We start from the raw sequence: 55884 nt of genomic DNA on the forward strand, positions 1-55884 counted from the left end.
CATCGTCGTCCGGTCAATTGGTCTTTTGTCATTACGTGTAGGGATCGGGAATGGCAAGCCTTGCCAGCGCCGCGCGCTCGATGGCTTCCATCTCCTCGGCCTCTTCGTCGGTCTCGTGATCGTAGCCCAGCAAATGCAGCAGGCCGTGGATGACGAGATGGGTGATATGGTTCTCGAATGGCTTCTCTTCCAGGGCCGCTTCACGCGTCACCGTCTCGGACGCGAGCACGATATCGCCAAGCATTGGCGGCAATTTGCCGCCCTTGGGGAAGGGAAAAGCCGGGAAAGACAAGACGTTGGTCGCCTTGTCCTTGCCGCGCCAGCCGGCGTTGAGGGTGCGGATATGGGCATCGTCGGAAAAGACGATGCTTAGCTCGGAATGGCCGGCAGCAGCGGTTTCGGCAAAGGCGGCCGATACGGCGCGGTCGACCAGAAGGGTCAGCGCCACCTCGTCGGGCCAATCGCCAGCATCGACCGACAGGTCGATTTCGACGGGGATCGAACTATCCCCGCCGCCAGGTTTCATGTCTTCAGGCATGAGCCCGCATCGTCATGATCAATTCTCGGCACCAAGGCCGCGCGCCAGCTTGGCGTCGCGGTCATAGGCCCTGACGATTTCCGCCACGAGCGGATGGCGCACGACGTCGACATCGTTGAAGCGCACGGTTACCGCGCCGGCCACGCCGTCAAGGACACGCAAGGCTTCGACCAGGCCGGATTTGGTGCTTGGAGGCAGATCGATCTGCGTCGGATCGCCGGTGACGATCATGCGCGAATTCTCGCCGAGGCGGGTCAGAAACATCTTCATCTGCATCGGCGTGGTGTTCTGCGCCTCGTCGAGGATGACCGCGGCGTGTGCCAGTGTTCGTCCACGCATGAAGGCCAGCGGCGCGATTTCGATGACTTCGGCAGCGATAGCGCGCTCGACCTTGTCGGCCGGCATCATGTCGTAGAGCGCATCGTAAAGCGGCCGCAGATACGGATCGACCTTTTCCTTCATGTCGCCGGGCAGGAAGCCCAGCCGCTCGCCGGCCTCGACCGCCGGTCGCGACAGGATGATGCGCTCGACCATGCCGCGTTCAAGCAGCATCGCCGCATGCGCCACAGCCAGATAAGTCTTGCCGGTGCCGGCCGGGCCGATGCCGAACACCAGTTCCGAGCGCTCCAGCGCCCGCATATAGGCGTCCTGGTTGAGCGAGCGGGCATAGATCGTCTTCTTGCGGGTGGATATCTGGGCGGCCGAGACCTTGCCCTTGCGCTCCAGCGTCGGCAGCGTCAGCTGGTCGTCGGCTGCAATCGCCATGCGCACCGCGCCGTCGACGTCGGACTGGCCGATGTCGGTGCCCTTCTGGAGAATGCCATAGAGATTGTCGAGCGCTCGGCGCGCCTGCTCGGCCGCTGAGGCCGAGCCCTTGATGGTCAGCTGGTTGCCGCGCGAGCGGATGTCGACGCCGAGCTTCTGCTCGAGCCGGGCCAGGTTCTCGTCGAACTGGCCGTACAGGGCGCTGGCAAGCTTGTTGTTGTCGAAAGTCAGAACGATGTGCGCCATGTCAGAGGCCCCGGATGCTTGATTCTGGGGCAGAGTCTTCACTTCAGCAGCGCTCAACCGTCTCTCCTCATCTGCCGAGGTCATCAGACCCGTTCGGCGAACAAGCTATTGTAGCCTGTCCTTGTGATTCGCACTTGAATAATGTCACCGATTTCGCCGGCCTTTTCATCAACAATAACCGGCTGCAGCCATGGCGACCTGCCGACCTTCTGGCCGGGCTGACGACCGGGCTTCTCGATCAGCGTATCGATGGTGCTGCCAACCAGGCTCGAGCCGAAATCCTGCTGCTGTTTGAGCAGCAGGGCCTGCAGGCGCTGCAGACGCTCGTCCTTGACCGCCTCCGGCACGTGATCGGGCATATCGGCGCCCGGCGTGCCGGGACGCGGCGAATATTTGAACGAGAAGGCCGAGGCGTAGTTGACCTGACGCACCAGTTCCATCGTCGCCTCGAAATCCTCTTCGGTTTCGCCGGGAAAGCCGACGATGAAGTCGCCGGACAGCGCAATGTCGCCGCGGGCGGCGCGGATGCGCTCGAGCAGCGCCAGATAGTCCCTGGCTGTATGCCTGCGGTTCATCGCCTTGAGGATGCGGTCGGACCCCGACTGCACCGGCAGATGCAGATAAGGCATCAAGGCTGGCAGGTCGCGGTGGGCAGCGATCAGTTCGTCGTCCATGTCGCGCGGATGGCTGGTGGTGTAGCGCAGCCGCGCCAGGCCGGGGATCTCCGCCAGCCGGAACAGCAGGCGGCCAAGCCCCCATTCCGTGCCGTCTTCGCCCTTGCCATGCCAGGCATTGACGTTCTGGCCAAGCAGCGTCACCTCGCGCACGCCGGCATCGGCCAGCCGCTCGGCTTCAGCGACGATCTGCGCCACCGGCCGCGACACTTCGGAGCCCCTGGTATAGGGCACGACGCAGAAGGTGCAGAATTTGTCGCAGCCTTCCTGAACGGTGAGGAAGGCGGTGACGCCGCGCTTGATCACCTCGGCGCGCTTCGGCTGCGGCAGATGCTCGAACTTGTCCTCGATGGCGTATTCGGTCTCGACGATCTTCTCGCCGCCGCGAGCCCGCGCCAGGACGTCTGGAAGACGGTGATAGGTCTGCGGGCCAATGACAAGATCGACGGCCGGCGAACGGCGGATGATTTCCGCACCTTCGGCCTGGGCGACGCAGCCGGCGACGCCGATCAGCATTTCGCGCCCGGCTGCCGCGCGTTCGGCCTTCATATCGCGGATGCGGCCAAGCTCGGAATAGACCTTTTCCGCCGCTTTCTCCCTGATGTGGCAAGTGTTTAGCAACACCAGGTCGGCCTCGGCGATGACGTCCGTCGCCGTGTAGCCGTCGGCGGCCAGCGCATCGGTCATGCGCTGTGAATCATAGACATTCATCTGGCAGCCATAGGTCTTGACGAAGACCTTCTTGGCCGGGGCGGACGCCACGCCAGCGCTTTGCGCGGCTCTATCGGCGTCGTTCCGCTCTATCGTGTTCAAATCCATCCGGCGGCTTCTAACGCCTTTCCGTGACAAAAAACAGACGATTCTGGGCATGGGCCTGAGGGCGCAGCCCGGGACTATCGGCTCGGGATCGGGTCCGCGAGTGCGGCTTGCATCATGGCGCGCACCTGGCTTTCCATCAGCCTCGACGTTTCCTTTCGGTTCGAGCCCTTGGAGAAGGCAATGGGCTCGCCGAAATGCACCTCGACGTCGAGCGCCCCTTCGGCCATCAGCACCTTGAGATGCGGCATCAGGTCCTGGTCGCCGATCCAGGCGGCGATTGACCGGTGCCGGCGGCCGAGCGGCACCCCGTGCACCCGTGTGTACGCAATCGCTACCGGCTGGATGAAGACCTGTTCGGCGGCGCCTTCCGAAATCGCCATCGAGGCGGCGCCGAACAAGGTGCTCTTGAACGGCAGGATGGTATTGCCGTCGCCGGTCGAGCCTTCAGCAAACAGCACCATGGCGTCGCCCTTGGCCATGCGGCTGGCGATTTCGGAAGCCTGGTCGCCGGCTGTGCGCTTGCGCTCGCGTTCGATAAAGACGGTGCGCTGCAGCTTCGACAGCCAGCCGATCAGCGGCCAACCTTCCATATCCGCCCTGGCGATGAACGTGACATCGGCAAAGGAGCCGAGCACCATGATGTCGGTCCAGGAGATATGGTTCGAGGCGACCAGCAGCGGGCGCTTTATGGACAACGCGCCTTTGACATGGATGCGCAGGCCGAGCGTCCGCACGATAAGCCGGTGCCAGACCTTCAAGATGACTGTCTCGCGCCAGATGCCGGTCTTCATCGACAGAAGCTGCAGCGGCACAAGCGCAAGCGAGCCGATGACAACGAGGCTCAGCGCCAGGAAAATCCTGATTTTTCCGATCATGCGCCTAGCAGCCCTATTCCGCTCTCGCTAACGAAGATCGCGGCGCATGACAAGCGCGCCGGTCGGGCCATGTTCGGTCGAGCGGTAATAATTGGCGCGGTGGCCGACCTGGCGGAAGCCGAGCCTGCGGTAGAGTGCGATCGCCGCGACATTGGTTTCGTCGACCTCGAGGAACAGCGCCTCGGCGCGCTGCGCATGCAATTCGCGCAGCACCGCGTCCATCAACTGCCAGCCGAGCCCCTGGCGGCGGTGCGAGCGCGCCACCGCCACGGTCAGGATCTCGCCTTCGCCGGCAGCGAGCCTGGCCAGCACGAAGCCGACCGGCGGCTTGGCGCCCTGGCCGATCTCACGCGCGGCATAGCCGAACACGGTATCTTGCTCGAGCAGCGCGGCGAACTCGCCATCGGTCCACGGCCGGACGAAATCCTCGCGATGCAGCACCGACACCGCCGGACTATCGGCGATGGTCAGCGGTTCGAGCGCATAGTCCCTGCGGCGCGGCTGGAGGAAAGGAATGCGCATTACGACTTTCCCTTTGGACCATGATCTTTCCCAAAAACCGGGTCCCACTTTTTGGGATCATGGTCCTGCCGTGAGAGAATGAAACCCGCCTGCGGTTTCGCGTCAGCGCCGCGCAGATAAAGCGGTTTCGGCTTGTCGCCCTCGCCTTTTGCCGCAGCCAGTCGAGCGTAGACGGCAATGTCGGCAGTGGCCGATGTCGGACCGATATCGAAATCGCGCCCGACCGTGGCCGCGATCTGCACGGCCGCTGTGCCGGCCAGGACCGGAAGATTGTCAGCCGCCATTCCCGCGGCTTGCGCAAGTGTGGTCACCGCCGGACCATAGCGCAAAATCGCTTCCCCATCGTAAAGCGCGGCATGGATCTCCTCGCGGCCGGCGTCGAGCACGGAAAGGACAGGGCGGCCAGGAAATGCCGACCTCGTCTCAGCGGCCAGCGCCTCCAGCGTGGTTACGCCGATCGCCGGGATCTTCAACGCCAGCGCCAGGCCACGCGCCGCCGACACGCCAACGCGCAAGCCGGTGAAGGAGCCGGGGCCAACGGAGACCGCGACGGCGCCAAGACCGGTATAGGAAGTCCCGGCCGCCTTCAGTGCCTGATCGATGACGGCCATCAGATGCTCGGCATGGCCTTTGCCGAGATCGAGCACGGAGCGGCCGAGCTCTTTGCCGGCCACTGCGTCAAAGACGCAAGCGGCGCAGAGATTGGCGGCACAGTCGATGGCGAGCAGTTTCATGGGCGACCGGTTCGAAGAACAGTCTCCCTCTGCCCGCCATGGCGCGCCGCCGCAAGGGGAAAGTTAAGCGGCTTGGTTTCGCGCGCTCTTCCTTCTCCCCTGTGGGAGAAGGTGGATCGGCGCGCAGCGCCGAGACGGATCAGGGGTGTTCCAGCGGAGTGAGAGGTCGGCGTTCCCTGGAACACCCCTCATCCGTCGCCTTCGGCGACACCTTCTCCCACAAGAAGGGGAGAAGGGGAAGCTCTACACCGCTTCGATACGCAGCATGTGGTTGTCCCAGACATAGTCGGGCTCGGAGCGCGTCGTGCCGCTGCCTTTTACGATTTCGCCAGCACCCGTGGTTGCCATGAAGTCCGATCCGTCCGGCGCGAGGCCGCAGACCTCGACCCGCGCCTTGGTGGCAACGATCTTGCCGCTGGCGGCGTCGATCACGGCCAGCGAATTGCCTTCCGGCGAAGACACGGCGATGATTCCGGCGGCCGGATTTGCAGCGACCGAGCCGATGTAGTTTCTGAAGCCGGACAGCACATCCTGCGGCATGTCGAGCAGCTTCAATTCCTTGCCGCGGGCGGCGCGGCCGACCAGCAGCGGACGGTCGGTGCCCGGTCCGCGATACTGGCAGCCAAACCAGATGGCACCTGTGGGGTCAGCGTCCATGTGGCGGATCGACAGCTGGTGGAGGGCCGCCGGCAGTTCGTGCTTTTCGATGAGATCACCGGTGATGCGATCGACCAGCACATAAGACGGCTTCATCGTCGCGATGTTGAGCTCGGCGCGGCCATAATCGGGATGGGTCTCGATGCCGCCATTGGCGATTGCGATCGTCCTGTCGTCGCCGAGCAGGAGAAGCTCGTGCGGCCCCATGCCATAGGTCGGGAACTCGCCGATACGGCTGAATTTGGCGCGTGCGTCATAGACACCGACTACGCCGGCGGCGTTGTCGAAATCATTCTCGGTGGCGTAGAGCAACGCGCCGTCGGCCGAAAACACGCCGTGGCCGAAGAAGTGGCGGCCGGTGACGCTGGCGATGGTCTGCGAAGCATCGCGGCCGGTGTGGTCGAAGACCACCGCGAAGGTCCCGGGCTGCCGGGCGAAGACCACCGAGCGCTTCGATACCGGATCGAAGGTGACATCGTGGCCACGGTCGGGCAGGTCGATTGCATGCAATACTTTGCCGGCTTCCGACAGCACAGCCGCGCCAAAACTGCCGTCACGCTTGAGGAAGGCGGTGGCAAAGACAGCGTCCGCGGCCAGCGTATCCGCCAAGGCTCGCGGCGCCATTGCGGCGACGAAGCCGGCGCCGGCAGTCCTCAGAAAGTCGCGGCGGTCGATCAGCGGTGTGCGTATCGCAACCAATGCTCAGTCCCCATCCAGCGACGAAAAGCCGGCGGTCAGGCCGAATTCGGCGGTCAGCCTAGTGCCGATCAGGCCGGACAGGCTGGAGGTGATCAGCGCGAAATGCTCGAATTTTTCGCGCTGCGCCGGATCGGCGAGCGCCTTGTTGATCGGACCCTGGATGGATTTGGCGGTGGCGACGCCGTTGGTGAGCTGGATATGGATCGATTCCGCCATCCAGCGCGCATCCTCGGGCAGCGCGTCGCCGAGCCTTGACGCCTCAAAAAGCGTATCGATGCCGGAGAGGTTTCCAGCCAGCGAGAGGCCCGTGTTTTGGGACCGCCAGTAGATCGCCTGCCTTGGCTTGTCGCCCTCCGGCTTGACGCCGAGGAAGCCTTTGAGGCGCACGTCGCGGACCATTTCGAGTTCATTGATGAACACGCCGACCAGTTCGGTGACCGCTTCGGTGCCGTCGCGATAGAGCGCGTTGTCGGGTCCCGGATTGGCCCACAGGGCCGCAAAGCCGTCCGGCTTTTTCCAGGCCGCATCGACCTCGGCCGCCATCGTCTCGATGTTCTTGGCGACCGCCGCGCCATAGGCGCAGCGGTAAGGATCGTCCTTGCCGGCCAGCGCCTCGGCACCGTCGCCGTAAAGCACGAACTCCAGCGCCCCGAACCCCTGCATGGCGACACTCTTGCCCGCCAGCAGCGCCGGATCGGTGGCGGTCGGGTCCTTGCCGGCGAGAGCCGCCTGCACCTGCTTCAGACCGATGCTCTTGCGGTCCGGCCAGTAGAGCATGCGCTCCAGCCGGTTGTTCTCCTTGATCGGCCCGAAGCCGATGACTTCGGCCGATGACCAGGCTGCGACCGTGGCCGAGAATTCGGCGCGCGCGGCATCGAGATTGCCCTGTGATGGCGACTGGCAGAGCGTGTCCATAGCCTTGGCAAGGCTACCGGTGTGGTCATGCAGGCTGGCATAGGCGGGGCGGACAAAGCCGTCGATCGCTCTTTGGATCACGTCGGACGCTTTCACCGAGGCCGATGCCGGGGAGGACATGGTCAGCGCAAGAGCGAGGGCAGGCAGAAAACACTTGAGCATCAAAGTGACTCCAGGAATTTGATGAGGGCATCGCGGTCGGCCGCATCGGCGGCGGCAAACCGGTCACGCGCCTTCTGCCCCTCGCCGCCATGCCACAGGATCGCTTCGGTAAGCGTGCGCGCACGCCCGTCATGCAGGAAGAACGTGTTGCCGTTGACCGTCCTGGTCAAGCCGATGCCCCATAGCGGCGGGGTGCGCCATTCGCTGCCCGTGGCATCGCCTACCGCCTGGCCGTCGGCGAGGCCGGCCCCCATGTCGTGCAGCAGAAAGTCGGAATAGGGCCAGAACAGTTGGAAGGCCTGCGCCTTGTTGGGGGTACCGCGCATGGTGACGAATTTTGGCGTATGGCAGGCAATGCAGCCCATCTCGTAGAATAGCTTCTTGCCGGCGAGCACGCCGGCAGCGCCAACATCGCGCCGCGCCGGCACGGCAAGGTTCTGGGAATAGAAGGTGACGAGGTCCATCACGGGTGACGGCGCCTCGACCGGGCCAAGCCGCTTCTGCACGCCGTTCCGCATGGCAAGGCAGGCCTTTTCGGCTGCGGTGCAATCGCCCCAATGGTTGGGTTCTTCCGGCGTCGAAATGCCGATATCGCCGGCAAAGGCATCCGCCGCTTGCTGGCGGATCGAGGCGGTCTGTGCCTTCCAGCCGAAACGGCCGAACGTCAGTTCGCCGCTCGTGCGCACGATGTTGGGTTTGCCGGAAATGCCGTCGCCGTCACGATCGTCCGGATCGGCATGGGCAAGGATATCGGCCGGCGCGATCTGTTCGATCAGGCCAAGCCCGATCATCGGCGGGGTGAGGCGCGGCGACAGCGTGGTGCGCGGGTCGAGCGGCCCGTAGCCAAGGCCGTCGGCCGAATAGCTTGGCCTGCGCAGCGAAACAGCACTGCCGTCGCCAAGCGTGACCATCTCTTCACCATAGTCGACATGCATGCGGCCTTCGCCTTTGAGGCCGGACACCGCTAGTTCCTGCAATTGCGTGCCATAGACCGGGTCGGGGAAGTTCAGCACCTTGTGCGAGGCAATCTTGGCCTTTTCCTCCGCCGTGCTCGCATCGCGCGCCAGCCGCAGGAACATCGAGGTGGTGCGGCTGTCGGCTGACGGCGGACGGCCGCGACCATCCTTCAAATGGCAGTTCTGGCAGGCGCGCTCGTTGAACAGCGGTCCGAGACCATCCGAAGCCTGGGTCGAGGACGGCGACGACACCCAGTTCTTGCGAAACAGCGCATTGCCAAGCTTGAAATTGCCCTCTTCCTCGAAGGTGATGTTTTCAGCGGGCTGCGAGAAGGCGTCGCGGTCGACCTGCTTGCGCGAGGTGCCGGCGCCGCCTTGCATCGTTTCGAAGGCTTCGGGTTTGGAGAAATCCGTGGTCGGCCTGGTAACGGCAATGACGCGGGCGTGATCCTTCGGCGTCAGGTCGGTGCGGCCGGCGGCGATTCCGACCGGTTCCGACGATCCGGCCAGGGCCGGAGCCGAAATTGCCGCCAGGATTACAACCGAAAGCCCGCGAAACGCCTGGTATCGCGGGTTTTTGAGGGGCAGCGGGCCGGCGGCCCGGCGCAAGCGGCGCAGAAAATCTAGGGGGCGCCGCATTCCTGCATGGTCCTATTCCGCCTCGTCGGCCGATGCGGCGTTGAGCTGGCCGTACTTTTCCTCGCCGATCGAGGCCAGCAGGTCGAGCTGCGTCTCGAGGAAGTCGATATGACCTTCCTCGTCGGCGAGCAATTCCTCGAACAGCTTCATCGTCACGTAGTCGCCTGCTTCTTCACAGATCTCGCGCGAACGCTTGTAGGCGGTGCGCGCATCATATTCGCCGGCAAGATCGGATTCGAGCACTTCCTTGACATTCTGGCCAATGCGCAACGGCGCCACGGACTGCAGGTTGGGGTGCCCTTCGAGGAAGATGATACGGGCCACCAGCCGGTCAGCATGGTGCATCTCCTCGATCGATTCGGCGCGTTCCTTCTTGGCCAGCTTGGCGTATCCCCAGTCCTCGAGCAGGCGGAAATGCACCCAGTATTGATTGACCGCTCCGAGCTCCAGGAACAGAGCCTCGTTAAGCCGCTCGATGATCTGTGGTTCGCCTTTCATGGGTTCTGCTCCCGTATTGGACGCGCAGGCCTCTGACGCGATCCAGATGTGAAACGATGTCCACGCCGCTCGCCTCCGAGCGGGCGTGGTAATTCTCGGTGACCCGAATGATCGTTTCGACCACATTTGGGAAGCAGCCGCAACAGCGGCCGCGCTTGTGCATGGCGTGGTAGACCTTCGCCGGTACGATGAGCTGCCAGGGATCCTGATCCAGCAGCTCGACGATCGTCTGCTCGATCTCCTTTTCGGCGATGATGTTGCAATGGCAGATCAGCATGGATTGGCCCTGGCTGACGGCGCCTCCTCCGCGCCGTTTGGCTGGTGGTTGGTTGGGGTGCTACTTGAACACCTTGTCCGGTGCGTCGAGGCTGTCGGAACCCTCGAAGGCGATGTTGTTCAGCTTCAGGGCGCCGACGGCGCGTTCGATCGACTTGGTCTGGTCGACAAGCGCGTCGATTGCCGCCTGCACGGTGGCGTTGCCTTCGGTATTGCCCTCGGCGATCTGCTGGTCGTAGGCCTCACCGGCCACGGCCCGCGCCTTGATCGCCTCCATCTTGGCGACCGAGACATCGAGCTTGTCGGACAGTTCCTTGTCGATCGCCGGATCGGCGGCCTTGACCATATCGTGTGCCGACGGGCCCGAAACGACGGTGCCGTCGAGGCGCGTGTAGCTGGCGAGATAGGCGGTGCGGATGCCGATGGCGTCATTGAGATGGGAGTTGTAGGTGTTGTCGGAGAAGCAGTCGTGCTCCTCTTCCGGATCGTGCAGCAGCAGGCCGAGCTTCATGCGCTCGCCGGCCAGTTCGCCGTAGGACAGCGAGCCCATGCCGGCGAAGATCACCGAGATGGCGGTGTTCGGCTGGACGTCTACGAGGTCCTTGCGGGCGGCGCCATCTTCCTTCCAGTTGCCGACCATCTCCTGCAGGTCGGAGACGAGCAGGTCGCTGGCGGACTTCAGATATTGCGCGCGGCGGTCGCAATTGCCGCCCGTGCAGTTCTTGAGGTCATAGTCGGTGTAGGGCCGCTCGCCGGCGCCCGGGCCGGTGCCGTGCAGGTCCTGGCCCCAGAGCAGGAATTCGATGGCATGATAGCCGGTCGCGACATTGGCTTCGATGCCGCCGGCTTCCTGCAGCGTGCCGGAGAGGAACTCCGGCGACAGGTTCGAGGCGTCCACCTTCTTGCCGTTGATCTCGATTTCCTTGTTGGCGATGACATTGGCGGTGTAGAGCGCGTTGGCATCGGACTCGGTGCCATAGCTCTTGGCGACGTAGTCGATCAGGCCTTCGTCCAGCGGCCAGGAGTTCACCTTGCCTTCCCAGTCGTCGACAATCTTGTTGCCGAAGCGATAGACCTCTGTCTGCTGGTAAGGCACGCGCGACGCTTTCCAGGCATCGCGGGCGGCGTTCAGCGTGTCTGCCGAGGGATCGGCGAGCAGCGCGTCGACAGCCTTGTCGAGCGCCTGCGCCGTGGTCAGCGAATCCTCATATTTGGCCAGCGCGATGTCGGAATAGGTCTTGATGACCGCCTTGGCATCGGTCTCCGCCGCCTTGGCCGGCAGTATGAAAACCGCAGCCGTCAGCATAGCCGTGGCACCGATCGCAGCCAGCCTTCCGCCATATCGTGCTGTCATCATCATTCTCCAGTTCAAAGGAAATTCGGTAAAAGGCGCGCGTGCCAAACTGTGCCTGGACATAGGCATGCCGAGGGACACAACGGATGCCGCGCCGCTGCGCGGTTCACGGAAGAAAGACACCAAATGCCTCCAATCGAACGGGTTCAAGGCCCAAACATCAAAGGGATGCGCTGACGCGCGAGGCTCCATAAAGCGACGACGGCGCCGGAAGTCAACTGGCGGACTCCAAAAAATTCAATTGAAACAACAGTTTAGAATTATTCTAAACTGCAACTATCAACTTTAAATCCGCACTGCGGCGTGGTGTGCCCCGTGACAGACGGATTGACAGGCGACCATTCCGGGTGCGACCCGGAACGGGCTTGTTGCGGCGGCGGCAGACAATTGCCATGTACCGAGACAGCTTAGATTCAAAAGCGGAATTCGGGTTTGCGATGAAGAACGGTGTCATCATTGTCGGCGCGGGTCATGCGGGCGTGCAGGCGGCTGCGAGCCTGCGCGAAGAGGGTTATGATGGCCCGGTCGTGCTGATCGGTGACGAGAACGAACTGCCCTACCACAAGCCTCCGCTGTCGAAGACCTTTATCAAGGATGCCGAGGCCAAACCGCAGCCATTGCGCGGCGAGGCCTTTTATATAGGCAGCACCATCGACTTCAGGCCAGGCATCCGAATCGACAGCATCGACACGGCAGGCCACAGGCTGGAAATAGCAGGCGGCGGCGCGCTTGCCTTCGACCGCCTTATCCTCGCCACCGGTTCGCGGCCGCGGCTTCTGCCACTGCCGGGCGCCGACCTTTCCGGTGTGCTGTCGCTGCGCTCGATCGCCGATGCGCGACTGATCCGCGAACTCAGCGTAGAGAGCGAAGACGTCGTCATCCTCGGCGGTGGCTTCATCGGGCTGGAGATCGCCGCGACGCTCAGAGCCGCCGGCCGCAACGTCACCGTGGTGGAAGCGGTCGACCGGCTGCTCGGCCGGGCGGTGGCGCCGGTGGTGGCGAGCCATGTCCGCCAGCGGCTCGAAGCAATCGGCGTGCGCATCCTCACCGGCACCACCATTGCCAGGCTCGACGGCGAAAACGGCCATGTCGCGGCTGCCTTCACCTCATCAGGCGAAAGGCTGCCGGCGCGCATGGTCATCGTCGGCATCGGCGCCGTGCCGAATGTCGAACTGGCGCAAGCCGCCGGCCTTGCTGTCGCCAACGGCATCCGCGTCGATCAGCAGATGCGCAGCTCGGCACCGGACATCCTCGCTATCGGCGATGCCGCATCCTACCGTCACTGGCTGACCGGCGGCGACGTGCGGCTGGAATCGGTGCAGAACGCCACCGATCAGGCACGGCTTGCCGCGCGCACCATCGTTGGTCACACGGACAGCTATTCGGCGGTGCCGTGGTTCTGGTCTGACATTGGCGACATGAAACTGCAGATGGTCGGGCTGACCTCGGGCGGCGACAGCCACGTCGTGCTGGGCGATCTGCCCGACAACAAATTCTCGATCTACCATTATGCCGGAAGCCGCCTGCTCGGCATCGAATCCGTCAACCGGCCCGGCGACCACATGCTGGGCCGCAAGATGCTCGGCGCCGGCTTCTCGCCGACGCCGCAGACGGTGGCGCAAGGTCCTGAGGGGCTGAAGGCTGCGCTGGCGGCGTTTCAGCAGGATGAGCCAGCTAGGGCTGCGGGCTGACGCCTCCTTACCTCCCCTTGTGGGGAGGTCGGACGCAGGTCTGGGTGGGGGCTTGGCGCCGCCCCCGCCCCGCTGCGTCGCAGCTATCCTCCCCACGAGGGGGAGGGTAGGCACTCAGGCCGCGCAGACTTCGCGGATCGAGCTTTCCAGGATGTCGAGCGCCTCGTTCATGACGTTGTCCTGGATGGTGATCGGGGCGAGGAAGCGGATGACGTTGCCGTAGACGCCGCAGGTCAGCAGGATCAGGCCCTTGTCGAGCGCCTTCAGCCGGATGGCGTTGGCGATCTCGGCCGACGGCAGGCCTTTCTTGACGTCGTTGAACTCGACCGCGTTCATGAAGCCGAGGCCACGGATGTCGACAATCTCAGGCACGTCGTCGCGGATCGCCGACAGGCGCTGCTTCAGCCGGGCGCCGAGCGCGTTGGCGCGGTCGCAGAGCTTTTCGTCCTCGATCACATCAAGCACGGCGTGTGCTGCAGCGACACCGATCGGGCTGCCGCCATAGGTGCCGCCGAGGCCGCCGGGACCGGGTGCATCCATGATTTCGGCGCGGCCGGTGACCGCCGACAGCGGGAAGCCGCCGGCCAGGCTTTTCGCCATGGTGGTGATATCCGCCGCGACTTCGTGATGATCCATGGCGAACATCTTGCCGGTGCGGGCAAAGCCGGTCTGCACCTCGTCGGCGATCAGAAGCATGCCGTGCTGGTCACAGAGCTTGCGCAGCGCGGTCAGGAATTCGCGTGGCGCATCGTAGAAGCCGCCCTCGCCCTGGACCGGCTCGATGATGATGGCAGCTACACGGGCCGGATCGACATCGGCCTTGAACAGTCTGTCGAGCGCCGCCAGCGAATCCGCAACCGAGATGCCATGCAGCGGCACCGGGAACGGCGCATGGTAGACGTCGGCCGGCATGGCGCCGAAGCCGACCTTGTAGGGCACGACCTTGCCGGTCAGCGCCATGCCCATGAAGGTGCGGCCGTGGAAGCCGCCTGCGAAGGCGATGACGGCCTGGCGGCCGGTGGCGTTGCGGGCGATCTTGATGGCGTTCTCCACCGCCTCGGCGCCGGTGGTGACGAAGATCGTCTTTTTCTCGAACTTGCCGGGCAACATGGCGTTCAGCCGTTCGGCGAGCCGGACATAGCTCTCATAGGGCACCACCTGATGGCAGGTGTGGGTGAAGCGATCGAGTTGCGCCTTGACCGCTTCGATCACCTTGGGATGGCGATGGCCGGTGTTGACGACGGCGATGCCCGAGGAGAAGTCGATATAGCGGCGGCCCTCGACGTCCCAGATCTCCGAATTCTCGGCGCGGTCCGCGTAGATCTGCGTCGTCATGCCGACGCCGCGCGAAATCGACTGGTTCTTCCGTTCGGAAATGGCTGCGTTCTTCATTTCATCCCTCATCGGGCCGGCGCCCGTTCTCGTTTGATGATTGCCAAGGCCCTTCTGACCTTATTTCACGTTTTGCTCAAGTTGGCACGGTCGCCCGGCGATTGGGCCTGTCACCTGTGCGGGGTGCTTCGACAGCCGGATACACGTACGAGACAGGTTTCCTTTTCCTTGGGATCGATTATCCTCCTGACGTCTGTGACAGCTCACCCGTCATGAGCGGTTCGGATCGGTGAGGGACCCATGAGCAGGAACGTGACTTCGTCCGCCCCGCAGCCCCCGGCCTCCGGTTTTTTTTCGTTTTCCCCAATCCTTCTCATCTGTGCGATCGCGCCGCTCATTCTGGCCGGCTGCCAGAAGCAGGAGGCGGCCGCCAAGAAACTGCCGATCATGGTGCGCACCGAGACGGTGGCGGTGGCCGACTATGCGCCGAGGACCTCGCTGACCGGCGTGATCGCGGCGCGCACGCTGAACAATCTGTCGTTCCGTGTCGGCGGCCGCGTCGCCGAACGTCTCGTCGATGTTGGTCAGCATGTCGACAAGGATGCTGTGCTTGCCCGTATCGATCCGCAGGAGCAGGAATCCGATTTGCGCTCGGCGCAGGCCGACCTCGATGCCGCGCAGGCGCAGCTGACCCAGGCCGCCGCCGCCTTCGAACGGCAAAAGACGCTGCTTGCTCAGGGCTTTACCACAAGGCGCGACTATGATTCGGCCGACCAGGCGCAGAAAGTGGCGCAAGGCAGTGTCGAGCAGGCGCAAAGCGCGCTTTCCAATGCCAGGGAAAACCTCTCCTTCACCGAGCTGAAGGCAGGTGCGGCCGGCGTGATCACCGCCCGCCAGGTCGAGGCCGGGCAGGTGGTGCAGGCGGCGCAGACCGTCTTCACCATCGCCGAGGACGGCGACCGCGACGCGGTGTTCAACGTCCAGGAGACGCTGGTCGCCAAGACAGCGCCATCGCCTTCGGTGACGATTACACTGCTGGCCGACCCGCAGGTAAAGGCGACAGGCAAGGTTCGCGAAGTCTCGCCGGCGGTCGATCCGGCTTCGGGTTCGGTCCGGGTCAAGGTCGGCATTGCCGACACGCCGGCCGGCATGCCCCTCGGAGCCACCGTCATCGGCTCGGTCAACGCCATACCGGCGAAAGCGGTCATCCTGCCCTGGCAGGCGCTGACCTCGATCGAGGGCAAGCCGGCCGTCTGGGTGGTCGATCCCTCGACCAAGGCGGTGGCAACAGCCCTGGTCAATGTGCTGGCCTTCGATTCCGGCGTGGTCGTCGTCGACAAGGGACTGGAGGCCGGGCAGAGCGTCGTCACCGCCGGCGGCCAGCTGCTCAGCCCCGGACAGACGGTCGAGATCTCGGGAGCAGCACAATGAGGCGGTGTATCCTGTCTTTTGCACCTGCCCTGGTTGCACTGGCGACACTCACTGCCTGTTCGAAGTCGGAGGAAAAGCCGCCCGAGATCATTCGGCCGGTGCTGTCGATGGTGATCGAGCTGCAGACGACGCAGACCTTCGGCTTTGCCGGCTCCATCGAGCCGCAGGTCAGCGCCGACCTCGCCTTCCGGCTGCTCGGGCGGGTCGTCTCGCGCGACGTCAAGGTCGGCGATATCGTCAGCAAGGGCACGACGATCGCCACGCTCGATCCGACGGCGCTCGAACTTGCGGTACAGGCGGCCAAGGCCGAACTCTCCAATGCAGAGGCGCAATTCGCCAACGCCGCCGCCAGCGAGGACCGCCAGCGCCAATTGCTTGCCGCGGCCAACACCTCGCAGGCCGTGTTCGATGCCGCGCAGCAGGCGAGGCAAGCGGCTGAAGCCGGCGTCGAGCGGGCCAAGGCGGCCCTTGCCAAATCGCAGGAGCAGTTGGGCTATGCCCGGCTGTTCTCGGACTTCGACGGCGTCGTCACCGCGACCGGTGCCGAGGTCGGCCAGACGGTTTCGGCCGGCCAGACGATCGTCACCGTGGCGCGTTCCGACCTGCGCGAAGCGGTGGTCGACATTCCCGACCAGCTGACCGGCGATCTCGCCGTCGGCACGCCGTTCGAGGTCATCCTGCAATCGCTGCCGTCCATCCAGACAAAGGCGACATTGCGCGAGATCGCGCCGCAGGCCGATGCTTCGACCCGCAGCCGTCGCGTCCGGCTGACGCTCACCGATCCGCCGCAGGCCTTCCGGCTCGGCTCGACGGTGACGGCGACACGCGTGGCAAAAGTGGCGGCAACGATTGAGCTGCCGCTGTCGGCGCTGCTGCAGAAGAATGGCGGCGACAAGGTCTGGATCGTCGATGAGAAGACATCGAGCGTCTCGACGCGCGACATCAAGATCGCGTCGAAGAACGGCGCCAGCTTCATCGTCGCCGAAGGGCTCGAAGCGGGGATGCGCGTCGTCACCGCCGGTGTCCACAGCCTGGTGGAGGGCCAGAAGGTCAAAATCCCGCAAGGAGGAGCGTCATGAAGGGGTTCAACCTCTCCGACTGGGCGCTCAACCACCGCTCGCTGGTGTGGTACTTCATGCTGGTCTTCGTCGTCGCCGGCATCTTCGCCTACCTCAATCTCGGCCGCGAGGAAGATCCGAACTTCACCATCAAGACCATGGTCATCCAGGCCAACTGGCCGGGCGCCTCTGTCAATGAGACGGTGCGGCAAGTCACCGACCGCATCGAAAAGAAGCTCGAGGAACTCGACAGCCTCGACTTCACCCGCTCAGTCACCACGGCGGGCAAGACCGTCATCTTCGTCAACCTGAAGGACACCACCAAGGCGCGCGATGTCGCTGCGAACTGGACCCAGGTTCGCAACATGGTCGACGACATCTGGGCGCAGTTTCCGCAAGGCGTGCAGGGGCCGTTCTTCAACGACCGCTTCGGCGACGTCTTCGGCAACATCTACGCCTTCACTTCGGACGGGCTGAGCCCGCGCCAGTTGCGCGACTATGTCGAGGATGTCAGGACCCAGATCCTGACCGTACCCAATGCCGGCAAGGTCGATCTGGTCGGCGCGCAGGACGAAGCCATCTATCTCGAATTCTCGACCCGCCAGATCGCAGCCCTCGGCCTCAACCAGCAGGCGATCGTGAAGAGCCTGCAAGACCAGAACGCCATCACGCCGTCGGGCGTCATCGAATCCGGACCTGAGCGCGTCTCCGTGCGCGTCGGCGGCCAGTTCACTTCAGAAGAGAGCCTGCGCGGCATCAATCTGCGCGTGAACGACCGCTTCTTCCGGCTGAGCGACGTGGCGACGATCGGGCGCGGCTATGCCGACCCGCCAACGGCGCTGTTCCGCTTCAACGGCCAGGACGCCATCGGACTCGCCATCGGCATGAAGCCGAATGCTAATCTGCTCGAATTCGGCGCGGCGCTCGAGAAGAAAATGGACGAGGTGCTGGCCGACCTTCCGGTCGGCGTCGGCGTGCATCTGGTCGCCGACCAGCCGGTGATCGTGGAGGAAGCGGTTTCGGGCTTCACCCAGGCGCTGTTTGAGGCTGTCGCCATCGTGCTCGCCGTGTCCTTCATCAGCCTCGGCATGCGTGCCGGCTTCGTCGTGGCGCTGTCGATCCCGCTGGTGCTGGCTATCACTTTCACGGTCATGGCCTATCTCGGCATCTCGCTGCAGCGCATCTCGCTGGGAGCTCTGATCATCGCGCTCGGGCTGCTGGTCGACGACGCCATGATCGCGGTCGAGATGATGGTGGCGCGGCTGGAGGTCGGCGACAATCTGCGCAAGGCGGCGACCTATGTCTACACCTCAACCGCGTTCCCGATGCTGACCGGCACGCTGGTGACGGTCGCCGGCTTCATCCCGATCGGCCTCAACAACAGCGCCGCCGGCGAATACACGTTTACGCTGTTCGTCGTCATAGCGGTGTCGCTGCTGGTATCATGGATCGTGGCGGTGCTTTTCGCGCCGCTGCTCGGCGTCACCATCCTGCCGGCGACGATGAAGCAAAAGCACGAGCAACCGGGACGCTTCACCAGTCTGTTCCGGCGTGTGCTGGTCGGCTCCGTGCGGTATCACTGGCTAACCATCATCGTCACGATCTTGTTGTTTGCCGGCTCGATAGCCGGCTTCGGCCTTGTGCAGCAGCAGTTCTTTCCGCCTTCGGACCGGCCGGAATTGATCGTCGACTGGAACCTGCCGCAGAATTCGTCGATCACCGAGACGCGCGACCAGATCGAGCGTTTCGAAGGCCGCGCGCTGGCCGGCAATCCCGACATCGACCATTTCTCGTCCTATATCGGCCAGGGCGCGGTGCGCTTCCTGCTCGCCTTCGACGTGCAGCCGGCCAATCCCTATTTCGGCCAAACCGTCATAGTCACCAAGAGCATCGAAGCCCGCAACCGGCTGAAGCCGCAACTGGAGAAGCTGCTGCGCGAGGAGTTCGTCGGCACCGATGCTTTCGTCAAGCCGCTGGAACTCGGGCCTCCGGTCGGCCGCCCGGTGCAGTACCGCGTCGGCGGACCGGACATCCAAACGGTGCGCGATCTGGCGCAGCAATTTGCCGGCCTGATCTCGGTCAACACGAAGTTGGCGGCGCCGACCTTCGACTGGAACGAGCCGCAGCGCGTGCTGAGGGTCGACGTGCTGCAGGACAAGGCGCGGCAACTCGGCATCACCTCGTCCGACATCGCCAGCGCGCTGAACAGCACGGTCGGCGGCGCAACCATCACCCAGGTGCGCGACGCCACCTATCTGATCAATGTCGTCGCCCGCTCGCGCGAGGCCGAACGCGGCTCGATCGACACGCTGCAGAACATGCAACTGCCGACCGGCAATGGCGAGGCGATCCCGCTCGCGGCGGTCGCCAACTTCCGCTACGACCTCGAACAGCCGACGGTGTGGCGGCGCAACCGCATTCCCACGATCACCGTGCGCGCCGGCCTGGTCGGTGATGTGCTGCCGGCAACCGTCGTCAACGAATTGAAGCCGTCGGTCGACGCCTTCATCGCCAAGCTGCCGCCAGGCTATTCGGTCGCCACCGCCGGCTCGGTCGAGGAAAGCGCCAAAAGCCAGGGACCGATCGCCGCCGTAGTGCCGCTGATGCTGTTCGTCATGGCGACCATCCTGATGATCCAGCTGCAGAGCTTCCAGCGCCTGTTCCTAGTGGTGGCTGTAGCGCCGCTCGGCCTGATCGGCGTGGTGGCGGCGCTGGTGCCGAGCGGCGCGCCGCTCGGCTTCGTCGCCATTCTGGGCGTGCTGGCGCTGATCGGCATCCTGATCCGCAACTCGGTGATCCTGATCGTGCAGATCGAGGATCTCGTCGCGGAGGGCAAGGATCGATGGGCAGCGGTGATCGAGGCGACCGAGCATCGCATGCGGCCGATCGCGCTGACGGCCGCCGCCGCCAGCCTGGCGCTGATCCCGATTGCGCGCGAAGTGTTCTGGGGGCCGATGGCCTACGCCATGATGGGCGGCATCATCGCCGGCACCGCGATCACGCTGCTGTTTTTGCCGGCGCTTTATGTGACGTGGTTCCGGATCAAGGAACCGAAGGGGCAAGATAGCGCGGTCCCGGAAGACGTCGCCGCTGTAGCGTAGGTCAAGGTCGAGTTCCTTCGCGCCCCCCTCTGTCCTGCCGGACATCTCCCCCAACAAGGAGGGAGATCGGCAACTTCGGCGCCGCGCTGATCATGCAAAACCCTGGCGATTGGCGAAAGCTGCGGCAACAGCTAATCTCCCCACCCGTGGGGGAGATGTCCGGCAGGACAGAGGGGGGCGCGACAGAACGGTACGCGAACCCTATCAGCCCCGCACAAACCCCTCGCTCGCCCTGAGGAGGTTCCGCGTGTAATCCTTCTCCACGCGGTGCCCGATCAGCTGGCTCGCGGTCAGATTTTCCACTGCCTCGCCGTTCTGCATCACCATCAGCCGCTCGCACATATGGGTGATGATGGCGAGGTCGTGGCTGACCATCAGGAAGGTCAGCTTGCGGCGCCGCCTCACCTCTTCCAGCAGGTTCAGCACCTCGGCCTGCACCGAGGCGTCGAGTGCCGAGGTCGGCTCGTCGAGCAGCAGGATCGAGGGTTCGAGGATGAGTGCGCGGGCAATGGCGACGCGCTGGCGCTGGCCGCCTGATAATTGGTGCGCGTAGCGGAAGCGGAAACCGTTGCCGAGACCGACCTCGTCCAATGCACGCTGGATGCGCAGTTCGCCGTCGGGAAAGCCGTGAATGGCGAGCGGTTCCTGCAACAGGCGGTCGACGGTTTGGCGCGGATGCAACGAGCCATACGGGTCCTGGAAGACCATCTGAACTTCGCGATAGAAGGCCTTGTCGCGGCGGGCGCCGAGTGTCTTGCCATTGACGGTGACGGTGCCGGACGCGGCCGGTACAAGGCCAGCGATTGCTTTCAGGAGCGTCGACTTGCCGGAGCCGCTCTCGCCGACCAGGCCGAAGGATTCGCCTGACTTCACCTCAAGGCTGGCACCCTTCAGCGCGCGAAAACGGTCGAACACCACCTCCAGCCCATCGATGGAAATGGCTGGCGTCATGCCGCCCACTCCGGCTTGCGGTCGAGCACCGGCAGCGGATGGCGTTCGTAGCCGATCCTTGGCATGCAGTTGAGCAGGCCGCGCGTGTAGGGATGCTGGGCGTCGCGCAGTTCAGACGCCTTGAGCTGCTCGACCACCTTGCCCGCATACATGACGACGACGCGGTCGCAGAAGGAGGAAACCAGGCGCAGATCGTGCGAGATGAAGATCAGCCCCATGCCGCGTTCGGCAACCAGCCGGTCGAGGATGCCGAGGACGTCAAGCTGCACGGTGACGTCGAGCGCCGAGGTCGGCTCGTCGGCGATCATCAGTTCCGGCCCGGCGATCAGCATCATGGCGATCATGGCGCGCTGGCCCATGCCGCCGGAGACTTCGTGCGGATGCAGGTCGAAGACACGGGCCGGATCGCGGATCTGCACGGCTTCCAGCATGGCAAGCGCGCGGTCGCGCGCTTCGGCCTTCGACACTTTCTCATGCGTGCGTAGCGTCTCGACGATCTGGCGGCCGATGCTCATCACCGGGTCGAGCGAGTATTTCGGGTCCTGCAGGATCATGGCGATGCGGTTTCCCCGCAACGCCCGGCGCTGGCGGGCCGGCATGGCCAACAGGTCTGCGCCATCGAAGGCGAGTTTCCTGGCCGAGACACGCGCCTGCGGCGGCGTCAGGCCCATGATGGCGCGGCCGGTCTGCGACTTGCCGGACCCGCTTTCGCCGACAATGCCCAGCCGCTCGCGGCCAAGGGAGAACGAGACGCCGCGCACCGCCTGGACCAGTCCGGTGCGGGTCGGGAAATCGACGCGCAGATCGTCGACGTCGAGAAGCGGGCCGCTCATTGGTCACCACTCCGGGGATCGAGCGCATCGCGTAGCCCATCGCCGAGCAGGTTGAAGCCGAGGCTGACGATGAGGATGGCGAAGCCCGGCGCGCCGGCCACCCACCATTGGTCGAGAACGAAGCGGCGGCCGGACGCAATCATTGTGCCCCATTCCGGCAGCGGCGGCTGCGCGCCGAGGCCGAGGAAGCCGAGACCGGCGGCGGTCAGGATGATGCCGGCCATGTCGAGCGTCACCCGGATGATCAGCGAGGAGATGCAGAGCGGCATGATGTGGCGCAGCACGATGCGGAAGGGCGAAGCGCCCATCAGCTGCACCGCCTTGATGTAATCCGAATTGCGCACGGTCAGCGTTTCCGCGCGCGCGATGCGGGCATAAGGCGGCCACGACGTGATGGCGATGGCCAGCACCGCGTTCTCGATGCCAGGTCCCAGTGCTGCAACGAAGGCCAGCGCCAGGATCAGCTTGGGGAAGGCGAGGAAAATGTCGGTGATGCGCATCAGGATGGCGTCGGTCCAGCCCCCGGCATAGCCGGCGACGGTCCCGACGAGGAGGCCGATGGGCGCGGCGATGATGGCGACGAGAATGACGACATAGAGCGTCCAGCGCGAACCGTAGAGAATACGGGAATAGATGTCGCGGCCGAGATCGTCTGTGCCGAACCAGTGGGCGCTGCTCGGTGCCGAAAGGCGCGCATTCTTCAGGTCGCCGATGGTTGGCGAATAGGGCGCCAGCACATCTGCAAAGGCCGCCACGACCAGCAGCGCGATGATGATCAAGAGGCCGAGGAACGCCAGCCTGTTAGCGGAAAAACGCTGCCAGGCAACATAGGCGCGGCCGAGCCTTGCCTGCATGCGCGAGGCCGGCCGCTCGCTGAGCAGCCACTCGCGACGGCTCTGGATGGTCTGGACGCTCATCGGACCTTGGTCCTCGGATCGAGCACTTTGTAGAGCAGGTCGGACAGGAGATTGATGCCGATGAACACCGAGCCGATAACGATGGTGCCGCCCAGCACGGCGTTCATGTCGGCATTCTGCAGCGAATTGGTGATGTAGAGGCCGATGCCCGGCCAGGAGAACACCGTCTCGGTCAGCACCGAGCCTTCGAGCAGCCCGGCATAGGACAGCGCGATCACGGTCACCATCGGCACGGCGGCGTTGCGCAGCGCATGGCCCCAGATGATGCGGGTCTCGGACAGGCCTTTGGCGCGCGCGGCAACGATGTATTCCTGCGACAGCTCGTTCAACATGAAGGAGCGCGTCATGCGGCTGATATAGGCAAGCGAGAAATAGCCGAGCAGTCCTGCCGGCAGGATAATGTGGCGGTAGGCGTCGTAGAAGACGTCCCACTGGCCCTGCATGGCCGCGTCGAGAAGATAGAAGCCGGTGATCGGCGTGAAAGTGTATTCGTAGACGACGTCGAGACGTGCCGGGAACGCCACCCATTGCAGCTTGGCGTAGAACAGCACGAGCCCCAGAAGCCCGATCCAGAAGATCGGCACGGAATAGCCGATCAGGCCAATGACACGCACGATCTGGTCGATGAGACTGCCGCGTTTAACCGCGGCCAGCACGCCGAGCGGCACGCCGATGACCGAACCGATCAGCGTGCCCAAAGTCGCGAGTTCGATGGTTGCCGGAAAGGCGCGACGGATGTCGGTCATGACCGGATTGGTAGTCAGTACCGAAGTGCCGAAATCCCCATTCAGCGCATTCTTCACGTAGATATAGAACTGCTCGATCAACGGCAGGTCGAGGCCCATTTCGCGGCGCGTACGCTCGACGACGTTGGCCGGCGCGCGGTCGCCCAGCACCGCCAGAACCGGATCGATCGGGATGACGCGGCCAATGAAGAAGGTGACCGCGAGAAGACCAAGATAGGTCGTCACCGCAATGACCAGGAAGCGGCCGATCGCCGATGCAAGGGCGACGGCGCGGGCGCTGCCGCGCCCTGCCGCCGTCTCGTTTTGAATCGCGCTCATGCGGCGCGTTTGCCGGCGCTATTCCTTGGAAACCGGTCCGACAAAGTTGGTGTCGAAGCTCGGACCGAGTGCAAAGCCCTTGAGGTTCTTGCGCAGGCCCGCGACTTCCAGCTGCTGGTGGATGATGACGAAGGGGCTGGTGTCGAGGATCTTCTTTTCAAGGTCCTGATATATCGCAGCGCGCTTGCCCGCATCCTTTTCCAGCAGGGCTTCTTCCGTCTCCTTCGTCAGGTCCGGAATGTCCCAGGAATTGCGCCAGGCCAGCGTGTGCGACTTGCCGGCATCCGAATTGTCCGGGTTCGAGGCGAAGGTCTGGGCATTGGAATTCGGATCGAAATAGTCCTGGCCCCAATTGCCGATATAGATGTCGTGGTTGCGGGCGCGGTATTTGGTCAGCGTCTGCTTGCCGTCGCCGGGAATGATCTCCAGCTTGATCCCGGCCTGGCCCAGCGTCTGCTGGATCGATTCCGCCATGCCGGTGGTCGGCTGGCCGGTGCGCACGTCCATGGTGACGCTGAAACCATCCGCCAGGCCGGCCTTGGCCAGCAGGTCCTTGGCCTTGGCGACGTCGAGCTTGAACGGATTTTCGTCCAGCTCGCCCAGCACGCCCTTGGGCAGGAAGGTCTGGTGGATCTCGCCGATGCCCTTGAGGATGGTCGATCCCAGCGCATCGTAGTCGACCAGATATTTGAAGGCCTGGCGAACCTCGGGCTTGGCGAGGTTCGGGTTCTTCTGGTTGAGACTGATGTAGTAGACCGTGCCCTTCGGCGCGCTGGTGGTGGTCAGATCGGCGTTTTTGGCGATGGCGTCGAGGTCGTTCGGCTCAAGGTTGCGGGCAACGTCGATGTCGCCGGCTTCGAGCGCCAGGCGTTGGGCCGAGCTTTCCTTCATGTTGCGATAGATGACGCGGGCAAGCTTGGCCTTTTCGCCGTAATAATTGTCGTTGCGCTCCATGACGACGGCTTCGTTGGCGCGCCATTCGCGGAGCTTGTAGGCGCCCGACCCGGCATAGCCGGTCTTCAGCCAGGCATTGCCGAAGTCATTGTCCCATTTGTAGTCGGCGCTCGGCGTAACCGCGGCGACATGTTCCTTGACCAGCTTGGCGTCGACGACCGAAGCAACGGTTGCCGACAGGCAGTTCAGCACGAAGCTTGGCGCATAGGCCTTGTCGACGGTGAACTGGAAGGTGGTGTCATCGACGGCCTTGGCCTTGTCGGTGACGTTGTCGCCGGTGATGCCGAACTGGCCGATGATAAAGGCCGGGCTCTTGTCCAGCTTGACGGCGCGCTCGAACGAGTAAGCGACGTCAGCCGCGGTGACCGGATTGCCGGAGGCGAATTTCAGACCCGGCTTGAGCTTGAAGGTGTAGATCAGGGCGTCGTCGGAAACGCTCCAGCTTTCGGCAAGGTCGCCCTTGACCTTGGAGGTGTCGCTGAGGTCGAGGCGGACCAGCAGGTCATAGGTGTTGCCGGTGACCTCGGCGGTCGACAGTTCGAACGCCTCGCCCGGATCCATGGTGATGATGTCGTCGATGGCGAAACCCTCGACCAGCGTGTCGGCGGGCGTCACGGCGAAGGCGGGCGCTACAAGCAACGCCGACAGCGCTGCTCCTGCGAGCAATGCGCGAGAGCGTAGAGCAAACTTTTCCAACATCATGATGATCGTTCCCTGTTTTGTTGATTGTTGACCCAGAGTTCCCGGCTCTGGGCCGCAGTGTTCTTTCGAGGCTGCGTATCGCCGCCGACCGGCTACCGTCGTGGTTTTTGTCCAGTTGGTCAACACCATATCCGGCGGCTTTCGAACCGACAATGCGCATTTGCACGACAAACAGACTTGGCAGTTGGTGTAGCCCGGCGACCGCGCGGCGCCGGCTAAATTCCTCGGAAAAAGCGGCGAAGTTTCAGCTACTTGAGGGCAGCGACCAGATCGGCGTCGGGAAAGCAGGTGGCGGCGCGGCCGCTCTTTTCCTGCCAGCTGCCGATCGAACGGCGGGTCTTGAAGCCGGGCAGGCCGTCGGCGCTGCCGACGTCGTAGCCCTTGGCCTCCAGCGCCCGTTGCAGCGCGGCGATGTCGGAGCGGTGCAGGCCACCGACCGGACCCCAACTGCCGGCGAAGGTCGCATCGCCATGGGCGATGCGGTCGGCGCCATGGCCGATGAACAGGGCGTAGAGGTCGCTGGTGTTGTATTCTTTCAGCACATAGAAATTGGGCGTCGCGATGAAGGCCGGTCCGCTGCGCCCGGCCGGCATGAGCAGAAAGCCTTCAGACTTCAGTTCGCTGGCCGGAAACGCCTTGCCGCCGACACGGCTGATGCCCATCGCCGCCCAGGCTGAGATTTTCTTGCCCTGGTCGGGACCTTCGAGCGAGCAGGAGACACTCCCGGGCACCGTCACCTCGAAACCCCAGCCACGCCCCTTCACCCAGCCATAGTGGACGAGATAGTTGGCAATCGAGGCCAGCACGTCCGGGGTCGAATTCCAGATGTCGGGCCGGCCGTCGCCGTCGAAATCGACGGCATGCTTCAGGAACGACGTCGGCATGAATTGCGGCTGGCCGAGCGCGCCGGCCCAGGACGATTTCATGGCGCCGACCGGCGCCAGGCCGCGCTCTACGATTTCGAGCGCGGCCAGGGTTTCGGTGCGGAAAAAATCCTTCTTGGTCGACATGAACGCCTTGGTGCCGAGCACTTCGAAAGCGTCGTAAGGCATCTTCGCCGCGCCGAAGCCGGTTTCGCGACCCCAGATCGCCAGCAGCACCTCGCCCGGCACGCCGTAGCGTTTCTCGATGGCGGCCAGCGTCTTGGTGTTGGCCGCCTCGCGCGTGCGCCCACCTGATGTGACGGCACGAACCGTCTTTTCGGCGAAATAGGCGCCGGGCGAACCGAACTCAGCCTGATGCTGCTTCTGCGGGGTTTTGGGCTTTTCGCCGGGTGGGAGGAGGTCCGGCAATTTGAGGTTCGGCTTCACACCGTCGAAGGCGGCGTCGAAGGTTTTCCTGGAGATGCCTTTGGTCTGGGCTTCCGGCCAGAGATCGGTCTGCAGCCAGGCGCGGAACTGGTCGTCGATTTTTGTGGCCGAGGCGGGGGAGAGGAAGGAAAAGCTTAGTGCGGCAAAGAGAAAGAGAAAGCCGAACACACCAAGGTGGCGTTCCTTCACACCCCCCTCTGTCCTGCCGGACATCTCCCCCGCAAGGGGGGAGATAGGCAAAATTGATGTCGCGCTCTTTCTTGCAACCGTGGAGATTGGCGAAAGCGGCGATGACATCTGATCTCCCCCCTTGCGGGGGAGATGTCCGGCAGGACAGAGGGGGGTGTGACGGAACGCGATCATTTCAGAAGCATCCCCGCCAATCGTGTCAAAACGCCGTCCGAGAGCGCAGAGCCGCTGCAAGGGTACCCTCATCGAGATAGTCCAACTCACCGCCGACCGGCACGCCATGTGCCAGCCTTGTCACCTTGACTTCAAACCCGGAGAGTTGGTCGGTGAGGTAATGCGCCGTCGTCTGGCCCTCCACCGTGGCGTTGACGGCAAGGATCACCTCCTTGACCTCTCCGCCGGCAACACGGTCTACCAGCGAGCGGATGTTGAGCTGTTCGGGGCCGATGCCATCGAGCGGCGACAACGTGCCGCCGAGCACGTGGTAGCGCACGTTCATGGCCGCCGCCCGCTCCAGCGCCCAGAGGTCCGATACATCCTCGACGACGATCAGCGTGGCGGCGTCGCGGCGCGGATCGGTGCAGATCATGCAGGGATCCGCCGTATCGACATTGCCGCAGGTCGTGCAGATACGCACCTTGTCCGCCGCCTCGCCCATGGCCGCGGCGAGCGGCGACAAAAGCTGCTCCTTCTTTTTGATCAGATGCAGTGCGGCGCGCCGCGCCGAACGCGGCCCGAGCCCCGGCACCTTGGCCAGGAGCTGGATCAGGCGTTCGATCTCGGGACCGGCGATTCGCTTGGACATCGCATTGATCTAGGATTTTTCGACGCGGTTTGAAACACGCCACACATGCAAACGGCCCACCATACTGCCATGGCGGGCCGTGAGACGCTCTTTGTTCTAAAACCTCAGTAGGCTGAAGCCGGCCGGGTCTGGTTGGCAATCATCGCGCCGATGGCGTCGGTGTTCTCAGGTGTCGACTGGAAGCCCATCGACGCTTCCTGCGACGCTGACGGCACCGAGGTGATGTAGCGGGCGTTCAGCGTGCCGCCGAAACGCGAGGCATCCGGCTCGGCCATCGGCTCCTGCATCGCCACTACCGTCTGCTTGGCAGCGACGCGGCCGCTCTTTGCCGGCGCTGCGGCAGCCGTCACATAGGTCTGGTCGGCTGGAGCGGCGATTGCCTGGGCCGCGCGAGACGCAGCGGCCTGCTTGGCAGGATCGGGACGGACAATCGTCTTCACCACCGGCTCGGCGTAAGCCACCTGCACCGGCGCTTCAGGCACAGGCGCACGCGGCGTCGCGGAGGCAACCATGGTCGTGCCTTCATCCGGCAGCGGCTGCCAGTTGCGGCCGCGCTTCTCGTAGAAGGCGTTGCCGCCGGCAACCATGGTGTAATGCATGTTCTTGTAGGGGAACTTCAGGCCGGCCGTGTGGAAGTACATCGTGTTCTTCAGCTTGGCCTTGCGCTCGCCCTTGAGTACGGCTTCGGCGGCTTCCTCGACGTCGGGCATCGCCTTGGAATTCATCGGCCGCGTCATCACGCCTGGCGCGAACTGGCCCGGTTCGCCGACGACCTCGCAAATGGTGCTGCCATGGTTGCCGGAGCGCAGCCGGTTCATCACCACTGTGCCGACGGCGATCATGCCGTCGCGGCTCGAGCGGTTGGATTCGAAGAACATCGCCCGTTCCAGGCATTCCTTCTCCTTCGGCGTGTGGCCATAGGCGCGCGTCGAGAGGAAGCTGGGGGTGATGGCGTCAGTCAGGCTGGCGACCGACATGCCGTGGGAAGAAGTGGTCTGGCTGCAACCCGCCAGAAACAGGGGGGAAGAGATGATGCCGAGCAACAGCGGCGTCTTCCATCGCGTCGCGATCAACAAAAGTGCCTCATTTTCCAGATGCCACCCGTCCCGAGATGTGGCAAGAATGAGACTCTTAAAGGCAAAAAGATGGCTAAAGGATTAGCATTCGTGCAGCATAGGTAAAACTTTATAAATGCCCGGATATGTCCGCGTGAGCAAAGCCGGGGAAAGTCTTAACAATAGCCCCTGCAGCCGATTTCCGTTCATAATCAATTAACTGGTGGAGCCGGCTCAGAACGGCAATTTCATTCCGGGCGGGATCGGCAAGCCTGCAGTCAGCGCCTTGGTCTTCTCCTGCATAATCTGCTCGACCTTATTTTTGGCGTCATTGTGAGCGGCCAGAAGCAGGTCTTCGAGGATCTCGACGTCGTCCTCCTTGAACAGCGATGGATCGATCTTCAACGACTTCATCTCGAACTTGCCGGTCAGCGTGACGTTGACCAGGCCGCCGCCGGCCTGCCCGCTTGCTTCAAGCGTGGCGATCTCGTCCTGCATGGCCTGGAACTTGGCCTGCATTTCCTTCGCCTTGCCCATCAGGCCGAGAAGATCTTTCATGGTCGGGTCCTTTGCCGATTCGTGCTGTGGTCAGTTTTCGTCGTCGTCGGATAGCGGCTCGACCGGCACTTCGGTCTTGTCCGTGTCGACTTCCGGCGCATCGGGAATTCGCACGTCGATGATCTTGGCGCCGGGAAAACGCGCCAGGATGGCGGCCACCGTCGGATCGCTTTTCGCATCGGAGAAAGCGGTCTCGCGCTTGGTCGATTCCATCTCGGCCAGAGTCTGGCCGCCCTCTTCCTTCGACAGCGACACCAGCCAGTTGCGGCCGGTCCAGGCGCGCAGCTTGGCGGTCAGCTCGTTGAGCAGCATCTTCGGCGCATCGTCGGTCAGGCTGACGTCGATGCGCCCAGGTTCGATGCGCACCAGGCGCACGCAACGCTTGACCTGTACCTTGAAGGCCATGTCGCGCTGTTGGTCTGCAAGGGCGACGATGTCGGCCAGCGATTTCACCGGCACCGGCGGCGTTTCGACCACCGGCTCGGGTGCTGCAACGAAGCTCGCCGGCAACGGTTCGGGCTCGACCAGCCGCATGGTCTGCGCGCCGCTGCCCCCGGAATTCGGCATGCGCGACTGGGCCACGGCACTTGCGCCGCCATTGCCTGGTGCTGCCGGGCCGGGGCTGGCCGGCGCTCCGTTCGGACGCGGCGTGCCGCTCGAAACGTAGGCACCGCTCTCCAGCGATTTCAGCGCCTCGTCCAGCGTCGGCAGGTCGGCGGCATGGGCCAGCCGGATCAGCACCATTTCACCGGCACTGACCGGGCGGTTGGAAGACTGCACCTCTGGGATGCCTTTCAACAGCATCTGCCAGGTCCGCGACAGCACCTTGACCGACAGCGTCTTGGCGAAGTCGGCGCCGCGCCGGCGCTCGTCCTCGGACAGAGAGGCATCGTCGGCAGCTGTCGGCACGAAGCGCAGCCGGGTGACGAGATGGTTGAATTCGGCCAGATCGGTGAGCACCGCGGCCGGATCGGCGCCGGTGTCATACTGGGCGCGGAATTCGGCCAGCGCTGAGGCGACGTCGCCTTTCATCACATGTTCGAACAGGTCGACGATGCGGGCGCGGTCGGCCAGCCCCAGCATGGCGCGCACCGCCTCGGCACTGACGGCGCCGCCGCCATGGGCGATCGCCTGGTCGAGGATGGAGAGCGAATCGCGGGCCGAACCTTCTGCGGCGCGTGCGATCATCGCCAATGCGTCGTCGTCGACCGAAATGCCTTCCTTGCCGGCAATCGAGAAGAGATGCGCAACCAGCGCGCCGGCATCGATGCGCCTCAAATCGAAGCGCTGGCAGCGTGACAGGACGGTGATCGGCACCTTGCGGATTTCGGTGGTGGCGAAAATGAATTTGACGTGCGGCGGCGGCTCTTCCAGCGTCTTCAGCAGGCCGTTGAAGGCCTGGGTGGAGAGCATGTGCACTTCGTCGATGATGTAGACCTTGTAGCGCGCCGACACCGGGGCATAGCGCACACGCTCGATAATGTCCCTGATGTCGTCGATGCCTGTGTGCGATGCCGCGTCCATCTCGATGACGTCGACATGGCGGCCTTCCATGATTGCCTGGCAATGCTCGCCCAAAACGGCAAGGTCGACCGATGGCTGGTCGACTGTCGGCGTCTTGTAGTTGAGCGCTCGCGCCAGGATGCGCGCCGTCGTCGTCTTGCCGACGCCGCGCACGCCGGTCAGCATCCAGGCCTGGGCGATGCGGCCGGTGGAGAAAGCGTTGGTCAGGGTGCGGACCATCGGCTCCTGGCCGATCAGCTCGGAGAAATTCGACGGACGGTACTTGCGCGCCAGCACACGATAAGCGGCGGCCTTTGCTATCTCCAGGCTTTTTGGTCCCGAATTTCCGGCTTCGCTCATTCGCCCGTAAAGCTCCAAAAGGCCGCGTCCGAGGCTGGCCGATTCCTGCTAGAGCGTTTCACCGTTTCTGGAAACGGCGAACCGCTCTATCTCTTTGCTTTAACGCAATTCCGAACGGGAAACCGCTCACACTTTCCCTGGAATTGCTCTGATAGTCTCGCCCGCGCTGCAATGCGTCGTCAATGTCGCGAGAGTGGCCGATGAGGTGGGAGGCTGGAACAATGACCCGTTCCGGGCTCGTTAGGGCTGCTTCCTTCCGGACCTGACCCGGTTGGCGAGTGGATCGTCCACCACCAACCTCCCGGGTTCCATATCGGCAATTCAGCGATGAAATGCAAGGGTGCATTGAGAATCCGGCACCCTCGAGCTTCGCCGCTCAATGAATCGCTTGCAGCCCCCGTGCAGCCGCTCTAGCGTTCTGAGTTTGGGAAATAATGCGAGAAACGCAAGGGAAACGCCAATGCTGCCGGGCCTCAAGGCCGGATTCACGCTCGACTCCAGACTGGAGGCGGACAGCGAGCAGCTGATGTGGCTCGGCCTGTGCGAATTGCGCGTGATGAACGACCGCCGCTGGCCATGGCTTGTCCTGGTGCCGCAGCGCCCCGGCATCGAGGAAATCCACGACCTGACACCGCTCGACCAGGCGATGCTGACCTTCGAGACCAACATGGTGGCGCAGGCACTTAAAAGAACCACCGGCTGCGCCAAGATCAATACCGGCGCGCTCGGCAACATCGTGCGGCAATTGCATGTCCATGTCATCGCCCGCTCGGAAGGCGATCCGGGCTGGCCCGGCCCGGTCTGGGGCCACGGCTTGCGCGAACCCTATCAACGCCCCGACATCCGCCGGTTTGCGCAACAGATAAAGGCGGCGCTATAAACGGCGAGTGTCCATCCCTGGAGCCGGATGATTTCAGGTCCGTTCGACCTGAAATCTGAATCCGCCTCCAAATCAAAGAAAGAGAGCATGATGTCGTCCGAAAACCGCTACACACTTTTCGGCATCATGCTCTAGACGTTTTGAGCTTCCATGACCTTTCGCCTGTTTGACGCGCCCTTGCGCGAGCCGAGCCACTTCGTCGGTTTCGCCGGCAACACGATCGATCGGCAATCCGAAAACCGCGCCGACGATTCCGTCGAAAAGGCGCTCGCCGACCCTGCCGCCAGGCTATTGCTGATGCATGCTGGCCGTCTGCACCTGAAGTTAAATGATGGCAGCTTCGACCCATGGTTCGATCTGGCTGAAAGCCAGTCGCTGCAACCATCACTCGCACAAGGCGTGCTGCTCGGCTTTTCCGGGAGCGGCCCGGTGCTGGCTGTGCCGGTCGGCATCGAGCCGGAGCAGTTGCCGGAGACCATCAAGGCCATTGACTATCGCTCGGTCTATATGCAGGGGCTGATCGACGAGGCGGCGGCGGGCGCGCTGGCGCAAGGGGCGGCGCTGCTCGCCTGGCATGCCAGCCATCGATTCTGCAGCAAATGCGGTACCGAGTCCGAAATGCGTGCCGGCGGCTACAAGCGGCACTGTCCGAACTGCGGCACCGAGCATTTTCCGCGCACCGATCCGGTGGCGATCATGCTGACGGTGACAGGCGAAAAATGCCTGCTTGGCCGCGGCCGGCATTTCGGCCCCGGCATGTACTCGGCGCTCGCCGGCTTCATCGAGCCGGGCGAGACGATCGAGGCTGCGGTGCGCCGCGAGACCCTGGAGGAAGCCGGCATAAGGCTCGGCCGCGTCGTCTACCATGCCAGCCAGCCCTGGCCGTTCCCCTATTCGCTGATGATCGGCTGTTTCGGCGAACCGCTCAACGAGGATATCCAGGCCGACCTCAACGAGCTGGAAGATTGCCGCTGGTTTTTCCGCGACGAGGTGCGCTCTATGCTGGAGAGGACGCACAAGGACAATCTGGTCACGCCGCCGAAAGGCGCGATCGCGCATCATCTGATCCGCGCCTGGGTCGATAGCGAGTAAGTAGGGATAACGGGAGCAAAAAATGATCCGTCACACCGTGGTTTTCACGCTGAAGCACCCGCAGTACTCGCTGGAGGAAAAGAGATTCCTCTCCGACGCCAAGCGGATCCTCAGCGCCATCAAGGGCGTCACGCATTTCGAGCCGCTGCGGCAAGTCAGCCCCAAGAACGACTACCATTTCGGCTTCTCGATGGAGTTCGTCGATCAGGCCGCCTACACCAGATACAACGAGCATCCCGACCACGTCGCCTTCGTGCGCGACCGCTGGGTCCCGGAAGTCGAGAAATTTCTCGAAATCGACTATGTGCCGCTGACCCTCCTGGTCTAGTCCGCCACCTTCCACTGCTCGCGCGACTCACTAGCGGGATAGACGCCCAGAATGCGCACTTCGCGCGAGAAGAAGCGCAGTTCGTCGAGCGCCAGCTTGACCAATGGATCGTCGGGATGGCCCTCGATATCGGCGTAGAATAGCGTCGCTGTGAAGGCGCCGAGCTGGTAGCTCTCCAGCTTGGTCATGTTGATGCCGTTGGTGGCGAAGCCGCCCATCGCCTTGTAGAGCGCGGCCGGCACGTTGCGGACACGGAACATGAAGGTCGTCATCATCTTGGTATCTGCCGAGGGCCGTTCGGCCAATCGCTTGTCCTTGGTCAGGACGACGAAGCGGGTGACGTTCGAGTCCGTGTCCTCGACATTTCTCTCGATGATGTCGAGCCCATAGAGTTCGGCGGCGAGCGCCGGCGCGAGCGAAGCCATGGTGCGGTCCTTGAGCTCCGAAACCAGCTTGGCGGAGCCCGCCGTGTCCCCGGCAACCACTGGCTTCCAGCCATTCTTGCGGATGTATTTGCGGCACTGGCCCAGCGCATGAATGTGGCTGTGCACGGTCTTGATCTCTTCGCGCTTGACGCCCGGCAGCACCATCAGCTGGAAGTGGATCGGCAGGAAATATTCGCCGACGATGTGCAGCTTCGATTCCGGCAACAGATGATGGATGTCGGCGACGCGGCCGGCGATGGTGTTCTCGATCGGGATCATGGCGAGGTCGGCCTTGTTGGTCTCGACCGCGTTGAAGGCATCCTCGAAGGTCGGGCACGGCAACGGCTCCATCGAAGGGAACATGTTGCGGCTGGCGGTGTCGGAATTGGCACCGGGCTCGCCCTGGAAGGATATTCTGTTGGTCTTTTCAGGCATGCCGATATCTCAGGTTGAAAAGGTCTCGGGAAAGAATTTGTCTGGCGCGTTCGAGGTCTTCCGGCGTGTCGACCCCGAGCGGCAGCGATTGCACGATCTCGGCATCGATGCGCATGCCGGCCTCCAGCGCCCGCAACTGCTCCAGCCGCTCGCGCCGCTCCAGCGGCGACGGCTTGAGTTCCACAAAGCGTTCAAGCGCCGCGCGCCGATAGGCGTAGAGGCCGACATGGTGATAGAGCGGCCCCTCGCCCCAGGGCGCGGTGGCACGGGTGAAATAGAGCGCTTTGAGCCGCGTCGCCGACAGCGGCGAACCGACGATCTTGACGACGTTCGGGTTGGTCTTCTCCTCGTCGCGGACGATCTCGACGCCGAGCGTGGCGATGTCGACCGTAGCGTCCTCGAACGGCCGCAGCGCCGCGCCGATGATCTCGGGATCGATGGTCGGCAGGTCGCCCTGGACGTTGACGATTGTTTCGACCTTGTGGCCGGGATCGAGCGCGCTCAGCGCCTCGAAAATGCGGTCGGAGCCGGATTCATGATCCATGCGCGTCATCACCGCCTCGAATCCGTGCGCGCGCACCGCCTCCGCCACGCTTTGCGTATCGGTTGCCACCACCACGCGGCCGAGCCCGGCCTCGGCGGCGCGGCGGGCGACATGCACGATCATCGGTGCGCCGGCAATGTCGGCCAGCGGCTTGCCCGGCAGGCGTGTCGAGGCCATGCGGGCTGGGATCAGGATGAGCGTGGACATTAGGGGTTGCTGGCGTCCGAAAAGGCTATGGGAAAAGTGGCAAAAGGTCTCACTGGAAGCGCCCTTATAGGTGTTGCAACGCCGGAGCAAAAGACCTAGTTTCCGCCCGATTTGACCGCTCGACGGGGCGGGTCAGGATACCGACGGACGCAATGGACGATCGGTCCGCCGGAAAAGGGAGCAAGGGGCGCATGGATTCCAACGAAGTCAACAAGCTGCTCGCCGGATTGCTCGGAACTTGTTTCGTCGTTTTCTCGGTCGGTCTGGTGTCTGACGCGCTGTTTGCCTCGCCCTCTCCGGAAAAGCCCGGCTACGCCATCGAGGCGACCGAGCCTGCCGAAGGCGGCGGTGCCGGCCCAGCCGTTGAAGCCAAGCCGATTGCCGACCTGCTGGCCACGGCCAATGTCGAGCAGGGTGCGGCCGTATTCAAGAAATGCCAGGCCTGCCATTCCGGCGAAAAGGGCGGCCCGAACAAGGTCGGCCCGGACCTGTGGGACATCGTCGACCGTCCCGTCGCCGAGCATGAAGGCTTTGCCTATTCGGCCGGCATGAAGGACTTTTCCAAGGGCGGCGCCGAGCACTGGACCTACGACAATCTCAATCACTTTATCACCTCGCCGAAGAAATTCGTGAAGGGCACGGCGATGGGCTTTGCCGGCCTGCCGAAGGACGAGGACCGCGCCAACGTCATCGCCTATCTGCGCACGCTGTCGGATAGCCCCAAGCCGCTGCCGACCCCAGGTGCCGCCGCTGATGCAACGGCGCCGGCCAAGCCCGCCGAGGGCGCGGCCCCGGCAAAGCCCGCTGAAGGTGCGGCTCCGGCAGCGCCTGCCAAATAACCAAATTGTCATCTCGATGACCTCAGAAAAGCCGGGTTCAGCCCGGCTTTTTTGTTAGGAAAACTGCATATGTGGCGACAAAGCCGGCGCATGGCGGTTTTCACCGGCGTCAAATCATCTAGGATCGCCGGGCATCGCGAAGAGGAGAACGCATGACGGTTGGCCGAACGCTTCTGAGGTCCATGCTGGTTGCAGTCGTTGTAGCTGCCGGCTTGCAAGCGGCCGCTGCGGATGAATGGCACACCACCTCTTCACTGATCGGCCCTTCCAAATATGGCGAGAATTTCCAGCGCTACGACTATGTGAACCCGGATGCGCCGAAGGGCGGCACCTACAATTCGGTGGTTTCCGGCACATTCGACAGCTTCAATCCCTACATCGTGCAGGGCTCGCCGGCCGCCGGCTTGCAGCCATTTGGCGGTGGCCTGCTCTACGACACGCTGATGGACCAGGCGACTGACGAAGGCAGCGTCAGCCACCCGCTCATCGCCGATGCCTACAAGTACCCGAACGACTATTCCTCGGCCACCTACCGGCTCGATCCAAGGGCCAAGTGGCATGACGGCCAGCCGATCACCACCGACGACGTGATCTGGTCGTTCCAGGTGCTAAAGGCCAACAGCCCGATGTACAGCCGCTATTTCGAAAATGTCACCGATGCGGTGGCCATCTCCGACCGCGAGGTCGAGTTCCATTTCAGCCAGAAGGGTAACCGCGAACTGCCCAAGATCCTCGGCGATCTCGTCGTGCTGCCCAAGCACTGGTGGGAAGGCACCGACGCCAACGGCAAGAAGCGCGACATCACCAAGGGGACTCTGGAACCGCCACTGGGCTCGGCTGCCTATAAGATCGCAAGCTTCAAAGCCGGCTCGGAGATCGTCTGGCAGCGCGTGCCCGACTATTGGGGTGCCAAACTGGCGGTGAAGATCGGCCGCGAGAATTTCGACACCCAGCATTTCACCTACATTCTTGACGACAACGCCTCCTGGGAGGCCTTCAAGAAGGGCGGCCTCGACGACATCAAGCCGGAAAACAGCTCGAAGCGCTGGGCGACGTTTTATGATTTCGCGGCGATCAAGGCGGGCGACATAATCAAGCAGGAGTTCAAGACCACCTCACCTGAGCCGATGCAGGCTTTCATGCTCAACCAGAGACATCCGCTGTTTGCCGATCGTCTGGTCAGGGCCGCGCTCACCTACCCCTTCGATTTCGAATCAATGAACCGCACGTTGTTCTTTGGCTTCAACACCCGCACACACAGCTATTTCCAGGGCACGGAACTGGGCTCGAGCGGCCTGCCGCAAGGCAAGGAACTGGAGATCCTGGAAAAGTACCGCGACAAGCTGCCGCCGGAGCTATTCACGCAGGAATTCAAGCTGCCCGTCTACGATTCGCCGCAGGCCGAGCGCAAATATCTGAAGCAGGCGGTCGACCTGTTTGCCCAGGCTGGCTGGGTGATCAAGGGCGGCAAGATGGTCAACGCCAAGACCGGCGAGCCATTCAAGTTTGAAATCCTCGGCTCGGGTGAAACCGACCAGGTTATCTCCAGCCCCTGGATCGCCAATCTGCGCAAGATCGGCGTCGATGCGACATTGCGCATCGTCGACCCGAGCCAGTACACGAACCGTGTCAGAAATTTCGATTATGACGTCATCACGGGGCAGCTTCAGCAGTCGGAATCGCCCGGCAACGAGCAGCGCGACTTCTGGAGCTCCAAGGCCGCCGACACACCGGCATCGCGCAACTATTCCGGCATCAAGAACCCGGTCGTCGATGCACTTGTCGACCGCATCATTTTTGCCACGGATCGCGATGACCTCGTCGTCACCACCCATGCGCTCGATCGTGTGTTGCTGTGGAATTACTATGTCGTGCCGCAATACTACCGCGCCGTGGTATGGCTCGCCTACTGGAACAAGTTCGGCATCCCGGAAAAGCAGCCCGGCTACCGTGGCGCCGACATCGATTCCTGGTGGATCGATGCGGACAAAGAAAAGGCGCTCGCAGCCAAATACAAGGGCAGCAATTAATGGCTGCGCTTCCTCGCCGCGATTTCCTGGCGCTCGGCGCCGCAGCGACCGCCGCTGCGCTGTTGCGCGGCAAGGCCTTCGCCGCCAGCCCAACGGGCGTGAAACTGCATGGATTGTCCGCTTTCGGCGACCTTAGATACAAGCCGGACTTCACCCATTTCGACTACGTCAATGTCGATGCGCCGCAAGGTGGCACTTTCAATTTCCTGCCTCGCACCTGGGGCTCCAACCAGACGCCCCTTACCTTCAACACGCTAAATTCGTTCGTCCCCAAAGGCGATTCGCCGCAGCGCATGGAAATGTGCTTCGACTCGCTGATGGTGAGGGCGCTCGACGAACCTGACGCCGTCTACGGGCTGGTCGCGGACGGGGTGACGATTTCCGACGACCGCAACGGTTTCACCTTCTCGCTTCGCCCGCAGGCCCGTTTCCATGACGGCACGCCACTGACGGCTGAGGACGCCGCCTTCACTTTCAAGCTGCTCAAGGACAAGGGACATCCCGACTATTCGCTGCCGTTGACGCATCTGGATGACGCGATCGCCGTGGACGCCCGCACGGTGCAACTCAAGTTCTCGGGCAAGCAGACAAGCCGGACCATCCTCAACGTCGTCGCGTTCCCGATCCTGTCAAAGGCTTTCTATACGGCCAACCCGTTCGATTCCTCGCAGATGAACCCGCCCCTGGGGTCAGCCGCCTACAAGGTTGGCCGCTGGTCGGCAGGGGCGTGGATCGAATATGAGCGTGTGGGCGACTATTGGGGCAACGACCTTCCGGTCAATCGTGGTCAAAACAATTTCGGTCGCATCCGCGTCGAGTTCTACCAGGATCGCAACGCTTCCTTCGAGGCGTTCAAGAAGGGAGAGATCCTCTACAAGGAGGAAGCCGTGTCTCGCATTTGGGCGACGGGTTACGACTTCCCCGCCTTCATTGCCGGCAAGGTGGTGAAACATGAATTCCCGGCCGAAACGATGCCATCCATGCAGGCCACCGCCGTGAACCAGCGGCGCGAGCAATTCCGCGACCCGCGCGTGCGCCAGGCGCTGGGACTGTGCTTCGACTTCGAATGGACGCGGCGCAACTTCTTCTACGGTTCGTATGAGCGCTCGCAATCCTGCTTTGAGCAATCCGATTTTCGCGCCGAAGGCATGCCGTCACCGAAAGAGCTGGCTCTTCTCGAACCACTGCGTGACCAGATTCCGGCCGAGGCTTTTGGCGAAGCGGTGATGCAAGACGTGTCGAACGGCTCCGGCCGCGACCGTCAGTTGCTTGGCAAGGCGGCCAGGCTTCTGGCTGACGCCGGCTGGAAACGCTCAGGCAATTTCGCCGTGAACGACAAGGGCGGTCAGTTGTCGGCGGAGATCCTTGTCGACGACGAAGTCTTCGGACAGGTTTATTCGCCCTGGGTCGAAAACATGAAGGCAGTCGGCATCGATGCCTCGATCCGGCTGGTGGATGCGGCTCAGTATCAGCTGCGGCAGAATTTGTTCGATTACGATCTTATCTCGGTTGCGGCCCGGTTTCCGGCGACACCAACCCGAGACGACCTCGAAACCTTTTTCCACTCGCGAACCGCTACCCTGTCCGGCACACGCAATCTGCCGGGAACATCGAGCCCGGCCATCGACGCCCTGGTCGACGCCGCGGGCGCCGCCGAGGATCGCGAAAGCCTGACAATTGCCATGCGCGCGCTCGACCGGGTCTTGCGTGCACGTCGCGATTGGATTCCAAGTTGGTTCCTGGCGAATCACCGAAGCGCCTACTGGGACATGTTCGGCTTTCCCGAGCGGAAACCTGATTTCGACTTTCCGGTCGAGGCGCTGTGGTGGGTCGACAAGGGCAAGGCGGCGAAAATTGGCAAAGCCTGACATGACCGTTCGCGCAGGATTGGCGGCCTGATGGGAGCCTACATACTGCGACGCATCCTGCTGATGATCCCGACCCTGTTCGGCATCATGGCGGTCGCTTTCGTCGTCACTCAATTCGCACCGGGCGGACCGGTCGAGCAGGTCATCGCCAGCCTGACCAACCAGGGCGGCAGCGACCGCCTCGGCAGCGGCGGCGGCGATGCCGGCGGCGGCGGCAATTTCGATGTGGCCGGCGACACCGGTTCGAAATATCGCGGCGCGCAAGGGCTCGATCCAGAATTCATCAAGAAGCTGGAAAAGCAGTTCGGCTTCGACAAACCGCCGCTCGAACGCTTCGGCATGATGATTTGGAACTATGCCCGCTTCGATTTCGGCGACAGCTATTTCCGTGACATCTCGGTGCTCAACTTGATCCTGGAGAAAATGCCGGTATCGATTTCGCTCGGGCTGTGGATCACGCTGCTGTCCTACCTGATCTCGATCCCGCTTGGCATTCGCAAGGCGGTCAAGGACGGCTCTGCCTTCGACGTCTGGACCAGCGGCGTGATCATCGTCGGCTACGCCATACCGGCTTTCCTGTTCGGCATAATGCTGATGGTGCTTTTCGCTGGCGGCTCGTTCTGGGACTGGTTCCCCCTGCGCGGCATCGTGTCGGATAACTGGGACCAGCTTTCGTGGCCGGACAAGATCGTCGACTATTTCTGGCACATGACCTTGCCGCTGACGGCGCTGGTGCTGTCGGCCTTTGCCACGACGACGCTGCTGACCAAGAACTCCTTCCTGGAAGAGATCCGCAAGCAGTATGTGGTGACGGCCCGGGCCAAGGGCCTGTCGGAGCGGCGGGTGCTTTACGGACATGTGTTCCGCAACGCCATGCTGATCGTCATTGCCGGCTTTCCCGCTGCCTTCATCTCGGCCTTCTTCACCGGCTCGCTTTTGATCGAGAACATCTTTTCTCTCGACGGTCTCGGGCTGCTCGGCTTCAGGTCGGTGTTGGCGCGCGACTATCCGGTCGTGTTCGCCAACCTCTATATATTTTCGCTGCTTGGCCTGTTCGTGACGCTGCTGTCCGACCTGATCTACACATGGGTCGATCCGCGCATCGATTTCGAGCGGAGAGACGTCTGATGACGCAGGCCGCAGCCGAGACGACACCGACAAGGATCGCGCGGCCCTGGCTGTCGCCGCTCAACAAGCGGCGCTGGCAGAACTTCAAGGCTAACCGGCGCGGCTACTGGTCGTTGTGGATATTCCTCGCCCTGTTCGTGCTGTCGCTGTTTGCCGAACTGATCGCCAACGACAGGCCGATCGTCGCCTACTACAAGGGCGAGATCCTGTTCCCGGTGGCGGTCGCCTACCCCGAAGAAAAATTCGGCGGTTTCTACGCCGTCACCGACTATCGCGACCCGGTCATCCGCGACGAGATCAACGCCAATGGCTGGATGATCTGGCCGCCGATCCGCTATTCCTATCGCACCGTCAACAATGCGATCCCCGACGCCGCTCCGGCAAAACCGTCATGGGAATACGACGCGCAGAAGCGATGCAGCCAGTATCCGCAGGGCGCCACCGATCCTGACTGCATTGTCGGCAACTGGAACTGGCTGGGCACTGACGATCAGGCGCGCGACGTGCTGGCGCGCATCATCTACGGGTTCAGGATTTCCGTGCTGTTCGGACTGATCCTGACCGCGGGCTCGTCGGTGATCGGCGTCGCGGCCGGCGCGCTGCAAGGCTATTTCGGCGGCTGGACCGACCTCCTGTTTCAGCGCTTCATCGAAATCTGGTCGGCGATACCGCTGCTCTATCTCCTGCTCATCGTCGCCGCCATCCTGCCGCCGGGCTTCTTCATCCTGCTCGGGCTGATGCTGCTGTTTTCCTGGACGTCGCTGGTCAGCGTGGTGCGCGCCGAATTCCTGCGTGCCCGCAACTTCGAATATGTCAACGCCGCCCGCGCGCTTGGCGTGTCCAACCGCACAATCATGCTGCGCCATCTTCTGCCAAACGCCATGGTGGCAACGCTGACCTTTATGCCTTTCCTTGTCAGCGCCTCGATTTCGACGCTGACCTCGCTCGACTATCTCGGCTTCGGCCTGCCGCCAGGCACCGCGTCGCTTGGCGAATTGCTCAAACAGGCACAGAGCAATCTCAATGCTCCCTGGCTTGGCATATCGGGCTTCGTCGTCATCTCGCTGATGCTGTCGTTGCTGGTCTTCATCGGCGAAGCGACGCGCGATGCGTTCGATCCGCGCAAGGCGTTCCGATGAGCGAGCTCCTGCTCTCCGTCCGCGATCTCAGTGTCGTCTTCACCCAAAGCGGCAACCAGTCGACAGCCGTCGACCACATTTCCTTCGACCTCGCCAAAGGCGAGACGGTGGCGCTGGTCGGCGAATCCGGCTCGGGCAAATCGGTCTCGGCGCTGTCGGTGCTGAAGCTCTTGCCCTATCCGACGGCCAACCACCCCTCGGGCAGGATCCTGTTCCAGGGCGCCGATCTGCTGGCCATGAACGAAAAGCAGCTGCGCAGCGTGCGCGGCAACAAGATCACCATGATCTTCCAGGAGCCGATGACCTCGCTCAATCCGCTGCACACGATCGAGCAGCAGATCGTCGAGATCCTGGCGCTGCACCAGGGCATGGGCGACCGCCAGGCCAAGGCGCGCACGCTGGCGTTGCTCAACGAGGTCGGCATTCGCGAGCCGGAAAAACGCCTCGACGCCTATCCGCACCAGCTGTCCGGCGGCCAACGCCAACGCGTCATGATCGCCATGGCGCTGGCCAATGAGCCCGAACTGCTGATCGCCGACGAACCGACGACGGCGCTGGACGTCACCGTGCAGGCACAGATCCTCGAATTGCTGGCGGGACTGAAGAGCCGCAAAGGCATGTCTATGCTGTTCATCACCCATGATCTCGGCATCGTCAGGAAGATCGCCGACCGGGTCTGCGTGATGACCAAAGGCAAGATCGTCGAGACCGGGCCGACGAAGGAGATCTTCGCCAACCCGCAGCACGCCTATACCAAGCACCTCCTGGCGGCCGAGCCGAAAGGCAGGCCGCCGGCCGCCAACGACGCCGCCAAGCCGGTGATGACCGGCAAGGACATCAAGGTCTGGTTTCCGATCAAGAAGGGGTTCTTCCGCACCACCGTCGACAATGTGAAGGCGGTGGACGGCATCGACGTCACCGTGCGCGCCGGCCAGACGCTGGGCGTGGTTGGCGAATCCGGTTCCGGCAAGACGACGCTCGGCCTTGCGCTGGCGCGGATGATCTCGTCGACCGGCACGATCCAGTTCAACGGCAGCGACATCAACCAGCTTTCCTTCAACGCCATGCGACCGCTGCGGCGCGAACTGCAGATCGTCTTCCAGGATCCGTTCGGCTCGCTCAGCCCACGCATGTCGGTGTCGGAGATCATCGAGGAAGGGCTGAAAATCCACGAGCCGAAGCTGTCGCCCGACCAGCGCGACGACAAGGTGGTCGCCGTGCTGAAAGAGGTCGGGCTCGACCCAGCCACACGCAACCGCTATCCGCATGAATTCTCCGGCGGCCAGCGCCAGCGCGTCGCCATTGCGCGCGCTATGGTGCTCAATCCGCGCTTCGTCATGCTGGACGAGCCGACGTCGGCGCTCGACATGAGCGTGCAGGCGCAAGTGGTCGACCTCTTGCGCAATCTGCAAGCCAAGCATGACCTTGCCTATCTGTTCATCAGCCACGATCTGAAGGTCATTCGCGCCCTTGCCAACGACGTCATCGTCATGCGCAATGGCAGGATCGTCGAAGCCGGCCCGTCCGAACAGATTTTCGAACGGCCGCAGACCGATTATACCAAAGCGCTGATCTCGGCCGCGTTCAGGATCGAGACGGCGCCGGTCGGCATCGTCAGCGAATAGATATCTTTTTTAACGCAATTCCGGACGGAAAACCGCTTCACACTTTTCCTGGAATTGCTCAGGCCGGACTAACAGGGAAGAAAAATCCGCAAATGGAAAAAGGCAAAATCCTGCTTGCCGTCACCGGCTTTCATCCGCAGCGCTGGCGCGAGCTGCTGTCGGCCGAGCGCGAGGTGGTGCTGGAGCCGGACGGCGCTTCGGACCCGTCGATCACCTATGCGGTGGTTTGGAAGCAGAAGCCGAACCTTCTGAAGTCGCTGCCCAATCTGCGCGCCATCTTCTCGATCGGCGCCGGCGTCGACCACATCTTCGCCGATCCCGGCCTGCCCGACGTGCCGATCGTCAAGATCGTCGCCGACAATCTCACCGAGCACATGACCGAATATGTCGTCTGGCGGGTGCTCGATCACCACCGCCAGGGCATGCTCTACCGCGCGCAGCAATCGAAAAAGTCCTGGCACGAGCCGCCGCAGCGGCCGGCAAGCGACATTTCGGTCGGCATTATGGGGCTCGGCAATCTCGGCCGCGCGGCGGCGTCGGTGCTGTTGTCAATGGGCTTTGCCGTCAATGGCTGGTCGCGCAGCGACAGGGTCATGAAAGGGGTTTCGACCTATGCCGGAGAGGTCGGGCTGATCCCCTTCCTCAACGCCACCGACATATTGGTGGTGCTGTTGCCACTGACGCCGGACACGCAAGGCATCATCAATTACGGCGTGCTGAAGGAATTGCGCAAGCGCAACGGTCTCGGCGGCTCGGTGCTGATCAATGCCGGACGCGGCCGGCTGCAGAAGGACGCCGACATTTTGCGCGCGCTCGACGACGGCACGTTGAAGGAAGCGAGTCTCGACGTGTTCGAGGTCGAGCCGCTGCCGAAGACAAGCCCGCTCTGGGGCCACCCCAAGGTGTTCGTGACGCCGCATGCGGCGGCAACCTCGGACCCTGTCCACCTGGCACCGATCATGCTGCGCCAGATGGATGCTTTCGAGCGCGGCGAAACGCTTGACAATCTGGTGGACCGCAAGGCGGGCTATTGAGGCCGGCACGCCGGTTCAACCCGGCAGAGCGAACTTCTTCTGCTTGTTGGGCTTGCCGCAGTCGCGACGTTCCATCGAGCGGTTCATGGCGTCGATCTTCCCGCTGGCCATGTCAGTGTCGCGTTTGCTCTTGGAGCGGACGTCCGGCGTGAACGGGCCGAAGCCCATGGCCGGATTGGAGAAGCTCGGCTTGGCGGTCGTCGACAGGTTGTATTGCTGTGCCAGCCCGTTGCGCTCAGCCAGCAATTGATCGCAAGGCACGCTGTCATATTGCAGCGAGGACTGGACATTCGCGTCCTGCCGGTCGGACATCGAATTGCCGACGCAGCCGGCCATTGCCAGGCAAGATGCCAAGACCATCATGTTCCAGCGCATCTGTTCCTCCTCAATGCCAAACCGCGGACTTTCTCTGGGCAGCTATCCTATCTGATGCCGCGCCAGCCGCAAAAATCCTAGTCACATTTTCGAACAGGACGAGACATCAGCCCTCGGACCAAGGCATCGCCAGCACGGCCAGTCCATCGACCGGCTCACGCCGGTCCCAGCGAATGACGGTCGGCTGCATCGACAGCACCGACAGGCCGCTGTCGGCAATCACACGTTCGACATAGGCTTGGGAATGGGCGTAGCGGCGCGATGGCCGCAGCGCAAAACTGGCTTCGCCGGCCGCCTCGCCTTCGGCCGGCGTCTCGACGGAAAAGGCAAACAGGCCATTGCCGGCCAGAATGCCGGCGACGGTCTCCATCACGCCATCGAGGGCGCCGACATAGATGAACACGTCGGCCGCCACCACCAGATCGGCTTTCGGACCGGTATAGGCAAAATGCTGCAGATCGGCCTTGGCGAGCAGGTCGTAGACGCCCTTGGCGCGGGCCTTCATCAGCATGGCGGCGGAGATGTCGTAGCCCTCCAGCCGGTCGGCGATCGGCCGCAGTCTTTCGCCCATCAGGCCGGTGCCGCAGCCGAGGTCGAGAGCCAGCGAAAAGCGGCCGGACCTCGCCGCTCGAATGGCGCGATCGAGAAACTCCGGCAGCCGGTAGCCGAGCTTGTCGACCAGCTCACCCTCGAAGCTTTCGGCATAGTGGTCGAACAGCGTTTCGACGAAGGCGCTGGGCGGTGCCGCGGCGGCCGGCGCCTCGCCGATCAGCTGCAGCTTCAGCACCGCACCCAGGCGATCCGCCGGGTCCAGTTTCAGCGCCATCGCCCAGGCCTGCGCCGCGAGGTCGAGACGCTCGGTCGTTTCCTGCATCTCGCCGAGGCGAAACCAGCCCGCCGCCCATTGCGGCGCCAGTTCCAGCGCGCCGAGCAGCAATTCCGCAGCGGCCGCTGGGTCACCCGAGCCGAAAAGCATCTCAGCATAGTCGGCACGGCGGTCGGCGGTCAGGTCGCCGGACGAGGTTTTCAGCGTTTGCATGGCGATAGGCCCGCCGGCTGATGCGGCCGGTGGCTGGCTGTAGGACGAGTCAGCAGTCTCTTGCAACAGGCTTCCCGCGCCGGAATTAGCCACTATCTTGACGGGATGCGTGCCAGCGACCTGCTTCACCCCCGGCCCGAAGGCCTTTATTGCCCGCCCGGCGACTTCTTCATCGACCCGGTGCGGCCGGTCAACCGGGCACTGATCACGCACGGCCATTCCGACCATGCCCGCTCCGGCCATCGCTCGGTGCTGGCCACGCAACAGACGCTCGACATTATGGGATTGCGTTACGGCGAGGATTTTGCCGGGACGACGCAAGCGGCGACGCTCGGCGAAGCGATGGCGCTGAACGATGTCACCGTCGTCTTTCATCCAGCCGGCCATGTGCTGGGCTCGGCGCAAATCGCGGTCGAGCACAGGGACAAACGCATCGTCGCTTCCGGTGACTACAAGCGCCAGCAGGATGCGACCTGCGCGCTGTTCGAGCCGGTCAAATGCGACGTGTTCATCACCGAAGCGACCTTCGGCCTGCCGGTGTTTCGCCATCCGCCCGACACGGAAGAGATCGCCCGCCTGCTCAAATCGGCGGCGCAGTTTCCCGAGCGCTCGCATCTGGTCGGCGCCTATGCGCTGGGCAAGGCGCAGCGGGTGATGCGGCTATTGCGCGATGCCGGCTACGACAGGCCGATCTATATCCACGGTGCGCTGGCCAAACTCAGCGAGTACTATCAAAGCCAGGGCATCGACCTCGGCACTCTGGAGCCGGCGACCGTCGACAGCGGCGGCAAGCAGGATTTCACTGGGGCCATCGTCGTCGGCCCGCCATCGGCCTTCGCCGACCGCTGGGCGCGGCGCTTTCCCGACCCGATCTCGTGCTTCGCCTCGGGGTGGATGCGCATCCGCCAGCGCGCCAAGCAAGGCGGCGTCGAACTGCCGCTGATCATTTCCGACCATGCCGACTGGGACGAACTGACCGCCACCATCAAGGAGACGGGTGCGGGCGAAATCTGGGTCACGCATGGCCGCGAGGAAGCGCTGGTGCGCTGGTGCGAACTGGAAGGCATCGCCGCGCGGCCGCTGCATCTGGTCGGCTATGAGGACGAGGGCGATTGAGTTGAACCGCTTCGCCGAACTCCTCGACCGCCTGGTGCTGACGCCGTCGCGCAACGGCAAGCTGACGCTGCTTACCGATTATTTCCGCAGTGTCGAGGACCCCGATCGCGGCCTGGCGCTGGCGGCGATCACCGGCGATCTCAACATCGCCGCGATCAAGCCGGCCATGCTGCGCACGCTGGTCACCGAGCGCATGGACCCGGTGCTGTTCGGCTATTCCTACGACTATGTCGGCGACCTCGCCGAAACCGTGTCGCTGGTCTGGCCGCAAACGCCGGGGCATATCCCCAACCGGGAGCCGACGCTTGGCGATGTGGTGGCGAAGTTGCAGGCGGCAAGCCGCTCCGATGGGCCGAAGGTGCTGGCCGGGCTGCTCGACAGTGCCGGCATCTCGGCGCGCTTTGCCATCATCAAGCTGGTCACCGGTGGCCTGCGCATTGGGGTTTCGGCGCGACTGGCCAAACAGGCGCTGGCCGATTTCGGCAAGGTCGATGTCGCCGAGATCGAGGAGTTGTGGCACGGGCTGACGCCGCCCTACATCTCGTTGTTCGCCTGGCTGGAAGGCAAGGCCGAAAAGCCGCAGCGCACGGCGCTCGCCCTGTTCAGCCCGGTGATGCTGTCGAACCCGGTCGGCGACGGCGACCTCGAAAAACTCGATCCCGCCGACTACGCCGCGGAATGGAAATGGGACGGCATCCGCGTCCAGGCGGTGTGCGAGGGCGGCGTGCGCCGGCTCTATTCGCGCACCGGCGACGATGTCTCCGGCGCCTTTCCGGATCTCGCCGAAGCGATGAATTTTTCCGCCGCCCTTGACGGCGAATTGCTGGTCGGCGAGCCTGCTGCGACCGGCACGTTTTCAGACCTGCAGCAGCGGCTGAACCGCAAGAGCGTGACGCCGAAGATCCGGCAGCAATACCCGGCCTTCATGCGCTGCTACGATGTGTTGCAGATCGATGGCGAGGATTTGCGCGCGCTGCCGTTCCGCGAGCGGCGGGCTCGTCTGGCGGCCTTCATCAAAACACTCGACCCCAGCCGTTTCGATCTGTCGCCGCTGGTCGACTTCGCCGACTGGCAGGCGCTGGAAGAACTGCGCCGTGCGCCGCCGCATCCGATCATCGAAGGTGTGATGCTGAAGCGTTGGGATTCGCCCTATCTCGCCGGGAGGCCGAAAGGCCCGTGGTTCAAGTGGAAGCGCGATCCGCACACGGTCGATGCGGTGCTGATGTATGCGCAACGCGGCCACGGCAAGCGCTCCAGCTTCTACTCGGACTATACGTTCGGCGTTTGGGCGGGGCCTGAAGGCGCGGAGGAACTGGTACCGGTCGGCAAGGCCTATTTCGGCTTCACCGATGAGGAGTTGAAGCAGATCGACAAATATGTCCGGGATAACACGGTCGAGCGTTTCGGCCCTGTGCGCTCGGTGCGCGCCGACCGCAGCCAAGGCCTGGTGCTGGAGGTGGCGTTCGAAGGCCTGAACCGTTCGACCCGGCACAAATCGGGCGTCGCGATGCGCTTTCCCCGCATTTCACGGTTGCGCTGGGACAAGCCGACAGCCGAAGCCGACCGCATCGAGACGCTGCAGGCGCTGCTGGATCGCTAGAGCGATTCACCGTTTCACCAATGATGGCAAGCCGCGATCTTTTTCCTTGCGCAATTCCGGACGGAAGACGGCGCACACTTTTCCTGGAATTGGTCCAGGCAGCGATTACGGTTCGATCGAGACGCGGATCTCGTAGATATCGACCGCCTTGCCCTGCTTGTCGAAGTCGGAGTTGATGGCGATGCTGCCGGCCGCACCCGGGGGTTTGTCGGGGAACTTCACGTCGAACAGATATTCGTTGCGCTGCTGGCCGACCGCATAGCGCTTGCGGCCGCAATCGCCGAGATCGCCGAAATTGCAGTCGATGGAGATCTGCGTGTCCTTGCCGTCCTCGGCGCGGGCGACGATGTCGAAGACGGCATGCTTGCCGGCAAGCTTCTCGAGCACGCCCTGCCCGACATCGAAGCTGATGGCCGAGCCGGAAGCGCCGGAACGGATGCGCAGGAAGGAGCCGGTATCGTCCTGCACGACATCGGCCTTGGCGTCGGAGGGCGTCGCCACATGCGTCGGATCGGTGGGCGTAAACACGTTGATCCAGTCACGCGTCTCTTCGGCCGCACCAGGCTGTTGCGGCACGCCAGGCTGCTGCGGTGCGTTGGTATCGGCGGGCGGCGTGAAATCATCATCGTCGACCGTCGGCGGCGCCTCAGGCGGGGCCGTGTCGAGCTGCGCCGGCGTCTTGAAGACGCCAGTCTGGACGGCGAAATAGAGGCCGATGCCGGCGGCGGCGAGCAGCGTCACGCCGAAGAAGATCGCCGTCAGCGGCAGGCGGCGGCCCCTTATCCGCCTTTCGTCGCGGTCAGGCGCCACTTCCGTCGCGACCTCGGCCGGCGTGGAATCAGCCATATCGATCGCTGGGGCGCCAGGCAGCGTGGCGTCGGGCATGATGTCGGGGACGACCGGCAGGACGCGCGAGCGCGGCGCGTCGGATGCGTCAGGCTGCACGGGTCCGTCAACGACGATCGCGGGCGATGGCCCTGCTGCGACGCCTGTCGGGGCGTCGATTGCGGGCGCTTCGGTGGCGCCTGGCGCCTGTGTGGCATCTTGCGTCTGCGCAGCGTCTTGCGTCTGCGCGGCGACATCAGGAACCGCCGGCAGGAATTCGGATTCGATCTCGGTGATCTTTTCCTGCACCGCCTTGCGGCGTTTGATGGCGGCTTCCACCGTCACACCGGGATTGGCCTGGAGGACGCGGTCAAGCGCCGCAAAGGCCGATCGATAGACCCTCTCGCGAAACGCCCGGTCCTCGGCATTGCCTTTCTCGAAGGCGTTGCGGATCGCTTTTTCGATCGCGTCCAAGCGAATTTCCCCTGTCCGTTCGCTCACATTGCCATGATCGTTAGCCGCAGGCGACCAATCAATCAACGGGCGAGCATCCGCATTCTGCCTTGGCCGGGCATCGAAAGCCAGTTTCGCGGGTTTTTGACAATAAAATCAGCTTGTTTCCACCATCTTCCCGGGCAATTGCGCGCAGACCGCCGAGATACCCCCGCGCCATTGAAAACCGAAACGAGACGTAGCTCATTCCCACGCCAGCGGGAAATGCCGGGACGAATTGCCAGATACCGCCTTGAAATCGCGGGTGCCCATCTTGAATTAGCGGCCGGTTGAGTCTATCACCCAGCCGATCTTGGAAGCCTCGCGCTTCTCGGGCCGCTTTAGCTCAGTTGGTAGAGCACATCATTCGTAATGATGGGGTCAGGTGTTCGAGTCACCTAAGCGGCACCAGTTCTCCATTCGACGCAACCGCGCGGCGGCCGGCTCGACCGTCGGTCATGTTGCATTGCGCAAAATTGCGGGTTTCGATTTTTGTCGATTATTCGACAATATAAACATTGATTATAAAATACACTACCTACAATCTTGATCTACCTCATTAAATCTCCGATGATAATCAGACGCTCTCGGTTCGAATTATGCAACTAAATCGCATCTTTCCCGATACGGTACAACTCATCCGATAGCGTGGCGCGCGAGGGAAAACCGTCAGCGACGCAACGCATCTGCAAATCATATCCATTTTTAACGTTCAAACACATAAACATTACAGTGCGATAGATATTTTGTGTTGCACCGCACCATTGCCCGACTGCACCATTTCCCGGGGGGATTCGATACCAGAGACGTGCGCCGTGGAGGATTCCGCCAAGTTGACCAGCTTGAGTTTTTCGCTGGCCACTACCGATTTCGAAGCTGCCTCGCGCACCAGGCGCGGGTTTGCGGTTGTCGGCGCACGCTCAACCTTGGCAGGCCTCGACCTGAGGCCTGGAATACCGGGCCGTCGGCTTCATCGGAGATATCAGACCGGCGGAAATGGCTGATGGCGGTCGCGCGTGACAATCAGCTGGACGCGCTGCGCGCCATCGCTGTCACGATGGTTCTCTATTCTCATTTTCTGGCACCCAACGGGTCCTCCTTTTGGGGCCATATCGGCGTGCGGCTGTTCTTCGTGCTGAGCGGCTTCCTGATCACCCGACTGCTGCTCGAAGCCCGCGCCGCAGCCGAATTCGAAGCCGGCCCTGCATTGAAATCGTTCTACATCAGGCGCGCGCTGCGCATATTCCCGCCCTATTTTGCCGTTCTGGGGTTCGTCTCGCTGACCGATCTGGACCAGTCCAGAGGGTCGCTCGTCTGGCATGCGCTCTACCTGTCGAATTTCTGGTACGCGCTGCGCAATGAATGGACGCCCTGGCTACTCTGCCATTTCTGGAGCTTGAGCATCGAGGAGCAGTTCTATATCGCCTGGCCGCTGGTGGTGCTTCTCGCACCGCGCCGACGCGTGGAAGCGATCACTATCGGCGTCATCCTGTTGTCGCTGGCCTATCGCTTCTACTGGCCGATCACCGCCACCCCGGCGCTGGCGCGCGACCTGCTGCCGCCTGCATCGATGGATGCGCTGGCGCTGGGTGCTTTGCTTGCCTGCCGGCGGACCAGAGGCGTTGGCCTGCCGCAATGGATGCGGCTAGGCTGGCCAGCCCTTGCGGCCATCTTCCTGGCGATTGAGTGGCTTGTCCCGGCGCCGGCCGATCCCATGCTGGAATGGGCCCGCTGGGCGCTGCTGCAGATCCTGCCCCTGGTGCCGCTGGTGGCCGTTGTGGCCGCCTGTTCAGCAGGCCTTGGCGGCGCCATGGGCAGGGTTTTCGAACTGCCGCCGCTGCTGTCACTGGGCCGCATCAGCTACGGCGTCTATCTCTACCATCCGATCCTCCTGTCGCTCGCCGTCAAGTCGCAGCCCTGGATTCCGCTCAATGTCTCGGAGCAGGGGCCAGGACGGTTCCTGGTCGCGAGCGCCGCCACGATCGCCGTTGCTTCGATCTCGTGGACGGTTTTCGAAAGGCCGCTCAACGGCCTCAAGCGCCGCTTCCCCTATGTCGCTCGCCGCCGGTCCCAGGCACACGTTGGCGATGCGGGCTGGCTCGGCAGGGCGGCGGACGCCTATGCCAGCCCCGATGGCCGCGCCGCGCTCGATCTCCCGCGAACGGATGCGCACAGATGACCGCCGCGCCGCTCGTCTCCGTCCTGCTGCCGGTCTACAATGCAGGGCCTTATCTCGCCGCTGCACTGGGGAGCATTCTGCGGCAAGACTACGATCGCCTCGAGGTCATCGCTATCGATGACGGGTCGACTGACAATTCGCTCGAGATCCTCGAACGGTACCGTCGGGCCGACAATCGCGTTTCTGTCATCTCACGGGAAAACCGCGGCCTCGTCGCCACCCTCAATGAAGGGCTGCGACTGGCCCAGGGCGAGCTGGTTGCGCGAATGGATGCGGACGATGTCGCTTATCCCTGGCGTCTCACGCGCCAGGTCGCACTGTTCGAGCGGCGGCCCGAGCTCGGCTTCTGTGGCGCCTGCGTCGATACCTTGCTTCACGGCCGTATCGCCAAGGGCAGGCTCGACCCGGTGTTCCGGTTCGGCCGGCTCGATATTTTGTCGATGTTCTTCACGATATTCATGCATCCGACGGTGGTCTACAACAGAAAGGTCATAGGGAACGACGATCTCTATTACGATCCCAGATACAGGCACGCCGAGGATTTCGATCTCTTCAGGCGGCTTGCTGGCCGTTTCCCGGCGACGATGTCGCCCGATAACCTGCTCATCTATCGCATCCATCCGGGAAGCGTGACCATGCGGCATGCCAAGGAAATGCGCAGGACGCATTTGCGGATCGTTGCCGAAAATCTCGAGCGTGAAGGGCTCGCGGAAGCCACCACGGATCTGCGCGACATCGGCGAGGCCGTCTCTTTCGACACGGTTGCGCGCGCAGCCGATTTCATCCGTGCGCTGGAAGAGCGGATTTCCACGCTGCCGGCCGGCACGCGGCCAATCTTCGAGGCCGGCGCGCTGAACCTGTTCTATTTCCTCTACCAGCTCGTCAGCGACGAAGGAGAACCGCCGCTGACGCACGAGTTGCTCACGCGGACAGCGAGGTGGAACTTCATCCGGCGCCGCGAAAAATATGCGCTGCGTCCCGGCGTCTGGGCGCCCTGGCTCAGCCTGGCCTCGATAGCGGCCGGAAAGCGGGCGGACGCGGTGGAGTACTTCTTTAAAACCACACCGGCCGAAACGGTGCTTGCGCGTTATCAGCGGGGACAGGTATGAACGACAGGCCCCACCCGCTCCTGCGCGAGCACCCGTTTGCGAGCGCGCCCGTGCCGACAGCTCCGCGATCGGAGCGGCCGTCGCTCGAGGTCAGCTTCATCGTCTGCACGCGCGACCGAGCCGCTGTGCTGGAGGCCTGCATAGCGTCGATCCAGGCCGCATGCCGGGCGCACGCCGCCTTCGCGGCCGAGTTGGTGGTGGTCGACAATGGTTCACGGGACGGCACGGCAAAGCGGCTGGCCGGTATCGCCGAAGCATCAGACATCCCAGTCACAGCCGTCTCGGAGCCGCGCCCCGGACTGGCCACTGCCCGCAATGCCGGTTTGGCGCGAGCGCGAGGCCGCGTGCTGGTGTTCATCGACGATGACTGCAAGCTCGATCGCGACTATCTCCGCGACCTCGAGCGGCACTATCGGAGCGGCGAGAAGTGGCTGATCCGCGGCGGCCGCGTCGAGCTCGGCGATGCCCGGGACCTGCCCTTCACCATCAAGCGCTGCGAGGCGCGCGAACGGCTGACCCCGGCGGTCCACCCGGGCGGCTTCGTGCTTGGCTGCAACATGACCATGCACCGCGACGTCGCGGCCCGTATCGGGTCGTTCGACGAACGCTTCGGCGCTGGTGGCCCGCTACGCTCGGCCGAGGATACGGATTATCTCGTGCGGGCGATGCTGCTCGGCATGCCGGTCGAGTATGTGCCCGACATGACGGTCCTGCATCATCACGGCCGGCGAGACCGCAAATCGATCGACAGGCTGCACCGCGACTATAGCCTCGGTAATGGTGCGCTGTGCCTGAAACATGTCCGCCACGCCCCTTGGCTGCTTCGCCATGTCTATTGGTCCGCGCGGGCCGCGTTCAAGGAGCTGGCGGGCCGTCCTCGCTTCGACCGCGACCTCGATCTGTCGCACTGGCCTATTGTCGTCATGAATCTGGCAGGTGCCGCCAGATTTGCGCTGCTGGTCATGATGGGATTGCCAAAACGGCAGCCGCTGCGCCAGGAACAGAAAGCCGGCGAAGCCAATGCGGAGGCCAGAGCGCGATAATGTCGCTGATTCCGCTAGGCCTGCCGATGCTGCGCCGCGCGCTTGGTGGCAGGCTGTTGCGGCTCGTTCCCGTCGTAGTGGGGCTCGGGCTTGCGGGCGCCGCACTGGAAGGCCTCGGCATCGGCCTCATCATTCCGCTGCTCGGCATCATTATGGGGCATGGCGAAACGTCAGGCATGGCCGGTTTCTCCGCCCTCCTCCAGCAGATTGGAGCGAGCCTCGGCGAACGCGAGCGGCTGATCGCCATTTCAGCCGCGATCCTCGGTTCGATCGTGCTGAAGAATGTCTTTGCCTTCGCCAACACGCTGCTGACCAGCTTCATCTACGGCAAGGCAGGTTATTCGATCCGCAGCGCATTGTCGGAGCAGTTGCTCAGGGTCGGCTACCCCTTTTTCCTGCAGCAAAGCCCCGGACGGCTGCTCAACATCATCTCCAACGAATCCTGGCGAGCGTCCGACGCTATCCAGGCCCTGCTCGGCGCGATCGTCAGCGCCTCGGCCGCCGTCATCCTGCTCACCTTCCTCCTGCTCCTGTCCTGGCAGATGACGCTGCTGGTGACGCTGGGGCTGGCGCTTGTCCAGCTGGCGCACGGGATTTTGTCGTCCAGTCTGAAGGCGCCGAGCCGCAGCGTCGTCTCGCGCAACAGTGCACTCGCTTCGCAAATGCTGCATCTGGTGCATGCTGGGCGCCTGATCCGCATCTTCGGGCAGGAGAGCCGCGAAAAGGCGATTTTCGCCAAAGCATCCGACGGGGTGCGGCGGGCGGCTTTCGTGCTTTCAATCCGCCAGGGCGTCTTGCCGCCACTGACCGAGGTGCTGCACGCGATGCTGTTCCTGGCGGTGGTGATCGGAGCCTGGCTGGCGAACATAAGCTTCCCGCTGACCGTCGCCTTCCTCATCCTGCTCTACCGACTGCAGCCTCATATGCGCGCCTTGCAAATGTCGTGGAGTCAGCTGCAAGGCATGAGCGGCTCGCTGGAGGAGGTGCAATGGCTGCTCGATCCTTCCGACAAGCCCGAGGCGCCGCAGGGCAGCCTGCCGTTCGACGGCTTGCGCCAAGGGATCACGTTCGATGATGTGAGCTTCGCCTATTCCGGTGCCCTGTCCGGCCCCGACGCGCGCGAGGCGGTGCTGCATCAGGCCGTGTTCGACATCCGCAGCGGCCGCTCGACGGCGCTGATCGGCCGCTCGGGCGCCGGCAAGACGACGATCGTCAATCTCCTGTGCCGCTTCGTCAACCCCGATAGCGGCAGAATCCTCGTCGATGGGGCACCGCTCGATGAAATCGACCCAAGCCAGTGGCGGCGGAACATTGCCTTGGCCAGCCAGGAACTGGAATTGGTCGACGGGACCATTTTTGAAAACATTGTCTACGGCCACGACACCGCAT

Annotated in this window: 50 protein-coding genes, 1 tRNA gene and 1 other RNA gene (2 of these 52 cut by a window edge); 21 read left to right on the forward strand and 31 right to left on the reverse strand. The window is 63.3% G+C overall.

Annotation, left to right across the window (positions count from 1 at the left end):
- The 13 genes from ACWTU9_RS01055 to ACWTU9_RS01115 all read right to left on the reverse strand — a co-directional run.
- Positions 1-3 carry the beginning of a hemolysin family protein gene (locus tag ACWTU9_RS01055; protein ID WP_455856707.1) on the reverse strand. Its footprint begins 1089 nt before the window's first position, so the window shows 3 of its 1092 coding nt (coding positions 1-3); it begins with the start codon at positions 1-3; the stop codon falls past the left edge of the window.
- A gap of 28 nt (positions 4-31) precedes the next feature.
- Positions 32-538: an rRNA maturation RNase YbeY gene (gene ybeY / locus ACWTU9_RS01060; RefSeq protein ID WP_455856708.1), complete on the reverse strand. Its 507-nt coding sequence runs from the start codon at positions 536-538 to the stop codon at positions 32-34.
- A gap of 18 nt (positions 539-556) precedes the next feature.
- Positions 557-1549, reverse strand: coding sequence for a PhoH family protein (locus ACWTU9_RS01065; RefSeq protein WP_235984004.1), 993 nt, complete (start codon positions 1547-1549; stop codon positions 557-559).
- Between the two features lie 83 nt (positions 1550-1632).
- The gene (gene miaB / locus ACWTU9_RS01070) at positions 1633-3042 is read right to left on the reverse strand and encodes a tRNA (N6-isopentenyl adenosine(37)-C2)-methylthiotransferase MiaB (RefSeq protein ID WP_455856709.1); all 1410 of its coding nucleotides are present in this window, start codon (positions 3040-3042) and stop codon (positions 1633-1635) included.
- A gap of 74 nt (positions 3043-3116) precedes the next feature.
- Positions 3117-3917, reverse strand: a complete 801-nt coding sequence (locus ACWTU9_RS01075; RefSeq protein WP_454588093.1) for a lysophospholipid acyltransferase family protein — start codon at positions 3915-3917, stop codon at positions 3117-3119.
- 27 nt (positions 3918-3944) lie between these two features.
- Positions 3945-4439 (reverse strand): ribosomal protein S18-alanine N-acetyltransferase, encoded by a 495-nt coding sequence (gene rimI / locus ACWTU9_RS01080; protein WP_192249924.1) that lies wholly within the window; start codon positions 4437-4439, stop codon positions 3945-3947.
- On the reverse strand, positions 4439-5173 hold the full coding sequence (gene tsaB, locus ACWTU9_RS01085; protein ID WP_455856710.1) for a tRNA (adenosine(37)-N6)-threonylcarbamoyltransferase complex dimerization subunit type 1 TsaB: 735 nt from the start codon (positions 5171-5173) through the stop codon (positions 4439-4441). The genes rimI and tsaB overlap by 1 nt, the downstream gene beginning before the upstream one ends.
- 243 nt (positions 5174-5416) lie before the next feature.
- Entirely contained in the window at positions 5417-6520 is a 1104-nt protein-coding gene (locus ACWTU9_RS01090) for a DUF1513 domain-containing protein (protein WP_455857117.1), read from the reverse strand.
- A 12-nt stretch (positions 6521-6532) separates the two neighbouring features.
- Complete coding sequence (locus ACWTU9_RS01095; RefSeq protein WP_455856711.1) at positions 6533-7606, reverse strand: imelysin family protein; 1074 nt, start codon at positions 7604-7606, stop codon at positions 6533-6535.
- A complete protein-coding gene (locus ACWTU9_RS01100; protein WP_455856712.1) occupies positions 7606-9201 on the reverse strand; it encodes a di-heme oxidoreductase family protein in 1596 nt (531 codons plus the stop codon). The genes ACWTU9_RS01095 and ACWTU9_RS01100 overlap by 1 nt, the downstream gene beginning before the upstream one ends.
- A gap of 12 nt (positions 9202-9213) precedes the next feature.
- Entirely contained in the window at positions 9214-9699 is a 486-nt protein-coding gene (gene bfr / locus ACWTU9_RS01105; protein ID WP_454588097.1) for a bacterioferritin, read from the reverse strand.
- On the reverse strand, positions 9665-9976 hold the full coding sequence (locus ACWTU9_RS01110) for a (2Fe-2S)-binding protein (RefSeq protein WP_455856713.1): 312 nt from the start codon (positions 9974-9976) through the stop codon (positions 9665-9667). Before ACWTU9_RS01110 ends, bfr begins: the two co-directional genes overlap by 35 nt.
- Before the next feature lie 60 nt (positions 9977-10036).
- Positions 10037-11329, reverse strand: coding sequence for an imelysin family protein (locus ACWTU9_RS01115; RefSeq protein ID WP_455856714.1), 1293 nt, complete (start codon positions 11327-11329; stop codon positions 10037-10039).
- 437 nt (positions 11330-11766) lie between these two features.
- Between ACWTU9_RS01115 and ACWTU9_RS01120 the strand changes: the two genes are divergently transcribed.
- A complete protein-coding gene (locus tag ACWTU9_RS01120) occupies positions 11767-13020 on the forward strand; it encodes an NAD(P)/FAD-dependent oxidoreductase (protein ID WP_455856715.1) in 1254 nt (417 codons plus the stop codon).
- A 114-nt stretch (positions 13021-13134) separates the two neighbouring features.
- Here ACWTU9_RS01120 and ACWTU9_RS01125 read toward each other — a convergent pair whose 3' ends face one another.
- A complete protein-coding gene (locus ACWTU9_RS01125; protein WP_455856716.1) occupies positions 13135-14412 on the reverse strand; it encodes a 4-aminobutyrate--2-oxoglutarate transaminase in 1278 nt (425 codons plus the stop codon).
- A gap of 240 nt (positions 14413-14652) precedes the next feature.
- Between ACWTU9_RS01125 and ACWTU9_RS01130 the strand changes: the two genes are divergently transcribed.
- Genes ACWTU9_RS01130 through ACWTU9_RS01140 form a run of 3 tightly spaced genes read left to right on the forward strand, consistent with a single transcriptional unit; the run spans position 14653 to position 19942 of the window.
- Positions 14653-15783, forward strand: a complete 1131-nt coding sequence (locus tag ACWTU9_RS01130) for an efflux RND transporter periplasmic adaptor subunit (RefSeq protein WP_455856717.1) — start codon at positions 14653-14655, stop codon at positions 15781-15783.
- Positions 15780-16862 (forward strand): efflux RND transporter periplasmic adaptor subunit, encoded by a 1083-nt coding sequence (locus ACWTU9_RS01135; RefSeq protein ID WP_455856718.1) that lies wholly within the window; start codon positions 15780-15782, stop codon positions 16860-16862. Before ACWTU9_RS01130 ends, ACWTU9_RS01135 begins: the two co-directional genes overlap by 4 nt.
- Entirely contained in the window at positions 16859-19942 is a 3084-nt protein-coding gene (locus ACWTU9_RS01140) for an efflux RND transporter permease subunit (RefSeq protein WP_455856719.1), read from the forward strand. Before ACWTU9_RS01135 ends, ACWTU9_RS01140 begins: the two co-directional genes overlap by 4 nt.
- Before the next feature lie 204 nt (positions 19943-20146).
- Here the strand turns inward: ACWTU9_RS01140 and ACWTU9_RS01145 are convergent, their stop codons facing one another.
- The 11 genes from ACWTU9_RS01145 to ffs all read right to left on the reverse strand — a co-directional run bounded on the left by ACWTU9_RS01145 (position 20147) and on the right by ffs (position 31445).
- The gene (locus ACWTU9_RS01145) at positions 20147-20893 is read right to left on the reverse strand and encodes an ABC transporter ATP-binding protein (RefSeq protein ID WP_455856720.1); all 747 of its coding nucleotides are present in this window, start codon (positions 20891-20893) and stop codon (positions 20147-20149) included.
- Positions 20890-21726, reverse strand: a complete 837-nt coding sequence (locus ACWTU9_RS01150; protein ID WP_455856721.1) for an ABC transporter ATP-binding protein — start codon at positions 21724-21726, stop codon at positions 20890-20892. The genes ACWTU9_RS01145 and ACWTU9_RS01150 overlap by 4 nt, the downstream gene beginning before the upstream one ends.
- Positions 21723-22643 carry a nickel transporter permease gene (nikC, locus tag ACWTU9_RS01155; protein ID WP_455856722.1) on the reverse strand — a complete coding sequence of 307 codons (921 nt, stop codon included), beginning with the start codon at positions 22641-22643 and terminating at the stop codon, positions 21723-21725. The genes ACWTU9_RS01150 and nikC overlap by 4 nt, the downstream gene beginning before the upstream one ends.
- Positions 22640-23707, reverse strand: coding sequence for an ABC transporter permease (locus tag ACWTU9_RS01160; protein ID WP_455856723.1), 1068 nt, complete (start codon positions 23705-23707; stop codon positions 22640-22642). The genes nikC and ACWTU9_RS01160 overlap by 4 nt, the downstream gene beginning before the upstream one ends.
- 18 nt (positions 23708-23725) lie before the next feature.
- Positions 23726-25363, reverse strand: a complete 1638-nt coding sequence (locus tag ACWTU9_RS01165) for an ABC transporter substrate-binding protein (RefSeq protein ID WP_455856724.1) — start codon at positions 25361-25363, stop codon at positions 23726-23728.
- A gap of 248 nt (positions 25364-25611) precedes the next feature.
- Complete coding sequence (locus ACWTU9_RS01170) at positions 25612-26886, reverse strand: lytic murein transglycosylase (protein ID WP_455856725.1); 1275 nt, start codon at positions 26884-26886, stop codon at positions 25612-25614.
- Positions 26887-27061: 175 nt separating this feature from the next.
- Entirely contained in the window at positions 27062-27667 is a 606-nt protein-coding gene (recR, locus tag ACWTU9_RS01175) for a recombination mediator RecR (RefSeq protein WP_455856726.1), read from the reverse strand.
- Between the two features lie 104 nt (positions 27668-27771).
- Positions 27772-28740 (reverse strand): cell wall hydrolase, encoded by a 969-nt coding sequence (locus tag ACWTU9_RS01180; protein WP_455856727.1) that lies wholly within the window; start codon positions 28738-28740, stop codon positions 27772-27774.
- Positions 28741-28956: 216 nt separating this feature from the next.
- Complete coding sequence (locus tag ACWTU9_RS01185; protein WP_454588116.1) at positions 28957-29280, reverse strand: YbaB/EbfC family nucleoid-associated protein; 324 nt, start codon at positions 29278-29280, stop codon at positions 28957-28959.
- A gap of 30 nt (positions 29281-29310) precedes the next feature.
- Positions 29311-31143: a DNA polymerase III subunit gamma/tau gene (locus tag ACWTU9_RS01190; RefSeq protein WP_455856728.1), complete on the reverse strand. Its 1833-nt coding sequence runs from the start codon at positions 31141-31143 to the stop codon at positions 29311-29313.
- A gap of 205 nt (positions 31144-31348) precedes the next feature.
- Positions 31349-31445: signal recognition particle sRNA small type (ffs, locus tag ACWTU9_RS01195), an RNA gene on the reverse strand.
- 158 nt (positions 31446-31603) lie between these two features.
- Between ffs and ACWTU9_RS01200 the strand changes: the two genes are divergently transcribed.
- The 3 genes from ACWTU9_RS01200 to ACWTU9_RS01210 all read left to right on the forward strand — a co-directional run bounded on the left by ACWTU9_RS01200 (position 31604) and on the right by ACWTU9_RS01210 (position 33443).
- Positions 31604-32023: an HIT domain-containing protein gene (locus ACWTU9_RS01200; RefSeq protein ID WP_454576629.1), complete on the forward strand. Its 420-nt coding sequence runs from the start codon at positions 31604-31606 to the stop codon at positions 32021-32023.
- Positions 32024-32173: 150 nt separating this feature from the next.
- A complete protein-coding gene (nudC, locus tag ACWTU9_RS01205) occupies positions 32174-33115 on the forward strand; it encodes an NAD(+) diphosphatase (protein WP_454588118.1) in 942 nt (313 codons plus the stop codon).
- Between the two features lie 22 nt (positions 33116-33137).
- The gene (locus ACWTU9_RS01210) at positions 33138-33443 is read left to right on the forward strand and encodes a Dabb family protein (protein ID WP_455856729.1); all 306 of its coding nucleotides are present in this window, start codon (positions 33138-33140) and stop codon (positions 33441-33443) included.
- Here ACWTU9_RS01210 and ACWTU9_RS01215 read toward each other — a convergent pair.
- Positions 33440-34303, reverse strand: coding sequence for a prephenate dehydratase (locus ACWTU9_RS01215; RefSeq protein ID WP_455856730.1), 864 nt, complete (start codon positions 34301-34303; stop codon positions 33440-33442). The two genes, ACWTU9_RS01210 and ACWTU9_RS01215, sit on opposite strands and share 4 nt — an antisense overlap.
- Positions 34296-35054 (reverse strand): 3-deoxy-manno-octulosonate cytidylyltransferase, encoded by a 759-nt coding sequence (locus ACWTU9_RS01220; RefSeq protein ID WP_455856731.1) that lies wholly within the window; start codon positions 35052-35054, stop codon positions 34296-34298. Before ACWTU9_RS01220 ends, ACWTU9_RS01215 begins: the two co-directional genes overlap by 8 nt.
- A gap of 191 nt (positions 35055-35245) precedes the next feature.
- Here ACWTU9_RS01220 and ACWTU9_RS01225 point away from each other — a divergent pair, with 191 nt between their 5' ends.
- From ACWTU9_RS01225 to ACWTU9_RS01255, 7 genes are all read left to right on the forward strand, one after another.
- A complete protein-coding gene (locus ACWTU9_RS01225; protein ID WP_455856732.1) occupies positions 35246-35893 on the forward strand; it encodes a c-type cytochrome in 648 nt (215 codons plus the stop codon).
- A gap of 152 nt (positions 35894-36045) precedes the next feature.
- Positions 36046-37923 (forward strand): extracellular solute-binding protein, encoded by a 1878-nt coding sequence (locus tag ACWTU9_RS01230; RefSeq protein WP_455856733.1) that lies wholly within the window; start codon positions 36046-36048, stop codon positions 37921-37923.
- Positions 37923-39791 (forward strand): extracellular solute-binding protein, encoded by a 1869-nt coding sequence (locus ACWTU9_RS01235; protein WP_455856734.1) that lies wholly within the window; start codon positions 37923-37925, stop codon positions 39789-39791. The genes ACWTU9_RS01230 and ACWTU9_RS01235 overlap by 1 nt, the downstream gene beginning before the upstream one ends.
- Before the next feature lie 30 nt (positions 39792-39821).
- Positions 39822-40919, forward strand: a complete 1098-nt coding sequence (locus tag ACWTU9_RS01240) for a microcin C ABC transporter permease YejB (protein ID WP_454588125.1) — start codon at positions 39822-39824, stop codon at positions 40917-40919.
- On the forward strand, positions 40919-42058 hold the full coding sequence (locus ACWTU9_RS01245; protein WP_455856735.1) for an ABC transporter permease: 1140 nt from the start codon (positions 40919-40921) through the stop codon (positions 42056-42058). Before ACWTU9_RS01240 ends, ACWTU9_RS01245 begins: the two co-directional genes overlap by 1 nt.
- Positions 42055-43683 (forward strand): ABC transporter ATP-binding protein, encoded by a 1629-nt coding sequence (locus tag ACWTU9_RS01250; RefSeq protein ID WP_455856736.1) that lies wholly within the window; start codon positions 42055-42057, stop codon positions 43681-43683. The genes ACWTU9_RS01245 and ACWTU9_RS01250 overlap by 4 nt, the downstream gene beginning before the upstream one ends.
- Positions 43684-43775: 92 nt before the next feature.
- The gene (locus tag ACWTU9_RS01255; protein WP_455856737.1) at positions 43776-44717 is read left to right on the forward strand and encodes a 2-hydroxyacid dehydrogenase; all 942 of its coding nucleotides are present in this window, start codon (positions 43776-43778) and stop codon (positions 44715-44717) included.
- Positions 44718-44732: 15 nt separating this feature from the next.
- Here the strand turns inward: ACWTU9_RS01255 and ACWTU9_RS01260 are convergent, their stop codons facing one another.
- The gene (locus tag ACWTU9_RS01260; protein ID WP_455856738.1) at positions 44733-45092 is read right to left on the reverse strand and encodes a hypothetical protein; all 360 of its coding nucleotides are present in this window, start codon (positions 45090-45092) and stop codon (positions 44733-44735) included.
- 106 nt (positions 45093-45198) lie between these two features.
- Complete coding sequence (locus ACWTU9_RS01265) at positions 45199-46131, reverse strand: methyltransferase domain-containing protein (protein WP_455856739.1); 933 nt, start codon at positions 46129-46131, stop codon at positions 45199-45201.
- 105 nt (positions 46132-46236) lie between these two features.
- On the opposite strand from ACWTU9_RS01265, the gene ACWTU9_RS01270 reads away from it, so the two are divergent.
- Together ACWTU9_RS01270 and ACWTU9_RS01275 are read left to right on the forward strand one after the other, a co-directional pair.
- On the forward strand, positions 46237-47247 hold the full coding sequence (locus ACWTU9_RS01270) for a ligase-associated DNA damage response exonuclease (RefSeq protein ID WP_455857118.1): 1011 nt from the start codon (positions 46237-46239) through the stop codon (positions 47245-47247).
- Between the two features lies 1 nt (position 47248).
- Positions 47249-48847, forward strand: coding sequence for a cisplatin damage response ATP-dependent DNA ligase (locus ACWTU9_RS01275; RefSeq protein ID WP_455856740.1), 1599 nt, complete (start codon positions 47249-47251; stop codon positions 48845-48847).
- 105 nt (positions 48848-48952) lie between these two features.
- Here ACWTU9_RS01275 and ACWTU9_RS01280 read toward each other — a convergent pair whose 3' ends face one another.
- Both ACWTU9_RS01280 and ACWTU9_RS01285 read right to left on the reverse strand, forming a co-directional pair.
- Complete coding sequence (locus ACWTU9_RS01280) at positions 48953-50146, reverse strand: hypothetical protein (protein WP_455856741.1); 1194 nt, start codon at positions 50144-50146, stop codon at positions 48953-48955.
- A 58-nt stretch (positions 50147-50204) separates the two neighbouring features.
- Positions 50205-50372, reverse strand: a complete 168-nt coding sequence (locus ACWTU9_RS01285; RefSeq protein WP_455856742.1) for a hypothetical protein — start codon at positions 50370-50372, stop codon at positions 50205-50207.
- A 127-nt stretch (positions 50373-50499) separates the two neighbouring features.
- Here ACWTU9_RS01285 and ACWTU9_RS01290 point away from each other — a divergent pair.
- The 5 genes from ACWTU9_RS01290 to ACWTU9_RS01310 all read left to right on the forward strand — a co-directional run.
- A tRNA-Thr gene (locus tag ACWTU9_RS01290) sits at positions 50500-50575 on the forward strand.
- A gap of 592 nt (positions 50576-51167) precedes the next feature.
- A complete protein-coding gene (locus ACWTU9_RS01295; RefSeq protein ID WP_455856743.1) occupies positions 51168-52343 on the forward strand; it encodes an acyltransferase family protein in 1176 nt (391 codons plus the stop codon).
- Positions 52340-53452 (forward strand): glycosyltransferase family 2 protein, encoded by a 1113-nt coding sequence (locus ACWTU9_RS01300; protein WP_455856744.1) that lies wholly within the window; start codon positions 52340-52342, stop codon positions 53450-53452. Before ACWTU9_RS01295 ends, ACWTU9_RS01300 begins: the two co-directional genes overlap by 4 nt.
- Positions 53449-54495 carry a glycosyltransferase family 2 protein gene (locus tag ACWTU9_RS01305; protein ID WP_455856745.1) on the forward strand — a complete coding sequence of 349 codons (1047 nt, stop codon included), beginning with the start codon at positions 53449-53451 and terminating at the stop codon, positions 54493-54495. Before ACWTU9_RS01300 ends, ACWTU9_RS01305 begins: the two co-directional genes overlap by 4 nt.
- Positions 54495-55884, forward strand: partial view of an ABC transporter ATP-binding protein gene (locus ACWTU9_RS01310; RefSeq protein ID WP_455856746.1) — the 5' portion only. The gene runs 407 nt beyond the window's last position; the window shows 1390 of its 1797 coding nt (coding positions 1-1390); it begins with the start codon at positions 54495-54497; the stop codon falls past the right edge of the window. The genes ACWTU9_RS01305 and ACWTU9_RS01310 overlap by 1 nt, the downstream gene beginning before the upstream one ends.

The sequence above is a fragment of the Mesorhizobium sp. 128a genome, assembly GCF_053848025.1.

What these genes read in the sequence shown, in the direction of transcription:
- ybeY (WP_455856708.1), bottom strand. Translation starts at nt 538, where the DNA reads ATGCCTGAAGACATGAAACCTGGCGGCGGGGATAGTTCGATCCCCGTC.
- ACWTU9_RS01065 (WP_235984004.1), bottom strand. Translation starts at nt 1,549, where the DNA reads ATGGCGCACATCGTTCTGACTTTCGACAACAACAAGCTTGCCAGCGCC.
- miaB (WP_455856709.1), bottom strand. Translation starts at nt 3,042, where the DNA reads ATGGATTTGAACACGATAGAGCGGAACGACGCCGATAGAGCCGCGCAA.
- ACWTU9_RS01075 (WP_454588093.1), bottom strand. Translation starts at nt 3,917, where the DNA reads ATGATCGGAAAAATCAGGATTTTCCTGGCGCTGAGCCTCGTTGTCATC.
- rimI (WP_192249924.1), bottom strand. Translation starts at nt 4,439, where the DNA reads ATGCGCATTCCTTTCCTCCAGCCGCGCCGCAGGGACTATGCGCTCGAA.
- tsaB (WP_455856710.1), bottom strand. Translation starts at nt 5,173, where the DNA reads ATGAAACTGCTCGCCATCGACTGTGCCGCCAATCTCTGCGCCGCTTGC.
- ACWTU9_RS01095 (WP_455856711.1), bottom strand. Translation starts at nt 7,606, where the DNA reads ATGCTCAAGTGTTTTCTGCCTGCCCTCGCTCTTGCGCTGACCATGTCC.
- ACWTU9_RS01100 (WP_455856712.1), bottom strand. Translation starts at nt 9,201, where the DNA reads ATGCGGCGCCCCCTAGATTTTCTGCGCCGCTTGCGCCGGGCCGCCGGC.
- bfr (WP_454588097.1), bottom strand. Translation starts at nt 9,699, where the DNA reads ATGAAAGGCGAACCACAGATCATCGAGCGGCTTAACGAGGCTCTGTTC.
- ACWTU9_RS01110 (WP_455856713.1), bottom strand. Translation starts at nt 9,976, where the DNA reads ATGCTGATCTGCCATTGCAACATCATCGCCGAAAAGGAGATCGAGCAG.
- ACWTU9_RS01115 (WP_455856714.1), bottom strand. Translation starts at nt 11,329, where the DNA reads ATGACAGCACGATATGGCGGAAGGCTGGCTGCGATCGGTGCCACGGCT.
- ACWTU9_RS01120 (WP_455856715.1), top strand. Translation starts at nt 11,767, where the DNA reads ATGAAGAACGGTGTCATCATTGTCGGCGCGGGTCATGCGGGCGTGCAG.
- ACWTU9_RS01125 (WP_455856716.1), bottom strand. Translation starts at nt 14,412, where the DNA reads ATGAAGAACGCAGCCATTTCCGAACGGAAGAACCAGTCGATTTCGCGC.
- ACWTU9_RS01130 (WP_455856717.1), top strand. Translation starts at nt 14,653, where the DNA reads ATGAGCAGGAACGTGACTTCGTCCGCCCCGCAGCCCCCGGCCTCCGGT.
- ACWTU9_RS01135 (WP_455856718.1), top strand. Translation starts at nt 15,780, where the DNA reads ATGAGGCGGTGTATCCTGTCTTTTGCACCTGCCCTGGTTGCACTGGCG.
- ACWTU9_RS01140 (WP_455856719.1), top strand. Translation starts at nt 16,859, where the DNA reads ATGAAGGGGTTCAACCTCTCCGACTGGGCGCTCAACCACCGCTCGCTG.
- ACWTU9_RS01145 (WP_455856720.1), bottom strand. Translation starts at nt 20,893, where the DNA reads ATGACGCCAGCCATTTCCATCGATGGGCTGGAGGTGGTGTTCGACCGT.
- ACWTU9_RS01150 (WP_455856721.1), bottom strand. Translation starts at nt 21,726, where the DNA reads ATGAGCGGCCCGCTTCTCGACGTCGACGATCTGCGCGTCGATTTCCCG.
- nikC (WP_455856722.1), bottom strand. Translation starts at nt 22,643, where the DNA reads ATGAGCGTCCAGACCATCCAGAGCCGTCGCGAGTGGCTGCTCAGCGAG.
- ACWTU9_RS01160 (WP_455856723.1), bottom strand. Translation starts at nt 23,707, where the DNA reads ATGAGCGCGATTCAAAACGAGACGGCGGCAGGGCGCGGCAGCGCCCGC.
- ACWTU9_RS01165 (WP_455856724.1), bottom strand. Translation starts at nt 25,363, where the DNA reads ATGATGTTGGAAAAGTTTGCTCTACGCTCTCGCGCATTGCTCGCAGGA.
- ACWTU9_RS01170 (WP_455856725.1), bottom strand. Translation starts at nt 26,886, where the DNA reads ATGTCCGGCAGGACAGAGGGGGGTGTGAAGGAACGCCACCTTGGTGTG.
- recR (WP_455856726.1), bottom strand. Translation starts at nt 27,667, where the DNA reads ATGTCCAAGCGAATCGCCGGTCCCGAGATCGAACGCCTGATCCAGCTC.
- ACWTU9_RS01185 (WP_454588116.1), bottom strand. Translation starts at nt 29,280, where the DNA reads ATGAAAGATCTTCTCGGCCTGATGGGCAAGGCGAAGGAAATGCAGGCC.
- ACWTU9_RS01190 (WP_455856728.1), bottom strand. Translation starts at nt 31,143, where the DNA reads ATGAGCGAAGCCGGAAATTCGGGACCAAAAAGCCTGGAGATAGCAAAG.
- ACWTU9_RS01200 (WP_454576629.1), top strand. Translation starts at nt 31,604, where the DNA reads ATGCTGCCGGGCCTCAAGGCCGGATTCACGCTCGACTCCAGACTGGAG.
- nudC (WP_454588118.1), top strand. Translation starts at nt 32,174, where the DNA reads ATGACCTTTCGCCTGTTTGACGCGCCCTTGCGCGAGCCGAGCCACTTC.
- ACWTU9_RS01210 (WP_455856729.1), top strand. Translation starts at nt 33,138, where the DNA reads ATGATCCGTCACACCGTGGTTTTCACGCTGAAGCACCCGCAGTACTCG.
- ACWTU9_RS01215 (WP_455856730.1), bottom strand. Translation starts at nt 34,303, where the DNA reads ATGCCTGAAAAGACCAACAGAATATCCTTCCAGGGCGAGCCCGGTGCC.
- ACWTU9_RS01220 (WP_455856731.1), bottom strand. Translation starts at nt 35,054, where the DNA reads ATGTCCACGCTCATCCTGATCCCAGCCCGCATGGCCTCGACACGCCTG.
- ACWTU9_RS01225 (WP_455856732.1), top strand. Translation starts at nt 35,246, where the DNA reads ATGGATTCCAACGAAGTCAACAAGCTGCTCGCCGGATTGCTCGGAACT.
- ACWTU9_RS01230 (WP_455856733.1), top strand. Translation starts at nt 36,046, where the DNA reads ATGACGGTTGGCCGAACGCTTCTGAGGTCCATGCTGGTTGCAGTCGTT.
- ACWTU9_RS01235 (WP_455856734.1), top strand. Translation starts at nt 37,923, where the DNA reads ATGGCTGCGCTTCCTCGCCGCGATTTCCTGGCGCTCGGCGCCGCAGCG.
- ACWTU9_RS01240 (WP_454588125.1), top strand. Translation starts at nt 39,822, where the DNA reads ATGGGAGCCTACATACTGCGACGCATCCTGCTGATGATCCCGACCCTG.
- ACWTU9_RS01245 (WP_455856735.1), top strand. Translation starts at nt 40,919, where the DNA reads ATGACGCAGGCCGCAGCCGAGACGACACCGACAAGGATCGCGCGGCCC.
- ACWTU9_RS01250 (WP_455856736.1), top strand. Translation starts at nt 42,055, where the DNA reads ATGAGCGAGCTCCTGCTCTCCGTCCGCGATCTCAGTGTCGTCTTCACC.
- ACWTU9_RS01255 (WP_455856737.1), top strand. Translation starts at nt 43,776, where the DNA reads ATGGAAAAAGGCAAAATCCTGCTTGCCGTCACCGGCTTTCATCCGCAG.
- ACWTU9_RS01260 (WP_455856738.1), bottom strand. Translation starts at nt 45,092, where the DNA reads ATGCGCTGGAACATGATGGTCTTGGCATCTTGCCTGGCAATGGCCGGC.
- ACWTU9_RS01265 (WP_455856739.1), bottom strand. Translation starts at nt 46,131, where the DNA reads ATGCAAACGCTGAAAACCTCGTCCGGCGACCTGACCGCCGACCGCCGT.
- ACWTU9_RS01270 (WP_455857118.1), top strand. Translation starts at nt 46,237, where the DNA reads ATGCGTGCCAGCGACCTGCTTCACCCCCGGCCCGAAGGCCTTTATTGC.
- ACWTU9_RS01285 (WP_455856742.1), bottom strand. Translation starts at nt 50,372, where the DNA reads ATGAGCTACGTCTCGTTTCGGTTTTCAATGGCGCGGGGGTATCTCGGC.
- ACWTU9_RS01295 (WP_455856743.1), top strand. Translation starts at nt 51,168, where the DNA reads ATGGCGGTCGCGCGTGACAATCAGCTGGACGCGCTGCGCGCCATCGCT.
- ACWTU9_RS01300 (WP_455856744.1), top strand. Translation starts at nt 52,340, where the DNA reads ATGACCGCCGCGCCGCTCGTCTCCGTCCTGCTGCCGGTCTACAATGCA.
- ACWTU9_RS01305 (WP_455856745.1), top strand. Translation starts at nt 53,449, where the DNA reads ATGAACGACAGGCCCCACCCGCTCCTGCGCGAGCACCCGTTTGCGAGC.